Below are 57,671 nucleotides of genomic sequence, written 5' to 3'. Positions count from 1 at the left end.
AATTTTCAAAGTTCTTAATTTGTTTTGCCCTTTTCTTAAGGACAAGTAATACTATACCACCTTGATTTAATAAGGTCAATAGTTTTTTTATATTTTTTTATTCCTAATTAAAAAATATTTTCATTATAAAGTTGAATGTATTGGAATTCCTACAATTCAATTTATTCTTTTTTATATTTAATTTTACATTTATAGACATAAAAGGACATAAAAAAATAACTTATATACTTAAAAATATAAGTTATTTTTTACATATTTCAATTTAATTATGTACATTTGTTCCAAAATATTTTTGAATACCTGCATATATAGCCCACGCTACTTTTTCTTGATACTTTTCATCGTTCAACAGTTTAGATTCTTTTTCATTAGATAAAAAACCACACTCTATTAATACTGAAGGAATTTTATTATCCTTTAACAAATAAATATCATTACTTGGTTTAACTTCTCTTTGATTTGTTTCATCTACAACTCTTTTTAATTCATCTTGAATAAATTTCGATAACAATTTACTATCATCTTGTCCTTGAGGATAAAAAGTTTGTGCTCCGTAATACTTACTCTGTTCAAATTTATTTAAATGAACAGATACAAACGCATCTACACCTGACTCTTCAATCATTTTCTTTCTATTTTTTAGATTTTCATTGTACTTTTGTCTAGTTGTCTTATCTGGGCTCTCTTCGTACAAGCTAACGTCATCTTCTCTAGTTAACAATACTAAACATCCACTTGATTCTAACAACTCTCTTAGCTTCAATGTTATTTGTAAGTTTATATCTTTTTCTTCCACAGACTCATCATCACTCAAAGCCCCTGGATCTATCCCCCCATGTCCTGCATCTAAAAGAATAACCTTATTAGTCACAGGCATGTACGTTAATACATCTTGAGAATTCTTTTTGACTTCAAATATAAATATAGCCAAAAAACATAAAAGAGCTCCAATCAAACTTACATGCTTAATATATTTCATATAATATCACCCCATATATTATATAAAAAAAGACTTTGGAATATTCCAAAGTCTTTGAGTAAACATATATAATTATCTCTTTGAGAATTGTGGAGCTCTTCTTGCTGCCTTTAATCCGTATTTCTTTCTTTCCTTCATTCTAGCATCTCTAGTTAAGAAACCTTCTTTCTTTAAAGCTGGTCTTAACTCAGCATCTACTGTTAATAAAGCTCTAGATATACCATGTCTTATAGCTCCAGCTTGTCCAGTGAATCCTCCACCTTCAACTTTTACTATAACATCGTATTTGTTTTCAGTTCCTGTTAAAACTAATGGTTGTTTAACATCTCTTATTAAAGTTTCATAGTTGAAGAATTCTTCAACTTTTCTTCCATTTACTATTATATTTCCTTCACCTGCAACTAATCTTACTCTTGCTACAGAGTGTTTTCTTCTTCCTGTTCCATAGTATTGAACGTTAGCCATGATTAACTCCTCCTTTCACCCGTTATGATTATTTAAAGTTTAAAACTTCTGGATTTTGAGCTTCGTGTCCGTGGTTTGGTCCAGCAAATACTCTTAATCTAGTCATCATTCTGCTTCTTAATTTGTTCTTACATAACATACCGCTAACAGCATGCATAACAACCTCTTCAGGTTTCTTTTCCATCATTTCTCTATATGTTATTTCTTTTAATCCACCTACATATCCAGTGTGGTATCTGTACATCTTTTGATCTAATTTCTTTCCTGTTAAAACTACTTTATCAGCATTTACAACAACAACGAAATCTCCACCATCAACGTGAGGAGTGAAAGTTGGTTTATGCTTTCCTCTTAATATTGTAGCTATTTCAGTAGCCATACGACCTAATGTTTTTCCTTCAGCATCAACTACGTACCATTTTCTTTGTACGTCAGCTGGTTTAGCTATATAACTTTTCATTACAAGTCCCTCCTTATCTTATTTCCATATGATATTTTACCGTCTATGTCAAGTCCGGGGCAAGTGGACTTATTAACACACTCTTGTATATTTTAATACATGCACCCTAGTGTGTCAAGCTAATAATCAACTTTTTTGAGAAATAATCCGTGTGCTGGAGCCGTATGTCCTGCCATCGATCTCAACTTTGATTCTATTATGCTCGACATGCTATTATCTATTTTTCCTCTTCCTATATCAACTAACGTTCCAACTACAATCCTAACCATATTATATAAAAATCCATTACCTTCAATTTCTATAACTATCAAGTCTTCACACTTTGAAATATCTATATCATAAATAGTTCTAACTGTATCTTTAACACTTGATCCCGAGCTCATAAATCCCTTAAAATCATGTGTTCCTTTTAATGATTCAGCTTCTTTTTTCATCTTTTCAAAGTCTAAATCATATTTTACAAAATAAGAAATATCACTATATATAGGGCTTCTATATCGGTTGTTATATATAATATATCTATATCTTTTTCCTTTAGCTGAATATCTAGAGTGAAAATCTAAATTCACTTCTTCTGCATTTATTATAACTATATCTTTCGGCAACTTAGAATTTAATGCATTAGGTATTTTTTCAATAGGAATATTACACTCCGTATTAAAATTTGCAACTTGTCCCAACGCATGAACCCCTGCATCTGTTCTTCCAGATCCAGTTATTTTTACACTCTCATTAGTTATATCTTTTATTGATTGTTCAATATTACCTTGAATACCCAATGAATCATTTTGCTTTTGCCATCCACAAAATCTTTTACCATTATATTGGATAGTTAATTTTATATTTCTCATATTATACCTCTTTAAACAAATCTTATGAACACTATAATTCCTAAGTATAAAACTTGTACAACATATGCTATATAATCTGCTTTAGTCATTATACACTCTTTCATCTTGGTTCTATTATCTCCACCTCTATAACATCTAGCTTCCATAGCCATAGCTAACTCATCAGCCCTTCTAAAAGCACTAATGAATAAAGGTATTAATAGTGGAACTAGGTTCTTAGCTCTATTTATGATATTTTTACTCTCAAAGTCTGCTCCTCTAGACATTTGAGCTTTCATTATTTTATCTGTCTCATCTAATAAAGTAGGTATAAATCTTAGAGCTATAGTCATCATCATAGCTAACTCATGAACTGGAAATCCTATCTTTTTAAAAGGATTTAATAGTCTCTCTATGCCATCTGTAAGTTCTATTGGTGATGTAGTAAGTGTTAAAAGAGATGTCCCTACAACTAAGAATATAAGTCTTAAAGCCATAAATATAGCTTGACTAACACCTTGGTATGTTATCTTTACAAATCCAAATGACCATATAGGGTCTCCAGGTATAAAAAATATATTAATTACAAATGTAAATATTATAATCCATTTTAAAGGTTTTAATCCTTTCATAATGAACTTTCCTGGTATTTTAGATAAACCTATTACTGCAATTAAGCTTCCTACCACTATTAAATATGGCCAAAATTTATTTATTATAAACAAAGATATCATAAATATAAACGTTGCTATAAGCTTAACTCTAGCATCTAATTTATGAATACTCGAGTTTGTAGGATAATATTGGCCTATTGTTATATCTTTTAACATTTTCCCTTACCTCTCATAACTCTTATTATTTCGTTTTTAATTTCTTCTATAGTAATTGCATCTTCTTTTATCTCAAACCCATGTTCTTTTAATTTTATAGATAATTCCAATACTTGAGGTATATCTAAGCCAATCTCTTTAAGTCTACTAGAGTGGTTATTAAACACTTCTCTTGTAGGTCCCATAAACTCAACTTTACCTGAATTCATAACTATTATAGTCTTTACTAACTTAGCCATGTCATCCATGCTATGAGAAGATAATATTATCGTCATATTCTTTTCTTCATGTAAGTCTTTTATTAACTTGAAAATTTCATCTCTACCTTTTGGGTCTAATCCTGCTGTTGGTTCATCTAGTATTAACACTTCTGGATTCATAGCTATAACTCCAGCTATTGCTACCCTTCTTTTTTGACCTCCTGATAACTCAAAAGGTGATTTATCTTTAAACGCTTCATAATCAAGCCCGACAGCTTCCATAGATGCTTTAATCCTATTGCTTATCTCTTCTTCTCCTAAACCTAAATTTGAAGGTCCAAAAGCTATATCCTTTTCGACAGTTTCTTCAAATAGCTGATACTCAGGATATTGGAATACAACACCTACTTTTTTTCTTATATCTGTTAAGTTTAAATTTTTATCGGTTATATCAAATTCATTTATTAAAATTTTCCCTGATGAGGGTTTAAGAATTCCATTTAGATGTTGAATTAAAGTAGATTTTCCAGAACCAGTATGCCCTATTAATCCAACAAAATCACCTGATTTAATCTCTAATGTTATATCATCTAAGGCTCTACTTTCAAACGGTAACCCTTCATTATATATATGAGTTAAATTTTTTATTACAATTGACATAGTTTCACCACCATCTCATCTACAGTTAATATATCTCCATCTATATCTAATCCTTCTTCTTTAAGTTCTTTACTTAATTCAGTCATACACGGTACATCTAACCCTATACTTTTTAACATTTCAACTTTGGAAAAAACTTCTTTAGGAGTACCTTCCAATACTTTTTTCCCTTTTTCCATAACAATAACTCTATCTGCATCAACCGCTTCTTCCATAAAGTGAGTTATATGCATTATACTTATATTCTCTTCTTTATTTAATCTTTTAATTGTTTTCATTACTTCTTTTCTTCCAGATGGGTCTAACATAGCTGTAGCCTCATCAAATATTATGCATTTAGGTTTCATAGCTATTATACCCGCTATTGCTACCCTTTGTTTCTGCCCTCCTGATAATAAATGAGGTTGTCTATCTCTCATATCATACATTCCTACGCTTTTAAGAGACTCTTCTACCCTTTTTCTTATTTCTGGGGGATCTATACCTAAATTTTCAGGACCAAACGCAACATCTTCTTCTACTATAGTGGCTACTATTTGATTATCTGGGTTTTGAAATACCATACCTGCAGTTTGCCTAATATCCCATAAATTTTTTTCTTCTTTTGTATTTAATCCATTTATATAAATATTTCCAGTCGTTGGCATAAGAATTGCATTTAAGTTTTTAGAAAGAGTTGATTTTCCAGATCCATTATGACCTATAACTACAACAAACTCTCCTTGTTTTACATTTAAACTTAAGTTATCTATAGCTTTAAACTTATCCTCTTCTGTTACATATTCAAATGAAATATCTTCAACACTTACTATATCATTAACTTTCATAAACTTTTCTCCTTTTGTTAGTAGTGCTCTTAATTTACAATTTCTATTGTATTATAACACAATTTAAATTCTAAATTAATATAAAAATCCACCTAAAATACAAGTGTCTAACTTTATATTTCATTTTATCATTCATTAAATTTCAAAAGTTATTTGTAAAACAAAAAAATTATTCACATTCATAACTAGACATACAATTCATTTTGTAAATTCAGTATTTTATTATGTACTTAAATTTTTTCATTTAAATATATAAATCTTATTTTATAGTTTCTCATCATTTTTTTCTTGAATATAAAAAAAGGACTAGGCTAAGCCTAATCCTTTATATACTATACTAATTCTATTAGAGCCATTTCAGCAGCGTCGCCTCTTCTTGGTCCTATTTTTATTATTCTAGTGTATCCACCGTTTCTCTCTGCATATTTCGGAGCTATATCAGTGAATAAGTTGTTAACTACTGTCTCATCTAAAACATAAGCTAAAACTTGTCTTCTAGCATGAAGATCCCCTCTCTTAGCAAGAGTTATCATCTTTTCTGCCATTCTACGAGTTTCTTTTGCTCTAGTAACTGTAGTTTCTATTTTTCCATTTCTTAGTAAGTCTGTTACTAAGTTTCTTAACATAAGATTTCTATGAGCAGTTACACGTCCTAATTTACGGTACTTAGCCATGCTTATCCCTCCTTTGCACTTACTCTTCGCTTGGTTTAAGATTTAATCCAAGTTCTTCTAACTTTTGGATAACTTCTTCTAATGATTTTTTACCTAAGTTTCTAACTTTCATCATGTCTTCTTCAGATCTATTAGCTAATTCTTCAACTGTATTTATTCCCGCTCTCTTTAAACAGTTGTAAGATCTAACTGATAAGTCAAGTTCTTCGATAGTCATCTCTAGAACTTTTTCTTTTTGATCTTCTTCTTTTTCTACCATTATTTCAACATTGCTTACATGCTCTGTTAAATCTATGAATAGATTTAGATGTTCAACTAGAACCTTAGCTGCAAGTGATATTCCTTCTTGAGGATTTATACTTCCATTAGTCCAAACTTCAAGTATTAATTTATCGTAATCTGATTTTTGACCAACTCTAGTATTTTCTACATGGTAACTAACTTTTTCAACAGGAGTATATATTGAGTCTACAGGAAGAACTCCTATAGGCATATGCTCTGTTTTATTGTCTTCAGAAGATACATAACCTCTTCCTTTGTTAACAGATATTTCCATGTTAAGTTTAGAATTATCATCTAGCGTAGCTATATGTAAATCTTTACTTATTATTTCAACATCTGGAGGACATATTATGTCAGCACCTGTTACTGTGCATGGTCCTTGTGCTTCTATTTTAAGTGTTCTACTTCCTTCACCATCTATAGTAGCTGATAATTCTTTTAATGCTAATATTATTTCTGTAACATCTTCTTTAACACCAGACACTGTTGTGAATTCATGAAGAACCCCATCTATTCTTATAGAGTTAACAGCTACTCCTGGTAAAGAAGATAATAATATTCTTCTTAGTGCATTACCTATAGTTATTCCATATCCTCTTTCTAGAGGCTCTATAACGAATTTACCATATCTATGGTCTTCGCTAATTTCAATTATATCTACTCTTGGTTTTTCTATTTCTATCATGGACAAAACCCTCCTTAAAATTTATTAATCCACTGAGGGTAAACAAAATCTTAAAATATTTTTTATAACTATACTTATTACTTAGAGTAAAGCTCTATTATTAAGTGTTCAGCTATTTCAAGATCTATATCTTCTCTTCCTGGATTAGCAACAACAGAAGCTGTCATGTTCTCTAAGCTAGCATCTAACCATTTAGGAGCTATTCTTGAGCTATTTTCAACTAATCCTTTGAATTTTGCAGAAGATTTAGATGTTTCTTTAACAGCTATAACATCTCCATTAGAAACTGTTAAAGAAGGTATATCTACCTTATGTCCGTTTAAAGTGAAGTGACCGTGTCTTACTAATTGTCTAGCTTCTTTTCTAGAAGATGCTAATCCCATTCTGTAAACTACGTTGTCTAATCTTCTTTCTAATAAGCTTAATAAGTTTTCCCCTGTTATTCCAGGTGTTTTCTCAGCACGCTCATATAAATTTCTGAATTGAGTTTCTAAAACTCCGTATATTCTCTTAACTTTTTGTTTTTCTCTTAATTGTAATCCATAGTTAGAAACTTTCTTTCTTCCTTGTCCATGTTGTCCTGGAGCATAGTTTCTTTTAACTATAGCACATTTGTCAGTATAACATCTGTCACCTTTAAGGAATAACTTCATTCCTTCTCTACGACATTGTCTACATGATGCACCTGTATATCTTGCCATTAATTACACCTCCTATATTACACTCTTCTTCTTTTTGGTGGTCTACATCCGTTGTGTGGTATTGGAGTAACGTCTTTTATCATAGTTACTTCTAATCCAGTTGCTTGTAAAGCTCTTATAGCAGCTTCTCTACCAGAACCTGGTCCTTTTACGAATACTTCTACAGTCTTTAATCCGTGTTCCATTGCAGCTTTAGCAGCTGTTTCAGCAGCCATTTGAGATGCAAATGGAGTTGCTTTTCTTGATCCTTTGAATCCTAATTGTCCAGAACTTGCCCAAGATAATGCGTTACCATGAACGTCTGTTAAAGTTATTATAGTATTGTTAAAAGTTGATTGTATATGAGCATGTCCACGTTCTATGTTTTTACGCTCTCTTCTTCTAACACGTGTAACTTTCTTTTTTGGTTTAGCCATTATTCTTCCCTCCTCTTCTAACTATTACTTCTTCTTCTTACGAGATACAGTCTTTCTAGGACCTTTTCTAGTTCTAGCGTTAGTCTTAGTCTTTTGACCTCTTAGAGGAAGACCTTTAGCATGTCTCATACCTCTGTAACATTTTATATCTCTTAATCTCTTTATGTTTAAAGCTATTTCTCTTCTTAAATCTCCCTCAACTAAGAAATCATTGTCTATTATCTTTCTTAAGTCATTTACTTGATCTTCAGATAAATCTTTGATTCTTACGTTAGGATCTATGTCAGCTTTAGCTAATATTTCGTTAGCAGTTGCCTTACCTATACCGTAGATATATGTTAAGCCTATTTCTGCTCTTTTTTCTCTAGGTAAATCTACCCCAGCTATTCTTGCCATACTTTGCACCTCCTACAACTTAACTTTTTTAACTTTTTTCATGATTAAATTTTCTTAAATAATAAGTTAATTCCGGTTCATGTTTATATAAAATCCAAAAAAAGTTTGTTAATTATCACAATATGATATTATACTATAATATTTAACAAAATGCTAGCACAATTTATTAACCTTGCTTTTGCTTGTGCTTAGGATTTTCACATATAACCATTACTCTACCTTTTCTCTTTATTACTTTACATTTTTCACACATTGGTTTTACTGATGGTCTTACTTTCATTATTAATCCCTCCTTATAGACTAGCATCGATAGTCTACTTCTTACGCCAAGTAATTCTTCCTCTTGTAAGGTCATATGGAGAAAGCTCAACATTAACTTTATCTCCTTCAAGAATCCTTATAAAGTTCATTCTTAGCTTCCCAGAAAGATGACATAAAACTTCATGTCCATTTTCTAGCTTGACTTTAAACATAGCATTAGGTAAGTTTTCTGTAACTGTACCCTCAAATTCTATAACATCTTTTTTGGCCATTAACTAACCAAACCTCCATTCAATAAGCTAAACATTGTTTAACTTTCCAAGTTCAGCTCTTAAAAAAGTATTTGTGATAGATTCATCTGACTCTATCTTATTTTTAACCATACAATTAATAATATCATACTTTTGCAAGTGCTTAACTTTTTTTAGTTTAGGATTTTCAAGTTTTCTTTTTTTACCATCTGAGATAAGAACATACTTATCATCAATTATTTTTACTACGAAAAACAATCTACCAGCATCTCTTCCAGATGTATTTTTAACAACTTGCCCTATACTTATGTTATTTGATAGCATAATTTCCACCTACATTTCCGACTATAACTTTGTTAATATCAAAGGTTCATCTTCAGTAATAGCTATCGTATGCTCATAATGAGCTGACCTTTTAGAGTCATTTGTAACAATCGTCCAGCCATCACCTAACATTTTAACATAGTGTGTACCATAGTTAACCATAGGCTCTATTGCAAGAACCATACCCTCTTTAAGTTTAGGGCCCTTACCTGGACGTCCATAATTAGGTATTTGAGGATCTTCATGTAGTTGTTTACCAACTCCATGTCCTACAAGGTCTCTAACTACAGAAAAATTGTTGTTTTCTACATGTGTTTGTACTGCGTGCGAAATGTCAGAAAGTCTACATCCTAGTTTAGCAAACTTTAATCCTTCATAGAAGCTTTCTTTTGTTACTTCTATTAATTTCCTATCCTCTTCAGATATTATGCCTACCGCATGTGTTTTTGCTGAATCTGCATGATATCCTTTAAAATAAGCACCGATATCGATACTTATAATATCTCCGTCTTTTAAAGTTTTAGATCCAGGTATTCCATGTACAACTTCTTCATTAATAGAAGCGCATATAGATCCTTTAAATCCGTTATAACCTTTAAAAGATGGGATAGCATTATATTTTCTAATATGATTTTCAGCTATTGCATCTAACTCTAAAGTAGATATTCCCGGTTTAATAGCATCTCTTAAAATCTCATGTGTTTCAGCAACGATTTTACCTGATTCTCTCATAAGTTCAATCTCTTGCTTAGATTTTAAAATAATCATTATTTTTCACTTCCTAGAGCCTCAACAATATCTCCAAATACATTATTTATAGATTGTTGACCATTTATATTAGCTATTATACCTTCTTCAGAATAATAGTTAACTAAAGGCTTAGTTTCATCTAAGTAAACTTGTATTCTTTTTGATACAGTTTCTTCATTATCATCAGCTCTTTGGTAAAGTTCTCCTCCACATACATCGCATACGCCATCTACTTTTGGAGGATTAAACTCAACATGGTAAGTAGCTCCGCAAGATTTGCAGATTCTTCTACCTACTGCTCTACCTACTAATATATCTTTATCAACTTCAATGTTAACAACTTTGTCTAAAGATATACCAACTTCTTTTAGATATTCATCTAAATGTTGAGCTTGAGCTACATTTCTTGGGAATCCATCTAACATGAATCCTTTTTCACAGTCAGATTGAGCTATTCTATCAGTAACTAAACCTACTGTTAACTCATCTGGAACTAAAAGACCTTGATCTATATATCCTTTAGCTTTTTTACCAAGTTCTGTACCTTCTTTTATATTCTTTCTGAATATATCTCCAGTTGATATATGAGGTATATTGTATTTTTCTACTATCCCTGCTGCTTGAGTACCCTTACCCGCACCAGGAGGTCCAAGTAATATTATTCTCATATGATCATCTCCATTTATTTTAAAAAGCCTTGATAGCTTCTCATTACTAGATTTGATTCTAGCTGTCTCTTAAGCTCTAATGCAACACCTACAACTATAAGTAATGATGTACCAGCTAAACTTAAATGTACGCCAGTAAATTTACCTATTATAGAAGGAATTACAGCTATAACAGCTAAGAATAATGCTCCTGCTAAAGTTAATCTTGATAATATTCTATTTAAGTATTCCATAGTTGGATTACCCGGTCTTATACCTGGTATAAAACCTCCACTATTTTTCATATTATTAGTTATATCCTCAGTATTGAATGATATAGTAGTATAGAAATAAGAGAAGAATATTATTAATACAACTTCTATAACTAAATAGATCCAGAATCCTGGCTCTCCAGTTGGAGATAAGAATTTAGTTACAAATGCTTGAGCATCTTTTCCCATAAATATAGCTATAGTTTGTGGGAATGCTAACAATGAACTTGCAAATATAACCGGAATAACTCCAGATTGATTTACTTTCATTGGTATATGAGAGTTTTGACCCCCATATGTTTTTCTTCCTACAACTCTTTTAGCATATTGTACAGGTATTTTTCTTGTAGCTTCTTGTATATATGTAACCGCAGCTACTGTAAGAAGCGATACTACAGCCATAACTATTAATACCCATAATCCAACGCTTCCGCTTTCAAATTGAGATATTGATTGAGTTATGTCTTTAGGAATTCTTGATATAATTCCTATAAATATTATTACAGAGCTTCCATTACCTAATCCTTTTTCAGTAATTTTATCTCCCATCCACATTAAAAGCATACTTGCTGAAATTAATGTGACTATAACAGTAACTATAAAAAATACACTATCTGTTTGTAAAGCACGTCTCACTATTCCTAGTGTTATACCGATAGCTTGTACTATAGCTAATCCTAATGCTGTATACTTAGTGTATTTATTTATCTTTTTCTTACCTTCTTCACCAGACTTTTGAAGTTCTTCAAGAGATGGGAATCCAATAGTTAAAAGTTGAATGATTATAGATGCCGTTATATAAGGACTTATTCCTAATGCAAATAAGGTAAAGTTACTAAAAGCTCCTCCTGTAAACATATTATACAGGGAAAGAAGACCGTTTCCGTCAACCATTCCCTTTATAATATCTCTATTAACTCCAGGTACAGGAATTGTACATCCTATCCTAAAGATAACAATCATCATCAAAGTATATAAAATTTTTCTTCTTACATCTTTTATTTTCCAAGCTTGTTTTAAGTTTGACAGCACGTTAAACTCACCCCTGCCTTATGGCCAAGAGTTAGCAGATTAGATTAAACTAATTCTGCTTTTCCTCCAGCTTTTTCTATTTTTTCTTGCGCTGAAGCAGTAAACTTAGCAGCTTTTATAGTTAAAGCTCTTTCTAAGTTACCTTCACCTAAGATTTTAACGCCGTCTTTTTCTATTTTGCTTATTACTCCAGTTGACTTAAGTAATTCAGCTGTTATTTCTGTTCCGTTTTCGAATCTATTTAAAGTTTCTACGTTAACTAGTGAGTAAACTTTCTTACAAGGATTTTTGAATCCTCTCTTAGGAAGTCTTCTAGCAAGTGGCATTTGTCCACCTTCGAATCCAACTCTTACTCCACCACCTGAACGAGACTTTTGACCTTTTTGTCCACGTCCTGAAGTTTTACCTTGTCCAGTAGCAGTACCTCTTCCTAATCTTTTTTTAGAAGAAACTGCACCTTCAGCAGGTCTTAATTCATGTAACTTCATGGATTGCACCTCCCTTAGTATTTGTTTAAATTATTATTATTCAGCTATTTCAGTAACTTCTACTAAGTGACTAACTTTAGCTATTATACCTCTCATTTGAGCGTTGTCTTCTTTAACAACTACTTGCTCTCTTTTTCTTAATCCTAACGCTTCTACGTTCTTTCTTTGGTTAGGAGTAGTTCCTATTGTACTTCTAACTAACTTTATTTGTAATTTAGCCATTTTTTTACTACCTCCTTACCCTAGAAGATCTTCTACTTTTTTACCTCTAAGTTTAGCTATATCTTCAGCTGTTCTTAAAGATTTTAAACCTTCTATTGTAGCATTTACCATGTTTCTTGGGTTGTTAGTTCCTAAAGATTTAGCTCTAACATCCTTTAATCCAGCTAATTCAAGTACAGCTCTAGCAGGTCCCCCAGCTATAACTCCTGTACCTTGAGCAGCAGGCATTATTAATATTTTTCCAGCACCAAAATGTCCGTTTGTTTGGTGAGGTATAGTTGTACCAACCATAGGTACAGTTATTAAATTCTTCTTAGCATCTTCAACTGCTTTTCTTATAGCATCTGGTACTTCCATAGCTTTACCAGCACCTATACCAACGTGTCCGTTTTCATCTCCAACAACTACTAAAGCTGCAAATCTAAAGTTTCTACCACCTTTAACAACCTTAGTAACACGTCTTACTTCGATAACTTTCTCTTGAAGATCAAGTTGTCTTGCATCTATTGGTTTACGACGTAGCATTATTTTCCCTCCTTTGTATTAGAACTTAAGTCCAGCTTCTCTAGCACCTTCTGCTAATTCTTGAACTCTTCCGTGATATAAGTATCCACCTCTGTCAAATACAACTTCAGTTATACCTTTCTCTACAGCTCTCTTAGCAACAAGTTCTCCAACTTTTTTAGCTGCTTCTTTATTTCCACAGTGATTAACAGCACCTTTTATTTCAGCTTCTAAAGAAGATGCAGAAACAACAGTTACTCTGTTTGTATCATCTATTATTTGAGCATATATGTTATTAGAACTTCTAAATATACATAATCTTGGTCTTTGAGTAGTTCCAGTTATTTTTCTACGAACTCTCTTATGTCTTTGAAGTCTATTTGCGTTTTTGTTAGCTTTTTTAAACACAGAGATCACTCCTTTCTAGCTTTTATGTTTGGTATTATTTCTTACCAGTTTTACCTTCTTTACGTCTTACAACTTCACCAGCGTATCTTATACCTTTACCTTTGTATGGCTCTGGCTCTCTCCAAGCTCTTATCTTAGCAGCATAGTTACCTACTAATTGCTTGTCGATTCCTTTAACAACTAATTCAGTTTGGTTTGGAGCTTCAACAGTTATTCCTTCTGGATCTACCATCTCAACTGGATGAGAGTATCCTAAGTTCATAACTAACTTGTTTCCTTGCTTTTGAGCTCTGTAACCAACACCAACTAACTCTAACTTCTTTTCGAATCCAGTAGTAACACCTACTACCATATTATCTATTAAAGTTCTAGTTAATCCGTGTAAAGATCTATGTTTTTTATTATTAGTTGGTCTTTCAACTAATATAGTATTTTCTTCTTTTTTTATAGCTAATTCATTAGTGAATTGCTTTGTTAAAGTTCCTTTTGGTCCTTTTACTGTAACTAAGTTATCCTCAGCTATAGTTACTTCAACACCTGTAGGAACGTTTATTGGCTTAACACCTATTCTTGACATAGTTGCACCTCCTTACATTGTTCGTTTATATTACCAAACGTAGCAGATTACTTCTCCACCAACGCCTGCATTTCTAGCTTGCTTGTCAGTTAATATACCTTTAGAAGTAGATATTATTGATATACCTAATCCGTTTAATACTTTTGGTAATTCTTCTTTAGCAGCGTAAACTCTCATACCAGGCTTAGATATTCTCTTTAATCCTGTTATAACTCTCTCGCCTATTTGTCCGTACTTTAATTGTATTCTTATTATTCCTTGCTTTCCATCTTCTATAACATCGTACCCTCTTATGAAACCTTCTTCTAATAAGATTCTAGCTAATTCTTTCTTCATATTAGAAGCAGGAACATCAACAGTTTCATGCTTAACCATGTTAGCATTTCTTATACGTGTTAACATATCTGCTATTGGATCTGTCATTGTCATAATTGTAAACCTCCTTCCATTTTAACCAAGTCTTACCAACTTGCTTTTCTTACACCAGGTATTTGACCTTTATAAGCTAATTCTCTAAAGCATATACGGCATATACCGAATTTTCTTAGCACAGAGTGTGGTCTACCACATATTGTACATCTAGTGTACTCTCTAGTTGCGTACTTTTGCTTTTTTTGTTGTTTTACAACCATCGCTTTTCTAGCCACTGGAATCCCTCCTTTATTTACTTAGAATATGGCATTCCTAATAATCTTAATAACTCACTAGCTTCTTCATCAGTTTTAGCTGTAGTTACGAATATTACATCCATTCCTCTTACTTTGTCAACCTTGTCGTACTCTATTTCAGGGAATATAAATTGCTCTTTTAATCCTAAAGCGTAGTTTCCTCTTCCATCGAATGCATTAGCATTAACTCCTCTGAAGTCCCTAACTCTTGGTAAAGAAATGTTTACTAACTTGTCCATGAAGTAGAACATCTTGTCAGCTCTTAAAGTAACTTTAGTTCCAACAGGCATTCCTTCTCTTAATTTGAAGTTAGCTACTGATTTTCTAGCCTTTGTTATAACTGGCTTTTGTCCAGATATCATTTCTAATTCTGCAACTGCAGCTTCTAATCCTTTTGGATTTTCTCTTGCATCACCTATACCCATGTTTATTACTATTTTCTCTAACTTAGGTATTTCCATAACATTTTTGTATCCAAATTTCTCCATTAAAGCTGGAGCAACTTCTTTAACATATTTTTCTTGTAATCTAGAAGTCATTTGTGGTCCCTCCTTTCAAGCTTATTATAATTCTTTTCCGCTCTTTACTGATACTCTAACTTTTTGCCCATCTTTAACTTCAACTCTAACTCTAGTACCTTTTCCTGTTTCAGGATCTACTGGCATTACGTTAGATATGTGTATTGGGGCTTCTTTATTTATTATTCCACCTTGTGGGTTAACAGCAGTTGGCTTTTGGTGTTTAGTTATAACGTTAACACCTTCAACTAATACTTTATTAGTTTTAGTGAAAACCTTAGCAACTGTACCTTTTTTACCTTTATCTTTTCCTGCTATAACTACAACAGTGTCACCTTTTTTAACACGCATCATGTCCTATTGCACCTCCTTATTATAGTACTTCTGGAGCAAGAGATACTATCTTCATAAAGTCGTTGTCTCTTAACTCTCTAGCAACAGGCCCGAATATACGAGTTCCTACTGGAGTTTTATCATCTTTTATGATAACTGCAGCATTCTCGTCGAATGATATATAACTACCATCTTTACGTCTTACGCCTTGCTTAGTTCTTACTATAACAGCTTTAACTACTTTACCTTTTTTTACAACTCCACCTGGTGTTGCACTTTTAACAGTTGCAACTATAACGTCACCTATGTTACCATATCTTCTTTTACTTCCGCCTAATACACGGATAGTTAAAAGTTCTTTAGCTCCTGAGTTATCAGCAACTCTTAGACGTGATTCTTGTTGTATCATATCGTAATCCCTCCTTCTCTACAAACTACTTAACTTTCTCTATAACGTCAACTAGTCTGAATCTCTTGTCTTTAGATAAAGGTCTAGTTTCCATTATTCTTACTCTATCTCCGATGCTACATACGTTGTTTTCATCGTGAGCCTTAAATTTCTTAGTTCTCTTAACTGGCTTGTTATATAATGGATGACGTACGAAATCTTCAACAGCAACAACTATTGTTTTTTCCATTTTATTACTAACAACACGGCCTACTCTTACTTTTCTTCTTCCTCTTTCCATGTTTGACAGCCTCCTTTCCAAAATTAAGCTCTAGTTTCGTTTAACTTTCTTTCAGCAAGTATAGTTTTAACTCTAGCTATATCTTTCTTAACGAACTTGATTCTTGCTGTGTTTTCTAATTGACCAGTAGCTAATTGGAATCTTAAGCTAAATAATTCACTTTTAAAACCATTTAACTTGTTCATTAACTCTTCGCTTGTTAAATCTCTTAGTTCTTTAGCTTTCATCCTATTCACCACCCTCTACTTCTAAATCTTCACGTTTCACAAACTTACATTTAACTGGAAGTTTATGCATAGCAAGTCTCATTGCTTCTCTAGCTTTATCTTCTGAAACACCTGCTAATTCGAACATAACTCTTCCTGGTTTAACTACTGCTACCCAGTATTCTGGTGAACCTTTACCAGCACCCATACGAGTTTCTGCAGGTTTTCTTGTTACTGGTTTGTGAGGGAATATCTTTATCCAAACTTTTCCCCCTCTTTTTATATATCTAGTCATAGCTATTCTGGCAGCTTCTATTTGGTTAGAAGTTATCCAAGATGGCTCTAAAGCAACTAAACCGAACTCTCCATAAGTAACTTTGTTACCTTTATGAGCCTTTCCAGCTAAGCTACCTCTGTGTACTCTACGACGTTTTACTCTTTTTGGCATTAACATGAGTATTTTCCTCCTTCCTTAACTGTGCTTCTATTAAGCTTGTTTATTCTCAGTTCTTTGAGGTCTTGGTCCTCTGTTGTTTGATCTATTGTTGTTAGATCTATCATTTCTTCTGTCGTTTCTTCTATCGTTTCTTCTGTTGTCTCTTCTATCTCTTCTATTGTTATCTCTTCTATCTTCTCTTGGGTTTACACCGTTTCTAGTTGGTAAAACTTCTCCGTTGCATATCCAAACTTTGATACCAGTCTTTCCATAAGTAGTGTTTGCTTCAGCAAATCCGTACTCTATGTCAGATCTTATTGTTTGAAGAGGTACATTTCCTTCGCTGTATCCTTCAGTTCTAGCCATTTCAGCTCCACCAAGTCTACCAGAAGCAGATACTTTTATACCTTTAACTCCTGATTTCATAGCTCTTTGTATTGCTTGCTTCATAGCTCTTCTGAAAGCAACCCTTCTTTCTATAGCTAAAGCTATATTTTCAGCTACTAATTGAGCTTCTTTATCAGGGTTTCTAACTTCTACTATGTTAACTATAACATTTTTCTTAGTCATTTTTTCTAACTCAGCTTTAAGAGCTTCTATTCCAGCTCCACCTTTACCTATAACTACACCTGGCTTAGCAACGTGTAAGTCTAGCTTTAATTTGTTTGCTGATCTTTCTATTTCTATCTTAGCAACACCAGCTGAGTATAATTTATTCTTTAAGAATTTACGTATATTATGGTCTTCTAATAATAAGTTTCCGAACTCTTTTTTATCAGTTGCGAACCATCTTGAGTCCCAGTCCTTTATAACACCGACTCTTAAACCGTGTGGATTAACCTTTTGACCCATGTGTTTCCCTCCTATCTATTATTATTTTTTCTCTTTAAGAACAACCTCTATGTGAGAAGTTCTCTTTCTTATCATAGTTGCACGACCCATAGCTCTAGGCATGAATCTCTTCATAGTTGGTCCTTGATTAGCAACTATTGAAGCTATATATAAATTTTCAACATCCATCTCGTGATTGTTTTCTGCATTAGCTTTCGCTGATTTTACAACCTTAGCTATTATTGAAGCAGCTCCTCTTGGAGTATACTTTAATATTGCTAAAGCTTCATCAACATTTTTTCCTCTAACAAGGCCGCATATTTGACCTGCTTTTCTAGGTGATACACGTACGTATTTTGCAGTAGCTTTTGCTTCCATTACAATTTCCTCCTTCCTTAGTTAGATCTTTAATTATCTTCTCTTATTAGATTTTTCGTCGTCCTTGTGCCCTTTGAAAGTTCTTGTAGGAACGAATTCACCTAACTTGTGTCCAACCATATCTTCAGTTATATAAACTGGCACATGTTTTCTTCCATCATGTACAGCTATTGTATGTTCAACCATTTGTGGGAATATAGTTGAAGATCTTGACCAAGTCTTTATAACTTCTCTATTTCCAGAAGCATTCATATCTTCTATCTTCTTTAAAAGTCTTGCATGTATAAAAGGTCCTTTTTTAGTTGATCTTGACATTTTATTTCCTCCTTTCGAGCAAAAATAAATCTATTACTTAGTTCTTCTTGATACGATTAACTTATCAGAAGCTTTATTTTTCTTTCTAGTTTTATATCCAAGTGCTGGTTTACCCCAAGGAGTAACTGGATTAGCTCTACCTATTGGAGATCTACCTTCCCCTCCACCGTGTGGATGGTCACAAGGGTTCATTACAGAACCTCTAACTGTAGGTCTTATACCCATATGTCTTTTTCTACCAGCTTTACCTATAACAACGTTACCGTGTTCTAAGTTTCCAACTTGTCCTATTGTAGCTTTACAATTTATGCTTACTAATCTCATTTCACCTGATGGTAATCTTAGTAATGCAGTTTTTCCTTCTTTAGCCATTAATTGAGCAGATGCTCCAGCAGATCTAACTAACTGAGCTCCTTTTCCTGGCTTTAATTCAACGTTGTGTACTACTGTACCAACTGGCATATCTTTTAATGCCATTGCGTTACCTGGCTTTATATCAGCTTCTGGTCCTGATAATATAGTATCTCCAACTTGTATTCCAACTGGAGCTAGTATATATCTTTTTTCACCGTCAGCATAGTTTAATAATGCTATGTTAGCAGTTCTATTTGGATCATACTCAACAGTAGCAACCTTAGCAGGTATTCCATCTTTATTTCTCTTGAAATCTATTATTCTATATTTTCTTCTGTTTCCTCCACCTCTGTGACGAACAGTTATTTTACCATGTACGTTTCTTCCAGAATTCTTTTTTAATGAAACTAAAAGAGATCTTTCTGGTTCATTACAAGTTATTTCATCAGAAACTAAAACTGTCATTTGTCTTAAGGCAGGAGAAGTTGGTCTAAACTTTTTTATAGCCATCTGTTTTCCCTCCTTTGTTTATTAAGGTTAATTACATACCTTGGAAGAATTCTATTTCTTTACTATCAGCAGCTAACTTAACTACTGCTTTCTTGAAACTTGCAGTTCTTCCTTCGTTTCTACCCATTCTCTTAACTTTTCCATCGTAGTTTAAAGTATTTACTTTATCAACTTTAACTCCGAATATGCTTTCTACAGCTTTCTTTATTTCAGTTTTGTTTGCGCTTTTAGCAACAACAAAAGTATATTTCTTCTCAACCATTTCAGTCATACTTTGTTCAGTTACAACTGGTTTCATTATTATATCATGTGGATTAGTCATTATGCGTACACCTCCTCCACTTTCTTAACTGCGTCTGTAGTTATTACGAAAGTATCGTACTTTAATATGTCATAAACGTTTATAGTATTAACTGTAGCAGCTTGAACACCTTCTATGTTTCTAGCTGATTTTACAACGTTCTCGTTCTTTTCAGCTGTTACTACTAAAGCTTTCTTAGAAGCATTTATGTTCTTTAATATTTGAACGAATTCTTTAGTTTTTGGAGCTTCCATATTTAAAGCATCTAAAACTATTATTTCGTTGTTTTGAACTTTAGATGATAAAGCTGATTTTATAGCTAATCTTCTAACTTTCTTTGGTAAAGTGTAACTGTAATCTCTTGGCTTAGGTGCAAAAGCAACTCCTCCACCAACCCATTGTACAGCTCTTATAGAACCTTGTCTAGCTCTACCAGTTCCTTTTTGTTTCCAAGGTTTTCTTCCGCCACCTCTAACTTCTGCTCTAGTTTTAGCAGATTGAGTACCTTGTCTCTTGTTTGCTAATTGATTTTTAACTACTTCGTATAATACGTGCTCGTTAACTTCAACACCGAATATAGCTTCTGCTAATTCGATTTCTCCAACATTTTGTCCATTAACATTTAATATATTTAATTTTGGCATTGTGCTTCCTCCTTTCTTAGGTTAGTTATTATTTAGAAGCCTTTACTGCTTCTTTTATAGTTACTACTGAACCTTTAGCTCCTGGTATAGCACCCTTAACTAATATAAGGTTCTTATCAGCATCTACTCTAACTACTTCTAAGTTTTGAACAGTTACTGTAACGCTACCCATGTGACCAGCAAGTTTTTTGTTTTTGAAAACTCTACCTGGGAAAGAACATGCTCCCATCGAACCTGGTCTTCTGTGGTATCTAGAACCGTGAGATTCAGGACCTCTTGATTGACCATGTCTCTTTATTGGACCTTGGAATCCCTTACCTTTACTTGTTCCAGTAACATCTATCATTTCTCCAGCTGCAAATATATCAGCTTTCATTTCTTGTCCTACTGTGAACTCTTCTACTGAATCCATTCTGAATTCTTTTAAGTGTTTCTTTAATACGTTAGCAGCAGCAAGATGTCCTTTTTGAGGCTTGTTTAAAGATTTCTCTTTAGCATCTACAAAACCTACTTGAACTGCATTGTATCCTTCTTTTTCTGTTGTTTTTATTTGAGTAACCACTACTGGTCCTGCTTCAACAACAGTTACAGGTACTACATTCCCTGCTTCAGTGAATATTTGAGTCATTCCTAACTTTTTTCCTAATATTCCTTTCATATCGCACCTCCTATAATCTTACAGCGGATTATGATTTCTCATAATCATTCTAAGATAGTTGCCTTATAGGATCGTATCTTAGAGGCTTATCTTATAACTTTATTTCTATATCAACACCAGCTGGTAAGTCTAACTTCATTAATGAGTCAACTGTCTTAGGTGTTGGGTTTGCTATGTCTATTAATCTCTTATGAGTTCTCATTTCGAATTGCTCTCTAGAGTCCTTATACTTGTGTACAGCTCTTAATATAGTTACAACTTGCTTTTCAGTTGGTAGTGGCACAGGTCCTGAAACTTGTGATCCAGCTTTTTTAGCAGTTTCAACTATTTTAGCAGCTGAAAAATCTAATAATTTGTGATCATATGACTTTAATCTTATTCTTATTTTTCCATTGTTAGCCATTTTAGTTTCCCTCCTTTATCGTACGTTTAATTTTTTTGGTTACGCACGACTGATACCGATACACAGTTCCGGGTGTGTTGTGTTTTTTTAAAAACCGGCATCTCGTCGCCTATCTCTAGGATATTACTTTACTTGTCTTTCATTTCGCATCTCTCAAGCACACTATTATATTTTATATTATTTTTTACTTTTTTTCAAGTTTTTTTTATAATTTTACAAAATATTTTTTGTATGTAAAACTTACTACAAATTTTGTGTTGAGAATCTTAACGGGTACTAAGATAGTATATATTCTTTCAACAATTTTGTCAATGTTTTTTATTTTTAAATAATCCAATAAAAAAAGGAAGATGTTAAACATCTTCCTTTTATATATACAGTGGATAATAGATTACTCTATTATAGAAGAAACAACACCTGATGCTACTGTTCTTCCACCTTCTCTTATTGCGAATCTTAATCCTTCTTCTATTGCTATTGAGTTTATTAACTCTATGTTCATTTGGATGTTATCTCCAGGCATAACCATTTCTACACCTTCTGGTAACTTACAAGCTCCTGTTACGTCAGTTGTTCTGAAGTAGAATTGAGGTCTGTATCCATCGAAGAATGGAGTATGTCTTCCACCTTCTTCTTTCTTTAATACGTATACTTCTGCATTGAACTTAGTGTGAGGCTTAACAGTTCCTGGCTTAGCTAAAACTTGTCCTCTTTCTATTTCATTTCTTTGTACACCTCTTATTAATGCTCCTATGTTATCTCCAGCTTGTGCTTGGTCTAATAACTTTCTGAACATTTCTACTCCTGTTATTACCATTTTTCTTGGCTCTTCAGCTAAACCTACTAGTTCAACTTCGTCTTGAACCTTTAATACTCCTCTTTCAACTCTACCTGTAGCAACTGTTCCTCTACCTGTTATAGAGAATACGTCTTCTACTGGCATTAAGAAGTCTTTATCTACATCTCTCTCTGGAGCTGGTATATATTCGTCTATTTGCTCGAATAATTCAACTATCTTATCTCCCCACTCTGAAGAAGAATCTTGTAATGCCATTAAAGCAGATCCTCTTACTATTGGAGTGTCATCTCCTGGGAATTCGTACTCGTTTAATAAGTCTCTAACTTCCATTTCAACTAACTCTAATAATTCTTCATCGTCTACCATATCACATTTGTTTAAGAATACTACTATGTATGGTACACCAACTTGTCTTGATAATAATATATGCTCTCTTGTTTGAGGCATTGGTCCATCAGTTGCAGAACAAACTAATATAGCACCGTCCATTTGAGCAGCACCTGTTATCATGTTCTTAACGTAGTCAGCGTGTCCTGGGCAGTCAACGTGAGCGTAATGTCTGTTTGGAGTCTCATATTCAACGTGAGCAGTTGATATTGTGATTCCTCTTTCTCTTTCTTCTGGAGCTTTATCTATATTAGCGAAGTCTACTGCTTCTCCTAATTGATATCTATCGAATAATGTTTTTGTTATAGCTGCAGTTAATGTAGTTTTACCGTGGTCAACGTGACCTATTGTTCCTATATTAACGTGTGGCTTGTTTCTTTCAAATTTAGCTTTAGCCATTTTGAATTCCTCCCTTTAATATTGGTTTTATTTTTTGTAAGACGAGGATTCCCTCGCCTTACTTATTTATTATATACAAAATTAATTAAATTAATTAATTATTTACCTTCAGCTATTTTCTTAGCAACTGAAGCTGGAACTTGCTCATAATGGTCGAATATCATAGTATATGTTGCACGACCTTGAGTAGAAGATCTTAACTCTGTAGAGTATCCAAACATTTCTGAAAGTGGAACGAATGCATTTATAACTTGTGCACCAGATCTAGCTTCCATACCTTGTATTAAACCTCTCTTAGAGTTTAATCCACCCATAACGTCTCCCATGTATTCTTCTGGAGTAACAACTTCAACTTTGAAGTATGGCTCAAGTAATACAGAGTTTCCTCTCTTAAGAGCGTCCTTCATAGCCATTGATCCTGCCATCTTGAATGCCATTTCTGAAGAGTCAACCTCATGGTATGATCCATCGTATAACTCAACAGCAACGTCAACAACTGGGTATCCAGCAACTATACCTGAAGCCATAGCTCCTTGTATACCTGCATCTGTTGGTCCAACGTACTCTTTCGGTACAGATCCACCAACAGTTTTGTTTTCAAATTTATATCCTTCACCTGGTTCTTGAGGATTAACTCTGATCTTAACGTGACCATATTGTCCTCTACCACCTGATTGCTTAGAGTACTTGTACTCAACATCAACTGGTTGAGTTATAGTTTCTCTGTAAGCAACTTGTGGAGCACCAACGTTAGCTTCAACTTTAAATTCTCTTAATAATCTATCTACTATTATCTCTAAGTGTAATTCACCCATACCACCGATTATAGTTTGTCCAGTTTCTTCATCAGTTCTAACTCTGAAAGTTGGATCCTCTTCAGCTAACTTTTGAAGAGCAACACCCATCTTTTCTTGAGCAGCTTTTGATTTAGGCTCTATAGCAACATCTATAACTGGCTCAGGGAATTCCATAGATTCAAGTATTATTGGGTTAGCTGGATCACATAAAGTATCTCCAGTAGTAGTATCTTTTAATCCTACTGCTGCAGCTATATCCCCTGCATATACTATAGATATTTCTTCTCTAGTATTGGCATGCATTTGTAGTATACGTCCTATTCTTTCTCTCTTACCTTTAGTAGCATTCAGGATATAAGAACCACTTTCTAGTGTTCCTGAGTAAACTCTGAAGAATGCTAACTTCCCAACGAATGGGTCAGTCATTATTTTGAATGCTAAAGCTGAGAATGGTTCTTCATCAGATGAATGTCTTTCTGCTTCCTCTCCATCTTCTAATATACCTTTTATAGAAGCTATATCAGTTGGAGCTGGTAAGTAGTCTATAACAGCATCTAATAATAACTGAACACCTTTGTTCTTGTAAGCAGATCCACAGAATACTGGGTTAAGTTCACAAGCTATTGTAGCCTTTCTTATAGCAGCTTTTAATTCTTCTATAGTTGGCTCTTCACCTTCAAGATATTTCATCATTAACTCTTCGTCAGTTTCAGCTACTGCTTCAACCATTTTTTCTCTCCACTCTTGAGCTAATTCTTTCATATCTTCTGGTATTTCAGTTATTTCTATTTCAACACCTAAGTCATCTTTATAGATATGAGCTTTCATTTCTAATAAGTCAACTTCACCTTCTAACCAATCTTCCTTACCTATTGGTAATTGCATTGGTACAGCATTTGCACTTAATCTGTCTTTCATCATTTGTACAACATTGTAGAAATCTGCACCCATGATGTCCATTTTATTTACGAATGCTATTCTAGGTACACCGTAGTTATCAGCTTGTCTCCATACGTTCTCAGATTGAGGCTCAACCCCACCCTTAGCACAGAATACAGCAACTGATCCGTCAAGAACTCTTAGAGATCTTTCAACCTCAACTGTAAAGTCGACGTGACCTGGTGTATCTATTATGTTTATTCTATGGTCTTTCCATGCAGCAGTAGTAGCAGCAGAAGTTATTGTTATACCTCTCTCCTTCTCTTGCTCCATCCAGTCCATTTGAGAAGCTCCTTCGTGAGTTTCTCCTATTTTATGAGTTTGCCCTGTATAGAATAGGATTCTTTCTGTAGTAGTAGTTTTTCCAGCATCTATATGAGCCATGATTCCTATATTTCTAGTTCTTTCTAAAGGAAACTTTCTAGCCATGATTCTCCTCCTTACGACATCCTATCTAATAAAAGGATATCAAATATATCCTATTATTAGAATCTGTAGTGAGCAAATGCTTTATTAGCTTCTGCCATTTTATGAGTATCTTCTTTCTTCTTAACAGAAGCTCCTGTATTGTTAGCAGCATCCATTATTTCTTTAGCTAGCTTTTCAACCATACCTTTTTCACCACGAGCTCTAGTATAGTTTACTAACCATCTTAATCCTAAAGTTTGTCTTCTTTCAGGTCTAACCTCAACTGGAACTTGGTAGTTAGCTCCACCAACTCTTCTAGCTTTAACTTCTAAAACAGGCATTATGTTTTCCATAGCTGTTTCGAAAACTTCTAAAGCATTTTCTCCAGTTTTTTCAGCGATTATCTCGAAAGCATCATATACTATCTTTTGAGATTTCCCTTTTTTCCCATCTATCATTAAGTTATTTATTAACTTAGTTACTACCTTACTTCCGTATACTGGATCTGGTAAAACTTCTCTTTTTGGAACATTACCTTTTCTTGGCATTTTGCTTCCCTCCTTAATTATTTAATCTTAAATCATAGGTACTCGACATCATATAAAACGCCGTGATGCCATAAATATATATATATTTAAAGCACCGAACTATAATTGATTTTTAATTGCTTATTTTTTTGCAGCTTTAGGTCTCTTAGCACCGTACTTAGATCTAGCTTGCATTCTCTTATCAACACCAGCTGTATCTAATGTACCTCTTAATATGTGGTATCTAACCCCTGGAAGGTCTTTAACTCTTCCTCCTCTTATAAGAACAACACTATGCTCTTGTAAGTTATGTCCTTCTCCTGGTATATAAGCAGAAACTTCTATACCGTTAGTTAATCTAACTCTGGCAACTTTTCTTAAAGCTGAGTTAGGCTTCTTAGGAGTAAATGTTTTAACTGATGTACAAACTCCTCTTTTTTGTGGAGCACTAGTATCAGTTGATTTCTTGTGTAAAGAATCGTATCCTTTTTGTAATGCTGGAGCAGTAGATTTCTTTTCTATCGCTTTTCTTTTCTTACGAACTAATTGGTTAATTGTTGGCATCATCTGCACCTCCTTCCAAATTTTTCGATCTTAAATGACCGCCAACTACATCAATATGGCCTCATATTGATATAATATGTAGCAAATCTGCTACAATGCAATAAATGTCTATAACACACATTTGTGGTTTTAGCTCTTTAGTTTGGTGCATATTATTATGCTTTTTATTAGTTAAAATAAAATATATTTAAAATATTACTAAGAGCTTAGCCCTTAGTAATATTTAATATCTTTACTTCACATACCTTTACATTTTAGCATCAGCGACACCTTATGTCAAGGATGTTTAGTTTATATAACAAAGTAAAATTATTCTTCTATTTTTTCAACTGCTATATTTTTGTATCTCTTCATTCCTGTTCCTGCTGGTATTAACTTACCTATTATAACATTTTCTTTAAGACCTATTAAGTGATCTTCTTTTCCTTTTATAGCAGCTTCTGTTAATACTCTAGTAGTTTCTTGGAATGATGCAGCTGATAAGAAAGATTCTGTTGCAAGAGATGCTTTAGTTATACCAAGTAAAACTCTCTTAGCTGATGCAGGTCTTAAGCCTTGAGCTTCAGCTTCTTCATTTGTTTTATTGAATGTAAGAACATCTTCATATCCTCCTGGTAATAAATCAGTATCACCTGGATCTTCAACTTTAACTTTAGATAGCATTTGTCTAACAATTACTTCTATATGCTTATCGTTGATGTCAACCCCTTGCATTCTATAAACTCTTTGAACCTCTTTAACAACATAGTCTTGAACACCTTCAATACCTTTAACTCTTACTATATCATGAGGATTTATTGATCCTTGAGTTAAAGCTTCTCCAGCTTCTACAAATTGACCATTTTTCACTCTTAATCTTGAACCATAAGGTATAGCATATACTTGTGCTTCACCTTGTTCTGGAACTACTGTAACTTCTTTTCTCTTACCAGTTTCATCTATTTCTACTCTACCTGATACTTCAGTTATTGTAGCAAGACCTTTTGGCTTTCTAGCTTCAAATAATTCCTCTACCCTTGGAAGACCTTGTGTTATATCTCCTCCGGCAACCCCACCTGTATGGAATGTACGCATTGTAAGCTGAGTACCCGGTTCACCGATTGATTGAGCAGCTATTATACCAACAGCTTCTCCTATATTAACTTCTTTACCAGTAGCTAAGTTTCTACCATAACACTTAGAACATACTCCATGGTTAGTTCTACAATTAAGAACTGTTCTTATCTTAACTATTTTTATTCCAGCCTCTATAATCTTTTCAGCTTGATCTTCTTGTATCATAGCGTCAGCTTCAACGATTACTTCACCTGTTTCTGGGTGAACTACAGGATCTATAGTATATCTTCCAACTATTCTATCATATAGTTCTTCTATTACTTCATTTCCATCTTTTATTGCAAAGATTTCTGTATCTTCTGTTGTTCCACAGTCAACATCTCTAACAATAACATCTTGACTGACATCAACAAGTCTTCTTGTTAAGTATCCTGAGTCAGCTGTACGTAGAGCTGTATCGGCAAGACCCTTTCTAGCTCCATGTGAAGATGTGAAGTATTCAAGTACTGATAAACCTTCACGGAAGTTAGATTTAACTGGTATTTCAACTGTCTTACCAGATGCATTGGCCATCAGACCACGCATACCAGCTAACTGTCTTATCTGGTTCTTAGAACCTCTGGCTCCAGAGTGAGCCATTATGAAGATGTTGTTTAATCTATCTAGGTTAGCCATAAGAGCATCTGTAACTTTTTCAGTAGTCTCTGTCCAAGTTTCTATTACTCTTTCATATCTTTCCTCGTTAGATATAAGACCTCTTCTATATGCTTTTTCATATTTATCAACCTTACCTTCAGCTTCAGTTATATAACCTTTCTTAGCTTCTGGTATTTTCATATCTGCAACAGCAACAGTTATACCACCTCTTGTAGAATATTTAAATCCTAAAGATTTTATATGGTCTAACATTTCAGCAGTTACTGTGTTTCCATGTTTTCTGAAACACTTATCTATTATTTTTCCTAAAGACTTTTTATCTGCTAAGAAATCTACTTCTAAAGCAAATTTATCTTCGTTTCTATCAACGAATCCTAAGTCTTGAGGTATATTTTCATTGAATATAAATCTACCAACAGTTGCTTCTACTAATTGAGTTCCAACACCCTCAACAGTTCTTCTTACTTTAACTAATGAGTGTAGTGTAACTGCCTTATTATCATAAGCAAGCATCATTTCATTATAATCTTTGAAGATCATTCCAGTACCTCTAGCACCTTCTTGAGCTTCTATTGTTAAGTAGTAGCATCCTAGAACCATATCCTGAGAAGGAGTAGTTATAGGAGAACCATCTTTAGGAGCAAGTATGTTATTTATAGATAACATTAAGAATCTTGCCTCAGCTTGAGCTTCAACAGATAAAGGAACGTGTACCGCCATTTGGTCACCATCGAAGTCAGCGTTGTATGCTGTACATACTAATGGATGTAGCTTTATAGCTTTTCCTTCAACTAAAACTGGTTCAAACGCTTGTATACCTAATCTATGAAGAGTCGGAGCACGGTTAAGCATTACTGGATGTCCTTCTATAACATCTTCTAATACGTCCCAAACTTCCGGCTTAACTTTTTCTACTATAGACTTTGCACTTTTTATGTTGTGTGCATATCCTTCTTTAACTAATCTATCCATAACAAATGGCTTGAATAATTCAAGAGCCATCTTCTTAGGAAGACCACATTGATAGAATTTAAGTTCTGGTCCAACAACTATAACAGAACGTCCTGAGTAGTCAACACGCTTACCAAGTAAGTTTTGACGGAAACGACCTTGCTTACCTTTAAGCATATCTGATAAAGATTTTAATGGTCTATTTCCTGGTCCAGTTACTGGTCTACCTCTTCTACCATTGTCTATTAAAGCATCTACAGCTTCTTGAAGCATTCTCTTCTCATTTCTTACAATGATATCTGGAGCTCCAAGCTCTAATAATCTCTTTAATCTGTTATTTCTATTTATAACTCTTCTGTATAAGTCATTTAAATCAGATGTTGCAAATCTTCCTCCATCTAATTGAACCATTGGTCTTAAATCAGGTGGTATAACTGGAATAGCATCTAATATCATCCACTCTGGTTTATTCCCAGATTTCTTAAATGCTTCTACAACTTCTAATCTTCTTATAGTTCTAACTCTTTTTTGACCTGTACTATCTTTTAGTTCAGCTCTTAATTCTTTACTTTGTTGCTCTAAATCTATATTTTGTAAAAGCTTCTTAACAGCTTCAGCACCCATTCCTACTTCGAAAGTATTATATCCGTACTTTTCTACAGCAGTTCTGTATTCTTTTTCTGTTAATAATTGCTTTTCATTTAATCCAGTTTCACCTGGATTAGTTACTACATATGATGCAAAGTATAATATTTTTTCTAATGATCTAGGAGACATATCAAGTAGAAGTCCCATTCTACTTGGTATCCCTTTGAAGTACCAGATATGAGACATAGGAGCTGCTAGCTCTATATGTCCCATTCTTTCTCTTCTTACCTTTGCCTTAGTTACTTCTACTCCACATCTATCACAAACAACACCTTTGTATCTAACTCTTCTGTACTTTCCACAGTGACACTCCCAGTCCTTTTGTGGTCCAAATATTCTTTCACAGAAAAGACCATCTTTCTCAGGCTTAAGTGTACGGTAGTTTATTGTTTCAGGCTTTTTTACTTCTCCTCTAGACCATTGTCTTATTTTTTCTGGAGAAGCCAATGCTATTTTTATTGACTCGAAATTGTTTAGTTCAAACAAGGAGTTCTCTCCCTTCTATTTGAGATTTACTTAAAATAAGAAACTATATATCAAAGTCTTCATCGTCGTAATTTAAGTCTTCGTAAACTACGTCTTCTTCAAATTCTAATTCTTCTACTTCTTCTTCTGATGTTTCAAGATCATCTATTTCTTCAACTATGCTGTTTTCTTCAAGTTCGCTTATGTTTTCCATAACATCTAATTCAAACTCTTTAGCATCTTCATCTATATCTATAGACTCTCTTACTTCGATTTCTTGATCTTCTTCTGTTAATACTTTTACATCTAAGCATAAACTTTGAAGTTCTTTTATTAAAACTTTAAATGATTCTGGTATACCTGGTTCAGGTATATTTTCACCTTTAACGATAGCTTCGTAAGTTCTAACACGTCCTACAACGTCATCTGACTTAACTGTAAGAATTTCTTGAAGTATGTGAGCAGCACCATATGCTTCTAATGCCCAAACCTCCATCTCTCCGAATCTCTGACCACCGAATTGTGCTTTACCACCAAGCGGTTGTTGAGTTACTAAAGAGTATGGTCCTGTACTTCTTGCATGTAACTTATCATCAACTAAGTGATGTAGTTTTAACATGTACATGTATCCAACTGTAATTCTATTGTCAAAGACATCTCCAGTTCTACCATCGTATAAAGTTACTTTTCCATCATCTGGATATCCTGCTTCTACTAATGCTTTTCTTATATCTGGCTCTTTTGCTCCATCAAATACTGATGTAGCTACATGCCATCCTAAAGTTTTAGCAGCAAGACCTAAATGAACCTCAAGAACCTGTCCGATGTTCATACGAGATGGTATACCTTGTGGGTTAAGAACTATATCAAGTGGCTGACCATTTTCCATGAACGGCATGTCTTCTTCAGGTAGTACTCTTGATATAACCCCTTTGTTACCATGACGTCCAGCCATTTTATCTCCAACTCTTATTTTTCTCTTCTTAGCTATATAACATCTAACTAATTCATTAACTCCTGGAGATAAATCATCTCCGTTTTCTCTTGTGAATACTTTTACGTCAACTATTATACCAGATTCTCCATGAGGTACTTTTAATGAAGTATCTCTAACTTCTCTAGCTTTTTCTCCGAATATAGCACGAAGTAATCTTTCCTCTGCAGTAAGTTCTGTTTCTCCTTTAGGAGTTACTTTACCTACTAATATATCTCCAGAGTCAACTTCTGCCCCTATTCTGATTACACCTCTTTCGTCTAAGTTCTTTATAGCACTTTCTCCAACATTAGGTATATCTCTAGTTATTTCTTCTGGTCCTAATTTAGTATCTCTAGCTTCACATTCATATTCTTCTATATGAATAGTAGATAGTCTGTCTTCTTTTACAAGTCTTTCATTTATTAAGATAGCATCCTCATAGTTGTAACCTTCCCATGTCATGAATGCTATGAAGCAGTTTCTTCCTAAAGCTACTTCTCCCATCTCAGTAGATGGTCCGTCAGCTATAACATCTCCAGCTTCTATCTTATCATTTTTATTTATTATAGGAGTTTGATTTATACAAGTACCTTGGTTTGAGCGTTTAAACTTAAGTAACTTATATCTATCTTTATTTCCATCTTCTCTTCTTATGATTATCTCTTCTGCACTTACTCTTTCTGCTATACCAGCATTTTTAGCAACTACAACTGCTCCAGAGTCTTTAGCAGCTCTATATTCAACACCTGTACCTATGATAGGTGCTTCTCTTCTTACTAGTGGTACTGCTTGACGTTGCATGTTTGATCCCATAAGCGCACGGTTGGCGTCATCATTCTCTAAGAATGGTATCATAGCTGTTGCTATAGACACAACTTGCTTAGGAGATATATCCATGTAGTCAACTTTATCAGTAGGAACTAATTCCATGGCACCATTTACAGTTCTACATACAACTCTGCTGTTTACGAATGCATCATTATCATCTAAAGGCTCATTTGCTTGAGCTCTTATAAATAAGTCTTCTTCGTCAGCTGTTAAGTAATGTATTTCATCTGTAACTTTTCCGCTCTCCTTATCATATTTTCTATAAGGAGATTCTATAAATCCAAATTCATTTATTTTTGCATATGTTCCTAGAGAGTTTATAAGACCGATGTTTGGTCCCTCTGGAGTCTCTATCGGACACATTCTTCCGTAGTGAGAATGGTGAACGTCACGAACTTCGAATCCAGCTCTTTCTCTTGAAAGTCCTCCTGGTCCAAGTGCTGATAGTCTTCTCTTATGAGTTAACTCTGATAATGGGTTTGTTTGGTCCATGAATTGTGATAGCTGAGAACTACCAAAGAATTCTTTTATTGCAGCTGAAACAGGTCTTATGTTTACTAATGCTTGAGGAGTTATAGATTCCATATCTTGAACCGTCATTCTTTCCTTTATAACTCTTTCCATTCTTGAAAGACCTATTCTAACTTGGTTTTGTAGTAATTCACCAACTGATCTTATTCTTCTGTTTCCTAAATGATCTATATCATCTATATTACCTATTCCATAGAATATATTAAATTGGTAGCTTATAGAAGCAATTATGTCATCTAATAATATATGCTTTGGTATAAGTTCTTTCATTCTAGATTTTATAGCTTCTTTTATTTCTTCTTCTTCACTATACTCATCTAAAATCTCTTTTAAAGTTGGGTAGTGAACTTTTTCTTTTATCTTTAAATCGTCTATATCAAAGTTTATATGTGATTTTATATCTACAAAGTTATTCCCTATAACTTTTACAACTTTTTCATCTTCAGTCAATAACTCAACAACATTTATTCCTGAGTTTTGTATAGCAACAGCTACCTCTAAAGATATTTTTTCTTCAGCTTTAACAAATACTTCCCCTGTTTCTGGATTTATAATATCGTTCGCTGAAATTTTATTCATTATTCTATAGCATAATGCAAGTTTCTTATTGAACTTGTATCTACCAACTTTAGCTAAGTCATATCTCTTAGCATCAAAGAATAACGCATTTAATAATGATGATGCACTTTCTACTGTTGGAGGTTCACCTGGTCTTAACTTTTTGTATATTTCTATAAGACCTTCTTCAACAGTTTTTGTGTTATCTTTTTCTAATGTAGCCATTAATCTTTCATCTTCGCCTAATAGCTCTATTATTTCTGCATCTGAACCTATTCCAAATGCTCTTAATAAGACTGTAACAGGTTGTTTTCTTGTTCTGTCAACTCTTACAGATATAACATCATTAGAATCAGTTTCATATTCTAACCATGCACCTCTATTTGGTATAACAGTAGATGATATAAGTCTTTTACCTGACTTATCCATTTCTTGAGCATAGTAAACTCCAGGAGATCTAACTAACTGACTTACTATAACTCTTTCTGCTCCGTTTATTATGAAAGTTCCCTTTTCTGTCATTAAAGGGAAGTCACCCATAAATACTTCTTGTTCTTTTATTTCACCTGTTTCTTTATTTATAAGTCTTACTTTAACTTTTAGAGGTGCACAATATGTTGCATCTCTTTCTTTACATTCTTCTATGTCATACTTCGGTTTCTCGTCTAAAGAATAATCAACAAATTCTAATATAAGATTACCTGTATAATCTTCTATAGGTGAAATGTCTTCAAACACTTCTTTTAAACCTTCTTTTAAAAACCACTCATAGGAATCGCATTGTATCTCTATAAGATTTGGTACATCAGCTATCTCTTTTATTTTTGAGTAGCTCATTCTAGTTCTCTTACCTATCGTGACAGGATGTGGCATTCACTTTTCACCTCTCAATAATTAAAAATAAAACCATAGTTTATTCTAACGCATCTAATAATTCTAACATAATTGCAAGCTTTTTTCAATATATAACTTTTATGTATATGCATAATATTAGCTTTTTTTGTTCGACATAAAACATGCATTATCTATTATGTTCAAAAAATCATCCTCTAATTCGCTTTTTCAAAAAATATACTGTTATTTTCTGTATTTGAGGAAAAAAAAAGATGCCCTAAAGGACATCTTCTTTAAAAGAAAACTACTTAACTTCTACTGAAGCTCCAGCAGCTTCTAACTTTTCTTTCATTTGTTCAGCTTCATCTTTAGAAACTGCTTCTTTTAATGTCTTAGGAGCATTGTCAACTAATTCTTTAGCTTCTTTTAATCCTAATCCAGTTATTTCTCTAACAGCTTTTATAACTCCAACTTTTGAAGATCCAGCACTTGTTAATACTAAATCAAACTCAGTTTTCTCTTCAGCAGCTCCACCAGCAGCAGCACCAGCCATCATAACTGGAGCTGAAGCAGATACTCCGAATTTCTCTTCTGCAGCTTTAACTAATTCATTTAATTCTAAAACTTTCATGTTTTCTATAGCTTCTAATATTTGTTCTATTGTCATTGTTAGCACCTCCGAATTATATTCTTTTCAATTAATAATTGTTATTTTTTTCTTATTCTTAAGTTTTAAGCTATTATTAAGCTTCTTGACCTTCTTGCTTCTTGATCATTGCATCTAATAAGTATGCAAAGTTTGATACTGGAGCTTTTAAGCTTCCAAGTAATTTAGCAAGAAGTACTTCTCTTGATGGTATGTTAGCGAATGCAACGATATCTTCTTTACCGTAGAATTCTCCTTCAACTACACCCATTTTTAATTCCATTTTTGGATGAGAGTCCATAAATTCTTTTATTATTCTAGCTGGAGCAACTGGATCTTCGTATCCGAATGCTATCGCATTTGTTCCTACTAATAATTCGTCATTGAATTGTTCTATACCAACTTCTTTAGCTGCTTTTCTAACTAAAGTGTTTTTGTATACTTTGTATTCAACACCAGCTTCTCTCATTTTCTTTCTTAATTCAGTTACTTCTTCAACTGTTAATCCTTTGTAATCAACAACTATAGCAGAAGAAGAGTTTTGTAACTTCTCAACTATTTCAGCAACAACATGTGATTTTACTTCTATAGCTTTTCTCATCTGGTCAGCACCTCCTTCATCCGATAGGTTTTATCTGCCGCAACTTATAAAAGCTTTTGTAATCATATAGACATACAAAAGCTTTAGCATCAAAATTTATCTAAAACCTCGGTAGGATATTAAGCTTAAAGCACCTACTGTCTACGGCAAATCTATTCTTTTTTATTTATTAACGAATATTATTTTAACATCGTTATTTATCAATGTCAAGCTTTTATTATTCAGCTATTTTAGCAGGGTTAACTTTAACTCCTGGTCCCATAGTTGAAGTAACAGCTACGCTCTTTAAGTATTGTCCCTTAGCAGCAGCAGGCTTAGCCTTAACTATAGCATCCATTAATGCAGCAAAGTTTTCAGTTAACTTTTCTCCACCGAAAGATACTTTTCCTACTGGAACGTGTATTATGTTAGTTTTATCTAATCTATATTCAACTTTACCAGCTTTTATTTCATCTATAGCCTTAGCTACATCAAAAGTAACTGTTCCTGATTTAGGGTTTGGCATTAAACCTTTAGGTCCTAATACTCTACCTAATCTACCTACTACACCCATCATGTCTGGAGTAGCAACAATTACATCAAATTCAAACCAGTTTTCACCTTGTATTTTTTGTACTAATTCTTCAGCACCTACAAAGTCAGCACCAGCATTTGTAGCTTCTTCAGCTTTTGCACCTTTAGCAAAAACTAAAACTCTTTTAGTTTTACCAGTTCCGTGTGGTAATACAACCGCACCTCTTACTTGTTGGTCAGCGTGTCTTGAGTCAACACCTAACTTTATATGAGCTTCTACAGTCTCATCAAACTTAGCAGTAGCAACTTCTGCAACTAAAGCTAAAGCTTCTGAAGCATCATATAATCTAGTTTTATCTATTTTACTTGAAGCTTCTACGTATTTTTTACCTTTTTTAGCCATTTTTCATGTCCTCCTTGTGGTTATATTGGTTTTTTACCTCCCACTTTTTCAAGCGAAGATAACTAATCTAATATTAATTAGTCTTCAACAACGATACCCATACTTCTTGCAGTACCAGCTATCATTCTCATAGCAGATTCTACTGAAGCAGCGTTTAAGTCAGGCATTTTTAACTCAGCTATTTCTCTTACCTTAGCTGAAGATAAAGTAGCAACCTTCTTCTTATTTGGCTCTCCTGAAGCAGTATCTAATCCAGCAGCTTTCTTTAATAATACTGCAGCTGGAGGAGTTTTTGTTATGAAACTGAAAGATCTATCTTGATATACAGTTATAACAACTGGTATTATCATCCCAGCTTGATCTGCAGTTTTAGCATTGAATTCCTTTGTGAATCCCATTATGTTAACACCGTGTTGTCCTAATGCTGGTCCAACTGGTGGAGCTGGTGTAGCTTTCCCTGCAGGTATTTGTAATTTTATTTGACCTATAACTTTTTTAGCCATTGAGCGCACCTCCTCAGATTATTTATTCTCTAGTTATATTTTTCTATGCCTTTGTAGTCTATTGCAAATAGAGTTTTTTTACCAAAAGCATCTATACACACTTTTACTTCTTTTGATTCCAGGTCTATCTCTTCTATAGTTCCTATTTGTCCTTCAAAAGGACCGTTAGCAACCTTTATTACTTCGCCAATTTCAAAATTTATGTCTCCGCTTACTAATTTAGGAACAGCTGTATCTATGCCCATAGCTATTACTTCTTCTTCACTTAAAGGAACTGGCTTAGAACCTGGTCCTACAAATCCAGTAACCCCTTTAGTATTTCTTACGACATACCAAGATTCATCAGTAATAACCATTTTTACTAGTACGTACCCTGGAAATACCTTACGTTGTCTAGTTTTTTCTTTCCCAGTTTTTGTAGTCTCAACTACATCTTCAGTAGGGACAACTACTTGAGTTATGCAATCTTCCATACCTCTAGTTTTAACAGCTTTTTCAATTGTTGCTTTAACTTTATTTTCATGACCTGAATAAGTATGTACTACATACCATCTAGCCTCTTGTAATTCCGACATTCTGATTCTCCCTTTCTATTTTAGTATTAGATTTAGTGCACCAGATAATACACTATCTAAAGCCCATACTAAGATAGTAGCCGAAACAACAACAGTTAAAACAACTCCTGTGTTTTTTAAAAGCTCTTTCTTTGTTGGCCACGTAACTCTTTTTAATTCACTTTTAGTTTCCTTAACATATCTAACGAAACTAAATTTCTTTTTAGTTCTTGGACTTTCATTTATTTGGGCAGCCATTCCACACTCACATCCTTAATAAAAACTATTTTGTTTCTTTATGAGCAGTATGCTTCTTACAGAATCTACAATATTTTTGTAATTCTATTCTATCTGGGTTATTCTTTTTGTTTTTAGTAGTGTTGTAGTTTCTTTGCTTACACTCTGTACATGCTAAAGTTACTTTAACTCTCATCTGCTACACCTCCAACTCGTAAATACAATATATATATTGTTAACTTTATTGCCTACTCTGTATAATAGGTTCAATTTATCGTTTTTGAATCATCACCTCATATAAATTATCATAAATTAGTAGGCATGTCAATGTTTTTGTTAGTTTCAAGTTAAAAAAAGAGGAGGATATCCCCCTCTTTTTTTTAGTTTTTTAAGCTTATATTTAAGATAAGAGAATTACTCTATTATAGAAGAAACAACACCTGATGCTACTGTTCTTCCACCTTCTCTTATTGCGAATCTTAATCCTTCTTCTATTGCTATTGAGTTTATTAACTCTATGTTCATTTGGATGTTATCTCCAGGCATAACCATTTCTACACCTTCTGGTAACTTACAAGCTCCTGTTACGTCAGTTGTTCTGAAGTAGAATTGAGGTCTGTATCCATCGAAGAATGGAGTATGTCTTCCACCTTCTTCTTTCTTTAATACGTATACTTCTGCATTGAACTTAGTGTGAGGCTTAACAGTTCCTGGCTTAGCTAAAACTTGTCCTCTTTCTATTTCATTTCTTTGTACACCTCTTATTAATGCTCCTATGTTATCTCCAGCTTGTGCTTGGTCTAATAACTTTCTGAACATTTCTACTCCTGTTATTACCATTTTTCTTGGCTCTTCAGCTAAACCTACTAGTTCAACTTCGTCTTGAACCTTTAATACTCCTCTTTCAACTCTACCTGTAGCAACTGTTCCTCTACCTGTTATAGAGAATACGTCTTCTACTGGCATTAAGAAGTCTTTATCTACATCTCTCTCTGGAGCTGGTATATATTCGTCTATTTGCTCGAATAATTCAACTATCTTATCTCCCCACTCTGAAGAAGAATCTTGTAATGCCATTAAAGCAGATCCTCTTACTATTGGAGTGTCATCTCCTGGGAATTCGTACTCGTTTAATAAGTCTCTAACTTCCATTTCAACTAACTCTAATAATTCTTCATCGTCTACCATATCACATTTGTTTAAGAATACTACTATGTATGGTACACCAACTTGTCTTGATAATAATATATGCTCTCTTGTTTGAGGCATTGGTCCATCAGTTGCAGAACAAACTAATATAGCACCGTCCATTTGAGCAGCACCTGTTATCATGTTCTTAACGTAGTCAGCGTGTCCTGGGCAGTCAACGTGAGCGTAATGTCTGTTTGGAGTCTCATATTCAACGTGAGCAGTTGATATTGTGATTCCTCTTTCTCTTTCTTCTGGAGCTTTATCTATATTAGCGAAATCTACTGCTTCCCCTAATTGATATCTATCGAATAATGTTTTTGTTATAGCTGCAGTTAATGTAGTTTTACCGTGGTCAACGTGACCTATTGTTCCTATATTAACATGTGGCTTGTTTCTTTCAAATTTAGCTTTAGCCATTTTGAATTCCTCCCTTTGTATATTTGTTAATGCTTACATTAAGCTTATGCTAAGTATTTTACTATTAATTATTTCTGTTTTCAAGATATTTTTCCAATTTTCTCTTCACTCTTTGTAACGCATTATCAATAGACTTAACATCTCTATCCAATTTATCTGCTATGTATTGATAAGACTTGCCATTTAAGTACAATTCTAAAACTTCTAGCTCCAACTTACTTAAAATTTCATTCATCTTTGATTCTATATTTTTAAGTTCCTCTTTGCTTATTATTAATTCTTCTGGATCAGTAATTATACTTGTTGCTATTATATCTAATAAAGTTCTATCTGATTCTTCATCATATATAGGCTTGTTCAAAGATACATAAGAGTTAAGTGGTATATGTTTTTGTCTTGTTGCTGTTTTTATTGCTGTTATAATTTGCCTTGTTATACATATCTCTGCGAAACACTTAAAAGAGTTTGTTTTAGTACCGTCAAAATCTCTTATAGCTTTGTAAAGTCCTATCATACCTTCTTGGATTATGTCTTCTTTATCCGCGCCTACTAAAAAGTATGACTTTGCCTTTGATTTAACAAAGTTTTTATACTTGGTAATTATATACTCCAGTGCTATTGTGTCCCCTTTGTTTGCTTTTAATACTATTTCATATTCATCTTGCTGAGAATTATTTATAAACCCAAAATTATTTTCTTTAGCTACTAACATTTTACTATCCCCCATTACTTAATTTCATAGGTATATTATAGTTTATTAAACTTAGTAATTTCAACGGTTTCTACGAATGTTCTCAAGTTTCGACAAAGTTTCTTTATCTAATCTATCTTCTAACCAATTTCTTTGAATTTTGCGCTCTGACCCTATTTGCTTACTTCTTATCTTGTTTTTAGCGTCTTCTATGTCTAATTTAAGCTCTCTAGCTGATATTCTAGATGCTCCTTTACCTAATACTATTTGCTGTTCAGCATAATCATTTGTAGCTACTTTAACAACATCATACCTAGATAAAGATGTTATATATTTTTCAATATAACTATCTGCTGTTTGATGTTCTTTTGTGTAAACCACTGTTATATATTTTCTATTTTCTATTTTTTCCATAGAACTTTTAACATTATATGCATCAAAAACAACAATGGCTTTTTGGCCTGAAAATTCTGCATATTCAATGATTATATCAATTAATTTTTCCCTAGATGCATCTAAATCTTCTACTGAAATACGTCTAAGTTCTTCCCATGCATTTATAATATTATATCCATCAATTATTAGATAATGATTAAACTTTCTTTTCATTACCTTATTTAGAGCCTATTCTTTGTTTGAATATTTCATATAAAAGTATACTTCCTGCAACTGATGCATTTAGTGAAGTAACATTTCCTACCATAGGCATTTTTACTATATAGTCACAATTCTTTTTAACAAGCCTTGATATACCAAACCCTTCACTTCCTATTACTAGACCTATAGGACCTGTTAGGTTTTGCTCATAAAATGTTTGTCCATCCATATCTGCTGCTGCAATCCATAAACCATGCTCTTTTAACGTTTTTATTGTGTTAACTATATTAGTTACCTTACAAACAGGTACGTACTCTACAGCCCCTGCAGACGCCTTTGCAACTGTAGGTGTTATATGCACTGATCTTCTCTTTGGAATTATAACTCCATGTGCACCTACAGCATCAGCTGTTCTTATTATTGATCCTAAATTATGAGGATCTGTTATTTCATCTAATATTATAAAAAATGGGTCTTCTCCCTTATCTTTTGCATTTTGAATTAAATCATCTAGTTCAAAATATTTGTATTCACTAACATTAGCTATTACACCTTGATGTGAATGACTAGTACTTATTTCATCTAATTTATTTCTATCTACATATTGTATTATTATATTTTTTTCTTTTGCCATTGCAGTTATCTTTTTTATAGAGCCTTCTTTAGCCCCATTCGCTATCATTATTTTATCTATTTCTCTATCGTTTTTTATAGCTTCTATAACTGGATTTCTACCTTCTATAATTGCCAAACTCTTCACCGCCTATAAATTATTAAACTTTTCTCTTACTTGAACAATATTTCCACAAGTCATTTTTCCTTCTGGACAAGGTCCTTTTATACACTTTGGCCCTATATTCTTAAATAATATAGGAGCTATTAATCTTACCTGTCTTAACATTTCTATAGATAACTCTCTAATTTCCCATTGTGCTCTTTCACAACATCTATGATTAAAGAAATTATATAAACTTCTAGTATTCATTGTAAATACCATTTTCGTTTCACATGCATTAGGAAAAACATATCTTGCATCTTCTATTGCTTTCTTTTCTGCATTTCTTTTAGCTTCCTTCTCATTTTTTCCAGATTCGATTAAATTATTATAATGTTTTTCAAATAATATATCCACTAATTTGTCATAAGCTTCTTGATCTTTATTCATAGCATCTATAAATAGTTCTTTAGCTTCCTCGATACTCTCTATTTCAGGAGGAACTATATACTCAAATTGATCTAGCTTAACATATCTTTGACTTTGTTGAGAAAAACTTGCTATACGATGTCTAACAATTTGATGTGAACAGCTTCTTGATATCCCTTCTACAGCAAATGTAAATGTGACATGCTCTAACGGAGATTCATGCCCTATATTTATTAACATATTTAAAAATTTTTCTACACTTTCATCAGTTAAATTTTGTTCTATTTCATCTACTCCTACAGATGAATAACATAATTTTGCTGCCATTGATATCACCTTTTCTGGTTCAGGTGTGTGTGCTATTACTTTAACTTTCATGTGTGTACCTCCTTTAATAGTTTATTATATTATTATACATTATTTCGTCTAAAAATGGAGTTTTTTAGATTAACATAAATTTTTATATAAGCATAAAAAAGAGCTAATCTCTACATAGAGATAGCTCTTTTTTATTATATGCTCTCTTCTGTTATTTCAATTGCTTTTTGAATTATATAGTTCAATCTTTCATAATCTTTTTTCATATGAAGATACCCTATTAAAGCTTCAAATCCAGTAGCATTTTTATAGTCTATAATATCCGCATTTTTAGGTGTAGTATGAGACTTTTGGTTGCGTCCTCTTTTATATATTCTGTGTTCTTCTTCAGTCAATGATTCTTCAATAGTAAGAATCACATTTGCTTGAGCCTTAGCTTTTACATATTTTATAGCTGTCTTATGCAAATCATTAACTTTCTTATTTACATTTCTATTTATAAGATACTCCCTTATATGTGATTCATATACAGTATCTCCTAAATAAGCAAGAACCAGTGGTGATACCGTAGCTAAGTTTACATTTTCCATTATTACACCCTTTTCCATTTAGTTCCTTGTCTTGTATCTTCTAAAACAATTCCCATTTCTAATAACTTATTTCTTATTTCATCTGCTAATGCAAAATCTTTATTTTTCTTTGCATCCACTCTATCTTGTATTAACTTTTCAATATCAGCATCTAAAACTTCTTCTTGTTTTTTATTAACTATATTTAAAACATTAGTTAATTCTTCAAACTCAGCTAAACACTTCTTCGCAAACTCTATTGATGATTCTTCATTTACATTAGTGTTTATAAATCTAGCTAATTCAAAGATAACACTTATAGCATCAGCTGTATTTATATCATCATCCATAGCAGCTATGAATTTTTCTCTAAATGAATTTAATTCTTCACTTAAACCTTTTTCATCTTCTTTTATATCTGTTACTTTTAAATTACTTAATGTAAATTCTAATTTTTCTTTTGTGTTGTATAATCTTTCTAATCCAGCTTTTGACTGAGATAACATTTCATCACTAAAGTTTACTGGATTTCTATAATGAGCTGATAACATAAAGAATCTTACAACTTCTAAATCATACTTATCTGCTATATCTCTCACTGTAAAGAAGTTGCCTTTAGACTTACTCATTTTTTCATTATTTATATTTATATATCCATTGTGTATCCAGTAGTTAGAGAAAGTCTTTCCACTTCTAGCTTCACTTTGAGCTATTTCATTTTCATGATGTGGGAATGCTAAATCTTGCCCTCCAGCATGTATATCTATAGTGTCTCCTAAGTATCTCTTAGACATAACAGAACACTCTATATGCCACCCTGGTCTACCTACGCTCCATGGACTTTCCCATCCTGGCTCCCCTTCTTTTCTAGGTTTCCATAATACGAAATCCATTGGATGTCTTTTTTGAGAGTTTACTTCTATTCTTGCTCCTGCTTCTAGATCTTCTTGATTTTGTTTAGATAATTTCCCATATCCTTCAAATTTTTGAGTATCAAAGTAAACTTCTCCGTTTACTGCATAAGCATATCCTTTTTCTTCTAATTCTTTTATAAATTCTATTATTTCATTGATATTATCAGTAACTCTTGGATGAACAGTAGCTCTTTTTATTCCTAATCCATCTGCATCTTTAAAATATTCATCTATGTACTTATCAGCAACTTGCTCCGGAGTTATTCCCTCTTCATTACCTCTTTTTATTATTTTATCATCTACATCAGTAAAGTTTTGAATATATTTTACATCATAACCTCTATATTCTAAATATCTTCTAAATGTATCAAATATTATAAAGGGTCTAGCATTTCCTATATGGAAGAAGTTATAAACTGTAGGTCCACAAACATACATCTTTACCTTTCCTTCTTCTATTGGTACAAATTCTTCTTTTGTCCTAGTTAACGTATTGTATAACTTCATAATATTCACCTCACCATTGTTTAATTTATAAATCTAACTATATAATCTATTATAATTTATATTCGCTCGAATTAATAGTACTACTATTATACCCTCGGGCTTTTATAAACAAACTATTTAGTTTTAACCATCTCATTTTTTTCTAAAAATTCTATTTTATTAGATACACAATTTAAATATATATCATCATTTATGATTTTATTGTTTTTCATTTTACTAACTATGTCTACGTAGTCTTTACAAAGTTGATCTAGTTCCTCCTTTATTTCGTTAATATCTATACTCATACAATCCTCCTAAAAATATACATTATTTTAATAATAAACTATTTAAAATATATTTAGTTTAACTGTTCAAAATTCCTTTATTTTTGGATTGTAATCTTTCTTCAAAAAACTACATAAAAAAAATCTCACCTAATATAAAGGTGAGATTTTTTACTATAATAAGTTTTCTTTTACATATTTTATTCTATTTAAACATGTTTGTTTACCTATAACAGCAGCTGCTTTTGGTAAATCTGGACCATGCATTTGTCCAGTTAATACTATTCTAGTTCCCATGAATAAATTTTTACCTTTTATTGCATGTTCTTTTTGTATTTCTTTAAACATTGCCTTAAAGAACTCTTCACTTATTTCATCTGCAGCATTAATTTTTTCCTCTAATGCATTTACTAATGTTGGCATATGCTCTAATTTTAAGAATTCTTGACATTCTTCTGTTTCTAACTCTACTTTGTCTCCAAAGAATATATTTACGTGATCTGTTACTTCTTTTACATATTGTAATTTTTCTTTAACAACAGAAACCATAGATTTTACAAATTCATATCTATTTTTAGCATCTTCTTCTGTTATGTATCCAGCTTCTATTAAGAAAGGTATTGCTAAATCAGTTATATATTCATCTGAAGCATCTTTTATATAATGTTGGTTAACCCAATTTAATTTATCTGTATCAAATACTCCTCCACTCTTAGAAACTCTTTCAACAGAGAAGTGTTCTTCTAATTCTTTCATAGTAAATAATTCTTGATTATCTTCTGGAGACCAACCAACTAAAGCAACATAGTTTACTAATCCTTCTGGTAAGTATCCTTTTCTCTTGAAGTCTTCTACCGCAACATCTCCATGTCTTTTACTTAATTTTTTCTTTTCTTTATTAAGTATGTTTGGAAGATGTACAAATGTAGGAGCTTCCCAACCAAATGCTTCATATAAATATACATGTTTTGGAGTAGATGATATCCATTCTTCTCCTCTTATAACATGTGTTATTTTCATCATATGGTCATCTACAACAACTGCGAAATGGTATGTTGGGAATCCATCAGTTTTTATAAGTACTTGATCATCTAATTCATCAGTGTTAAATTCAGTTTCTCCTCTTACTAAATCAGTAAACTTTATAACATGATTTTCTGGTAATTTTAATCTTATTACATGTTCTTCACCAGCTGCTAATTTAGCTTCTACTTCTTCTTTTGATAAATTTCTACAATGACCATCATACTTTGGAGTCTCTCCAGCTTCTTTTTGTTGCTCTCTAACTTCATCTAATCTTTCTTTTGAACAGAAACAGTAGTATGCTTTTCCACTATCTAATAATTCTTGTATATAACCTTTATATATGTCTAATCTTTCAGATTGTATATATGGTCCGTATGGTCCAACTTGAGTTACATTTTTATTTTCATCTAACATAACTCCTTCTGTATGGTTAACTCCTGCCCATGACATTGCTTCTAGCATATTTTCTATTGCACCATCAACAATTCTAGTTCTATCAGTGTCTTCAACTCTTAATATGTATTCTCCACCCATTCTTTTTGCAAATAGATAATTGTATAATGCAGTTCTTAAACTACCTATATGAACAAATCCTGTTGGACTTGGAGCAAATCTTACTCTTACATTCATAACTTTACCTCCTAAAATAATCTTAATATCTATTATAATACCAAACTTAATAAGTATTTATAATAAAAACTTTATATTGCTATTACTATAGTTACCCTAATTTTTAAATTTTCCACCTGTGGATAATTGTATTTTTATACAAAATTAAATAGTATATATATCCACATTTTATTCAAAATGTTAATAACTTCGTGGATTATATATACTATTTTAATTTAAACTATCCTAACTTAACTTCATTTTTAGCAAATTCAGCTTTTATTTTATCGTTTATCTCTTCTAAAGATATTAACTCTTTTTCTGCTTCGTCTCTTAATTTAAACTCAACTTTTCCATCAGTTATATCTTTACCTACTGTTATTCTCATAGGTATACCTATTAATTCAGAGTCTTTGAATTTTACTCCTACTCTTTCATCTCTATCATCTAATAATGCTTCTACTCCCATAGCTGTTAATTCATTGTATATCTTCTCAGCTGCTTCCATATGCTCAGCTTTCTTTATATTTACAGGAACTACAACTACATGATATGGAGCTATTGCTAAAGGCCATACTATACCATTGTCATCATTATGTTGTTCTATAACAGCTGCAGCAGTTCTTTCAACTCCTATACCATAACATCCCATAACTATTGGCTTACTCTTACCATCTTTATCTATAAAATTAGCTCCCATAGTTTCTGAGTATTTTGTACCTAATTTGAATATATGACCAACTTCAACTCCTCTAGCTATTTCAAGTGGAGCACCACAACATGTACATTTATCTCCTTCTTGTACATTTCTGAAATCTCCAACTACACCATCAAAATCTCTACCAAAGTTAGCATTTCTTATATGGTAATCAGTTTTATTTCCACCAACCCCTATGTTACTTTGCTCTGCTACTTCTTTATCTATAAATACATAATCTGCTTTCATTCCTATTGGTCCAGCAAATCCTACTTCAGCATTAGTTAATTCTTTTACTACTTCTTCTCTTGCTAAATCAAATTCTATAACTTCACCTATAGCGTTAGCAACTTTAACTTCATTAACGTCTCTATCTCCTCTTACTAAAACAACAACTGTCTTTCCATCTGCTTCATATATTAATGTTTTAGCAAATGTATCTGCTGTTGTATTGAAGAACTCACATAATTGCTCTATAGTAGTTACTCCTGGAGTATGAACTGGTTCTAATTCTCTCATTTCTTCTTTAGCTTTTAAATCATCTACTGAATTAGCTTTTTCTATATTTGCTGCATAGTCACAACCAGTACAGAATACTATTTCATCTTCACCTACTGGAGATTTAACCATAAACTCTGCTGAAGTCGATCCTCCTATAGCTCCTGAATCAGCTTGAACTGGACTATTTTCTAATCCACATCTTCTAAATATTTCTGTATATGCATCATACATATCTTGATATGATTTATCTAATCCAGCTTCGTCAGTATCAAAGCTATATGCATCTTTCATAGTGAAAGACTTAGTTCTCATTACTCCGAATCTTGGTCTTCTTTCATCTCTATATTTAGTTTGAATTTGATATAAGTTTAAAGGTAATTGTTTATATGAAGTAATCTCTTGTCTTATTATATCTGTGAAAACTTCTTCATGAGTAGGTCCTAAGCAGTAATCTCTAGTATTTCTATCTTTTAATCTAAACATTTCTGCTCCCATTACATCCCATCTTCCAGACTCTTGCCATAATTCAGCTGGAATTAATGCAGAACATAGTATTTCTTGACATCCCTTTTTATTTAATTCTTCTCTTATTATATTTTCTATTTTTTTGAAAACTCTTATTCCCATAGGTAATTGATTGTACACCCCTGATGACATTTTCTTTATCATACCAGCTCTCATCATTAACTGATGACTAGTTATTTCTGCATCTGCTGGAACCTCTCTTAAAGTAGGCATAAACATTCTTGACATTTTCATATTTTCTTCCTCCTATTGAATTTTTTTATAATCAAAAAAACCCTTCATCTCTATATAGAGACGAAAGGTTATATTTCCGCGGTACCACTCTAGTTAATTGATAAACAATTTTATCAATTCTCTTTATAGGATATAACGGTCCTTTCCGTAAGAACTTTTTACCATTCTTAAGCTCTGAGACTGGTTCAAAGAATAATTTTTAGAAACTTTCACCAAGCGTTTCCTCTCTGTAAAAAATAATATCTTTTACTATTTCTCTTCTTAGCTTTTTAATTATAAATAATTGATTATATTTTATAGCAATTAATATACCTTGTCAATGTATCTAATTGCATTTTAGTAAGCTTTTGTTATACCTACTATTATGTTCTTGGTGAACTTTTTGATACATTATTTATAATAATTTTATAGAATTTATTTCTAATTGTCAATGTTAATTAATAAACAAATGCTTTGCGATGAAATTCCTTCTTTGTTTCCTGTGAAACCTAATCCTTCTTCTGTTGTTGCTTTAACATTTACATTGTTTATATCTGTATTTAAAACTCTTGCTATATTTTCTCTCATTTTTTGTATGTGTGGAGCCATTTTAGGTGCTTGTGCTATAATTGTCGCATCTAAGTTTCCAATAGCATACCCTTTTTCTTTTATTAAATTATATACATGCTCTAATAATTTCATACTGTCTGCACCTTTATACTTTTCATCTGTATCAGGGAAGTGCTTACCTATATCCCCCAGTGCTAATGCCCCTAGTATAGAGTCCATTATCGCATGAAGTAAAACATCTGCATCTGAGTGTCCCAATAGTCCTTTTTCGTGCTCTATTTCAACTCCACCTAGTATTAACTTTCTATTTTCAACTAGCTTGTGAACATCATATCCCATTCCTACTCTCATTTTTTTATCCTCCAAAATTATATATTTTTTAAAATTTGCTCTCCAAATTCTAAGTCTTCTTGTGTCGTTATTTTTATATTATTATATGACCCTTCTATCATTTTAACATTATAACCTATTCTTTCTACTAACATTGCATCATCAGTTCCATAATAATTGTTATTATATGCATCTTCGTATGCTTTTGTTATAATATCATATTTAAAAACCTGAGGAGTTTGTACCGCCCATAAATAACTCCTGTTTGGAGTATCTACAATATTTCCATTATCACTTACTACTTTTATTGTATCTTTTACCTTAACTCCAACAACTATAGCATTATGCTCATTTGCTTTATTTATAGATTTTTTTATTATATCATCTGTTACAAAAGGTCTAGCACCATCATGTATTAGTACTACATCACATTCTTTTTTTAACATTTTTATTCCATTGAACACAGAATCTTGTCTTTCATTTCCTCCATGTGCTACTTTTATATTTGTAAATCCATATTTCTCTTTAATATTTTTATTAAAGTATTCTTCTTCATCTTCTCTTATAACAACAACTATATCATCTATATTTTCACTATTATAAAATTTCTCTATAGTGTGTGCTACAATTTCCTTATTTTTTAGCTTTATAAATTGCTTATTTATATCTTTCTTCATTCTACTTCCAGTTCCCGCTGCTACTATTACAACACCATTCATAAACTCACCTCTTACAATACGAATAAATAACTTAAATATATTTTACCATAGTAATAATTAAATTTTAATAAACTAAAAAATTCAATTCACTTTATCAAAAAAAGCCTTCAGAACTTTTATCCTGAAGACTTTTAACTAATCAACTTTAGGTTTTCCAAATATCATTCTTCCTGCTGGTGTTTGTAATACCGATGTAACTAAAACACTTATAGTTTCTCCCATATGTTTCTTTCCACCATCTACTACAATCATAGTACCATCATCTAAATAGGCTATACCCTGATTAGATTCCTTACCTTCTTTAACAACTTGAACTATCATATGTTCACCAGGTATCGCTACTGGTTTAATTGCATTAGCTAATTCATTTATATTAAGAACTTCAACACCTTGAACTTGAGCTACCTTGTTTAAATTGTAGTCATTTGTAACAACTTTACCCCCAAGTGTTTCAGCTAACTTTAATAATTTCGCATCAACTTCTGCTATATCATCAAAATCTCTGTTGCTTATTTCAACTTCAATATTTAATTCTTTTTGAATTATGTTAAGTATATCTAATCCTCTTCTACCTCTAACTCTTTTTAAGTCATCTGAAGAGTCTGCTATATGTCTTAATTCATCTAGAACGAAAGTAGGAATTACAAGCTTACCTTCTATAAATCCAGTTTGGCATATTTCAGCAATTCTACCGTCTATAATAACACTAGTGTCTAGAACTTTAGGTGGTATACTTTTTTCTTCTTTTTTAGAATTCTTGTCCTTATTTACTGATAATCTAGTTAACTTGTTTAAGTTAAAAATATCATCCTTGCTCTTTAGTGCTATTCTACTACCTAAATAACCTAAAAATACATATGTAAATAAAGATAGTAAGCTTCCTATTACAGGTATCTTTAACATCAATATTAATTGACTTACAAGATAAGCTATAACAAAACCAACTATTAATCCTATAGTACCTAATATTATATCCGTTTGAGGATATTTAGAAATTTCCCTATCCATAGCTTTTGCTATTTTCCTAGATTTGTTCATAATCCAAGGAGCTATTATAAAGAATACAAAACCTATTACTACTCCAATAACTATAGAAATTATAAATACATATAGCTCTGATCCTAACGAAATTTGAGGAAATTTTTGAACTAATGATATATACGTTGTCATACCTAACACGAATCCTACTAATGTAAGTATCGCTCTTATTATCTTAGATACCAAATTTTCACCCCCTATATTTTTTCCTTAATATTTTCTTATTATAATCAAACTATTAACTATATTCAAGCACAATATTGTTTCAAATTTGACATAATATATTATATATGTCTATCTATAAGTGATAATTCTTGCATTTTTATAAGTCCATTTTTTATATATTTTGCTCTTATTTCACCTATTCCCTCAACATCGTCTAAATCTTCAATTGTTGCACATAGTATATCCTGAAAATCTTCAAAATAATTAACTAAATTCTCAATTATAGCACTAGGCAATCTATGTATTTTATTTAATATTCTATATCCTCTTGGTCTAATCGGCATATCCATACTTTCTGAGAAACCTGTATATCCTAACATTTTTGCTATATTTGCTAAATCAAGTAACTCTTCTGATGATAATGATATAATTTTTTTCTTAAATTCAGCTAAATTCATATCATTTCTTTTATAATCTTTTAATATTTGGTTTTGATCTATTTTAGTTGTTCCCATTAGTTCATCAACCTGCATACTTAAAAGTGTACCTTCCACACCTAATTCTACTATATACTTTTCAATTATATTTGTCACTCTCATAACCATTTCTATCTTTTGAACTACGAGTACAACATCATACAAAGTTACAAAATCTTTAAATTCTAGTGCATTTAAACTTATTATAGCTTGGTCTAAAACAGACTTATATTTTTCTAGAGTTTGTAATGCTTGATTAGCTTTAGTAAATATCTTTGATATATCTTCTACTACATATTTCTTATCCCCTTGATATACAGTTATGACATTTCTTCTTTGAGATATAGCTATTACAATTCCGCCTGTTTGTTTTGCAACCCTTTCAGCAGTTCTATGTCTTGTTCCAGTTTCAGATGTTTCAATTGAGTAATCTGGTATAAGTTGAGCATTTGCAAAGAGTATCTTCTTCATATCCGAACTTAAAACTATAGCTCCATCCATTTTAGCTAACTCATATAAGTATGCTGGAGAATATTCTGCATTTATAGCAAACCCTCCATCAACAATGCTCATAACCTCATCGCTATCGGCAATTACAATAAGTCCTCCTGTTTTAGCCTTTAAAACATGGTCTATTCCCAATCTAAGGTCTGTACCAGGAGATATCATTTTTAGCGTTCTAATTGCTTTTTTTCCACTAAAAAAATCATCCATTTTATCTATTTCCTCCTAATACCATATTTATAGCTTGTCTTACACTATCTACTGGACATATATCTATCCCTTTTACATCTTTAACAGCCTCATAATTGCTCTTTGGAATAACGATTTTAGTGAACCCTAGCTTCTTACATTCTGCGATTCTCTTTTCTATAAAGCTAACCGCTCTTACTTCTCCTGTTAACCCTACTTCTCCTGTAATTGCTACATTCCCATCTATAGGTATATTTCTAAAACTAGAAGCTATAGCCATAACTATGCCTAGATCTATAGACGGCTCATTAATTTTTATTCCTCCAACAACGTTTATATATATATCCTGGTTTTGTATTTGCATACCAACACGCTTTTCAAGAACAGCCATAAGTAATGATACTCTATTATAATCAACTCCTGTAGCAGTTCTTTTAGGAATCCCAAAACTAGTAGGTGATGCTAGTGCTTGTAATTCTAAAAGCATTGGTCTAGTGCCTTCTACTGTAGATATAATTATAGATCCTGCTACATCTTTTGGTTTTTCAGCTATAAGTATTTTAGATGGATTTTCTAACTCAACTAATCCTACTTCTCGCATCTCAAATACACCTAATTCATTTGTAGACCCAAATCTATTTTTTACAGCTCTTATCAATCTATACGTATTGAATCGTTCTCCTTCAAAATATAATACAGTATCTACCATATGTTCTAATACCTTCGGCCCTGCTAGTGCACCTTCTTTAGTTACATGTCCAACTACAAAGGTTGATATACCCATTTTTTTAGAAATTTTCATAAATCTCGAAGTACCTTCCTTTATCTGGCTTACAGTACCTGGAGCAGATGTAATTTCAGGACTAAAAACAGTTTGTATCGAGTCTAATATAATTAAGTCTGGATTTACACTTTCTAAGTGAGCTTCTATTATACTTAAGTTATTTTCAGCAAATATATATAAATTATCGGACTTTATTCCTAATCTTTGAGCCCTCATTTTTATTTGAGATGCAGATTCTTCTCCTGATATGTATAAAACTTTTTTACCGCTATTAGCAACATTACTTGAAACTTGTATAAGCAATGTTGACTTACCAATACCTGGATCCCCTCCGACTAAAACTAATGATCCTTTAACTACTCCTCCACCTAAAACTCTATCTAACTCGTTTATGCAAGTTGAAAATCTTTGCTCTTTTATAGTTTCTATCGAGTTTATATTTAAAGGTCTAGATGATGATTTATCTATAACAAAAACTTCTTTATTTGATTTTGAAGTTTTCTCTTCTATTTCTTCGACAAATGTATTCCATTTGCTACATTCTGGACATTTTCCTAGCCATTTGCTATTCTCATATCCACATTCTTGACACACATATTTAGTTTTTATTTTAGCCATTTATAAACTCACCCTTATGTAATTTTTTATATATTATTAATTTTATCATATATATCTATTAATATGTTAAATTTATAATATATAAAAAAATTCACTTAATTTAAATTGATTATATACTTATAAAACATAGTTTTTAATAAAATGCATAGCTCGGAAATTACATTTATCATCAGTTTAGAATTAAATGTAATTTCCAATAAAAAAAGTAGTTTTAAGATTAACCTGTTTAAATTTTTAATCATTTATTTTCAAATATAACTTTTTCTTCAACAACTTTAGCTACTATATTATCTCCTTTTTTTATATCTTCACTCAATATCATATCTGCTAATACATCTTCTATTTCTTTTTGAATAGCCCTTTTTAGAGGTCTAGCTCCATATTCTAAGTCTATTCCATATTTAGATATAAGATTTAAAACATCATCTGAAATTTCTAAACTAATATTAAGTTGATTTAATCTGCTTATTAAATTGCTAAGCATTATTTTAGAAATTTCATGTAAATTATCTATATTTAATTTATGGAAAACAACTATATCATCAATCCTATTTATAAATTCTGGTTTAAATCTATTCTTAACTTCTGATAAAATTTTTTCTTTCATAGCTTTATAATTTTCATCAATTATATTTTTATTTTCAGAAGCTGAAAAACCAATTACTTGTTGCTTATTTATACTTTTCGCACCTATATTAGACGTCATAATTATTAGTGTGTTCTTAAAATCTACAGTTCTTCCTTTAGAGTCTGTTAATCTTCCTTCATCTAATACCTGAAGTAGTATATTAAATACATCTTCATGTGCTTTCTCTATTTCATCAAATAAAACTAAAGTATACGGATGTCTTCTTACAGCTTCGGTTAATTGACCTCCATCATCATGCCCTATATATCCAGGAGGAGATCCTATTAGCTTTGAAACTGAATGTTTTTCCATATATTCTGACATGTCTATCCTAATAATTTGATTTTCATTTCCAAAATGAGCTTCTGCTAATGCTTTGCATAATTCTGTTTTCCCAACACCTGTAGGCCCTAAGAATAAGAATGATCCTATTGGTCTTTTGGGATCTTTTAGTCCTGCTCTAGATCTTCTAACTGCTTTTGATACAGCATTTACAGCCTCCTCTTGCCCAATAACTCTTTGATGAAGTATAGATTCTAAGTTTAGCAATTTATCTCCTTCAGATTTAACTATTTTACTTATAGGTATTCCAGTCCATAAACCTATTACCTCTGTAACTATTTCACTGTTAACTGTAGGTTTATTATTTTTTAATTTTAAATTCTTCATTCTGATTCTAGATGCAGACTCATCAATTATATCAACTGCCTTATCTGGTAGATATCTATCTACAATATATCGACTTGATAAATCAACTGCCGCTTTTATTGCTTCTTCTGTTATTTTTACGCCATGGAAATTTTCGTATTTTTCTTTTAATCCTTTTAAAATTTTGATTGATTCCTCTTTAGTTGGCTCTTCAATTAAAATTGGTTGTAATCTTCGTTCTAATCCAGTATCCTTTTCTATACTCTTTCTATATTCATCTATAGTTGTAGCACCTATAACTTGTATATCTCCTCTTGATAATACTGGCTTTAGTATATTAGATGCATCCATAGAATTTTCTCCTGTTGCTCCTGCTCCTACTATAGTATGCATCTCATCTATAAATAATATAATGTTATCAGATTTGACAACTTCTTCTATTACTTTCTTTATTCTTTCTTCAAACTCACCTCTATACTTAGCTCCTGCAAGCATTCCTCCTATGTCTAAACTGTATATAAGCTTTCCTTGAAGGGAACTAGGTACTTTGTTGCTTTCTATATTAATTGCTAATCCTTCTACTATAGCAGTCTTTCCTACGCCAGGATCACCAATTAATATAGGATTATTTTTAGTTCTCCTACTTAAAATTTGAATAATTCTTTGCATTTCATCTTCTCTACCAATTAGTGGGTCTAGTTTAGAACTCTTTGCATATTCATTTAAGTTAACTGCATATTTCTCAAGTGTAGGAATATTTAATTTTTCCTTTTCTTTCTTAGGTTCTTCGGTTTTACTTTCATCTCTAAAAAGTATTATACTTGTTTCTGGTCTAGATACCTCTATCAAAGATTTAATTATGACTTGCTCAGTTATATTATTCATACTTAGAATTTTCACTGCTAAACTATCTGTTTCTTGTAAAATTGCTAACAAGATATGTTCAGTATCTATAAGAATACTATCAAATTGTTCTGCAAATATAGCTGAGTTATCTAATACGTCTTTGCTTCTAGGACTTAAAAAAATATCATCTGTACTATCATTAATTCCTATTCCATATATATCTATAATTTTTTCACATATTATATCTTCATCCATACCTAATTTTAATAAAACCTTAGAAGCTGTTCCTTCTTTCTCTTTAATTAAACCAATCAATAAATGTTCTGTACCAACCACTCTATGCCCAAACTCTTTTGCATACTCTATAGATATATCTATCGCTTTTTGAGCTACCTTAGAAAATTTGTCAAAGTACAATATAGTCCCTCCTCAATTTTAATATTAGATATATATATACTATATGCCCTAATAGTTTTTATTGTTTCAATAAATAAAGAAATCCTAGGAATTATATTACTAGGATTTCTTTATTTAAATTTATAAATTAATTAATTTCAGAGTTAGATATTATTTTTTGTGCAATTTGTGTTGGAACTTCCTCATATTTATCAAGTTCCATTTCAAAGTAACCTCTACCTTGTGTCATAGCTTTTAAATCTATAGCATACTTAAATGTTTCTGCTTGTGGAGCATTTGCATAAATAACTTGTTTACCATTATTAGTAGGTTCCATACCTAATATTCTTCCTCGTTTTTTATTTATATCACCCATAACATCTCCCATATATTCATCTGGAACTACTATCGTTAATTTCATTATAGGTTCTAAAAGAACGGGTACTGCTTGCTCTACTCCCTTTTTAAAAGCTATATTAGCCGCTAATTTAAAAGCCATCTCTGAAGAATCTACATCATGATAAGACCCATCATAAAGCGTTGCCTTTATATTAGTAACTGGATATCCAGCTAGTATTCCTTTTGACATAGATTCTCTTATGCCCTTCTCAACTGCAGGTATATATTGTTTAGGAACAGATCCTCCAAATATATCTTCTTCAAATTCAAAATCATTTTTAGAATACTCGAACCTTATTTTAACATCGCCATACTGTCCATGTCCTCCAGATTGTTTTTTATGCTTACCTTGAACATCTGCTTTTCCTTTTATAGTTTCTCTATATGCAACTTTTAAATCTGTTAAATCTACATCTAGGCCAAATTTTTCTTTCATTTTATTTTTAACTATATTTATATGAAGCTCACCTTGCCCACCAATTAAAACTTGTTTAGTTTCTACATTTCTACTCCATGTAATCGTAGGATCTTCTTCTGATATTTTACTTAAAACAGCACTAATTTTATCTTCATCACCTTTATTTTTAGCTTGTAATGCAAAATATATTTGAGGTTTAGGGAAGTTGAGTTGTTCATCTGCTTTATCATTTTTATTTATAGATATAAAATCTCCTGTCTGCAAGGAGTTTACCTTAGTCATAACAACTATATCACCTGCATTAGCACATTGTATCTCAGATAACTCGTTATTATTCATAGTATATATATTATAAATTTTTTCTTTTACAGACTTATTTACATTATATACTTCTACATCTTTTTTTATGTTTCCTTGTAATATTTTAACGTATGACATTTTTCCTATAAAAGGATCTACTATAGTTTTAAATATGCTTCCATTTAACTTATCATTTTCATCTACACACTTAGGTTGAATATAGCTAGATATAATTCTTAATATCTCCTCTGTACCTACATTGTTTATTGTAGATCCACATATAACTGGTATTATATCTCCATTTTGAATACCTATAGTTGTACCTCTCTTAATATCTTCTTCTGTCAAATCTTCTCCACTAAAATATTTTTCTAATAATTCATCATCTGTTTCAGCTATTAACTCTAATAATCCATCTCTTGTTCCTTCTACTTGTATTTTAAATTCATCACATAAATCTGAATCACTTTCAAAGATATTATGTAGCTTAATAAATTCCTCACCATTATATATAGGCATATACATAGGTACTATTTTGTTACTATATTTATCTCTTAGTTCTTCAATTAAATCTTTATATCTGGATTTATCATTATCAATTTTATTTATAAATATAAGTTTAGGTATAGATTCTCCTGCAAGTTCTAGTGCTTTTTCTGTTCCAACTTGAATGCTAGTAGTAGCATCTATGACGATAACGGCAGCATCACTAGCACTTATAGCTGATATAACGTCTCCTGTAAAATCAGAATATCCAGGAGTATCTAGTAAATTTAATTTGTAATCTCTATATTCTATAGGAACTAAATTCATACTATATGTCATACTTATCTTATCTGTTAGTTTAGGCATTTTATTTGTAGTTTTAGAAGTATATGCCATTGCTTCAATTAAATTTGTTTTTCCACATCCACTATGGCCTAATATAGCTATACTTCTTATATTATTACTATCATATACCTTCATATCTAAGCACCTACCTCATATCATTTTAATAATTTATATGCAATTAATATAAGGCTTTATGTGCAATTATTTTAAATATTAAACTATTAAAAGCAAAACGTATCTCGTTTAACGTGAAACATAAACTTAAAATCATCCGCTCTTAATTATTTCATACCATATCGTACAAGCGTAATTCTTCTTTATTTTCCACATAAAAAAGTGTTTGATATTTAGTTTGTAGCGCAGCGGTCATTCAAAGTATTTAATCCACTCTCGTATAAGCGCAATCCTTTTATATTTTCGTACAACAAAAAGTGGTTGATATTTAGTTTGCAGCGAAGTGG

69 protein-coding genes and 2 other annotated features are annotated in these 57,671 nt (G+C 32.1%); all 69 genes read right to left on the bottom strand.

Annotated elements, in window-relative coordinates; genetic code table 11:
• Window positions 1–262 precede the first annotated feature (262 nt).
• Window positions 263–979: an N-acetylmuramoyl-L-alanine amidase CwlD gene (gene cwlD / locus RWY47_RS13755; RefSeq protein ID WP_021431518.1), complete on the bottom strand. Its 717-nt coding sequence runs from the start codon at window positions 977–979 to the stop codon at window positions 263–265.
• 72 nt (window positions 980–1,051) lie between these two features.
• A complete protein-coding gene (rpsI, locus tag RWY47_RS13750; protein WP_021431517.1) occupies window positions 1,052–1,444 on the bottom strand; it encodes a 30S ribosomal protein S9 in 393 nt (130 codons plus the stop codon).
• 28 nt (window positions 1,445–1,472) lie between these two features.
• Window positions 1,473–1,904, bottom strand: a complete 432-nt coding sequence (rplM, locus tag RWY47_RS13745; protein ID WP_021428215.1) for a 50S ribosomal protein L13 — start codon at window positions 1,902–1,904, stop codon at window positions 1,473–1,475.
• Between the two features lie 119 nt (window positions 1,905–2,023).
• The gene (gene truA / locus RWY47_RS13740; protein WP_025162563.1) at window positions 2,024–2,755 is read right to left on the bottom strand and encodes a tRNA pseudouridine(38-40) synthase TruA; all 732 of its coding nucleotides are present in this window, start codon (window positions 2,753–2,755) and stop codon (window positions 2,024–2,026) included.
• An 11-nt stretch (window positions 2,756–2,766) separates the two neighbouring features.
• Window positions 2,767–3,564 carry an energy-coupling factor transporter transmembrane component T family protein gene (locus RWY47_RS13735; protein ID WP_021428202.1) on the bottom strand — a complete coding sequence of 266 codons (798 nt, stop codon included), beginning with the start codon at window positions 3,562–3,564 and terminating at the stop codon, window positions 2,767–2,769.
• Entirely contained in the window at window positions 3,558–4,424 is an 867-nt protein-coding gene (locus RWY47_RS13730; RefSeq protein ID WP_021428217.1) for an energy-coupling factor transporter ATPase, read from the bottom strand. The genes RWY47_RS13735 and RWY47_RS13730 overlap by 7 nt, the downstream gene beginning before the upstream one ends.
• Window positions 4,412–5,251: an energy-coupling factor transporter ATPase gene (locus RWY47_RS13725; RefSeq protein ID WP_021428216.1), complete on the bottom strand. Its 840-nt coding sequence runs from the start codon at window positions 5,249–5,251 to the stop codon at window positions 4,412–4,414. The genes RWY47_RS13730 and RWY47_RS13725 overlap by 13 nt, the downstream gene beginning before the upstream one ends.
• A 332-nt stretch (window positions 5,252–5,583) precedes the next feature.
• Window positions 5,584–5,925, bottom strand: a complete 342-nt coding sequence (gene rplQ / locus RWY47_RS13720; protein WP_021122040.1) for a 50S ribosomal protein L17 — start codon at window positions 5,923–5,925, stop codon at window positions 5,584–5,586.
• 19 nt (window positions 5,926–5,944) lie between these two features.
• A complete protein-coding gene (locus RWY47_RS13715) occupies window positions 5,945–6,892 on the bottom strand; it encodes a DNA-directed RNA polymerase subunit alpha (protein ID WP_021428208.1) in 948 nt (315 codons plus the stop codon).
• A gap of 77 nt (window positions 6,893–6,969) precedes the next feature.
• Window positions 6,970–7,593 carry a 30S ribosomal protein S4 gene (gene rpsD / locus RWY47_RS13710; protein WP_021428209.1) on the bottom strand — a complete coding sequence of 208 codons (624 nt, stop codon included), beginning with the start codon at window positions 7,591–7,593 and terminating at the stop codon, window positions 6,970–6,972.
• 17 nt (window positions 7,594–7,610) lie between these two features.
• Window positions 7,611–8,009, bottom strand: coding sequence for a 30S ribosomal protein S11 (gene rpsK / locus RWY47_RS13705; RefSeq protein WP_021428214.1), 399 nt, complete (start codon window positions 8,007–8,009; stop codon window positions 7,611–7,613).
• Window positions 8,010–8,033: 24 nt separating this feature from the next.
• Window positions 8,034–8,405, bottom strand: a complete 372-nt coding sequence (rpsM, locus tag RWY47_RS13700) for a 30S ribosomal protein S13 (protein WP_021122034.1) — start codon at window positions 8,403–8,405, stop codon at window positions 8,034–8,036.
• Between the two features lie 166 nt (window positions 8,406–8,571).
• A complete protein-coding gene (gene rpmJ, locus RWY47_RS13695; RefSeq protein WP_021122033.1) occupies window positions 8,572–8,685 on the bottom strand; it encodes a 50S ribosomal protein L36 in 114 nt (37 codons plus the stop codon).
• A 34-nt stretch (window positions 8,686–8,719) separates the two neighbouring features.
• Entirely contained in the window at window positions 8,720–8,938 is a 219-nt protein-coding gene (infA, locus tag RWY47_RS13690) for a translation initiation factor IF-1 (protein WP_021122032.1), read from the bottom strand.
• Window positions 8,939–8,965: 27 nt separating this feature from the next.
• Window positions 8,966–9,241 (bottom strand): KOW domain-containing RNA-binding protein, encoded by a 276-nt coding sequence (locus tag RWY47_RS13685; protein WP_021428194.1) that lies wholly within the window; start codon window positions 9,239–9,241, stop codon window positions 8,966–8,968.
• 21 nt (window positions 9,242–9,262) lie between these two features.
• Window positions 9,263–10,009 carry a type I methionyl aminopeptidase gene (gene map / locus RWY47_RS13680; RefSeq protein ID WP_021428213.1) on the bottom strand — a complete coding sequence of 249 codons (747 nt, stop codon included), beginning with the start codon at window positions 10,007–10,009 and terminating at the stop codon, window positions 9,263–9,265.
• Entirely contained in the window at window positions 10,009–10,659 is a 651-nt protein-coding gene (locus tag RWY47_RS13675) for an adenylate kinase (protein ID WP_224171164.1), read from the bottom strand. Before RWY47_RS13675 ends, map begins: the two co-directional genes overlap by 1 nt.
• A 14-nt stretch (window positions 10,660–10,673) precedes the next feature.
• A complete protein-coding gene (secY, locus tag RWY47_RS13670; RefSeq protein WP_021428206.1) occupies window positions 10,674–11,942 on the bottom strand; it encodes a preprotein translocase subunit SecY in 1,269 nt (422 codons plus the stop codon).
• Between the two features lie 44 nt (window positions 11,943–11,986).
• Window positions 11,987–12,430: a 50S ribosomal protein L15 gene (rplO, locus tag RWY47_RS13665; protein ID WP_021428219.1), complete on the bottom strand. Its 444-nt coding sequence runs from the start codon at window positions 12,428–12,430 to the stop codon at window positions 11,987–11,989.
• 36 nt (window positions 12,431–12,466) lie between these two features.
• A complete protein-coding gene (gene rpmD / locus RWY47_RS13660; protein ID WP_021127557.1) occupies window positions 12,467–12,652 on the bottom strand; it encodes a 50S ribosomal protein L30 in 186 nt (61 codons plus the stop codon).
• 15 nt (window positions 12,653–12,667) lie between these two features.
• Window positions 12,668–13,177: a 30S ribosomal protein S5 gene (gene rpsE, locus RWY47_RS13655; RefSeq protein WP_021428196.1), complete on the bottom strand. Its 510-nt coding sequence runs from the start codon at window positions 13,175–13,177 to the stop codon at window positions 12,668–12,670.
• A gap of 18 nt (window positions 13,178–13,195) precedes the next feature.
• Window positions 13,196–13,564: a 50S ribosomal protein L18 gene (gene rplR / locus RWY47_RS13650; RefSeq protein WP_021428220.1), complete on the bottom strand. Its 369-nt coding sequence runs from the start codon at window positions 13,562–13,564 to the stop codon at window positions 13,196–13,198.
• 34 nt (window positions 13,565–13,598) lie between these two features.
• Window positions 13,599–14,141, bottom strand: coding sequence for a 50S ribosomal protein L6 (gene rplF / locus RWY47_RS13645; RefSeq protein ID WP_021431511.1), 543 nt, complete (start codon window positions 14,139–14,141; stop codon window positions 13,599–13,601).
• Window positions 14,142–14,171: 30 nt separating this feature from the next.
• Window positions 14,172–14,570: a 30S ribosomal protein S8 gene (gene rpsH / locus RWY47_RS13640; RefSeq protein WP_021428203.1), complete on the bottom strand. Its 399-nt coding sequence runs from the start codon at window positions 14,568–14,570 to the stop codon at window positions 14,172–14,174.
• Window positions 14,571–14,602: 32 nt separating this feature from the next.
• Window positions 14,603–14,788, bottom strand: a complete 186-nt coding sequence (locus RWY47_RS13635) for a type Z 30S ribosomal protein S14 (RefSeq protein WP_021127555.1) — start codon at window positions 14,786–14,788, stop codon at window positions 14,603–14,605.
• A gap of 17 nt (window positions 14,789–14,805) precedes the next feature.
• Entirely contained in the window at window positions 14,806–15,348 is a 543-nt protein-coding gene (gene rplE / locus RWY47_RS13630) for a 50S ribosomal protein L5 (RefSeq protein WP_021431508.1), read from the bottom strand.
• 24 nt (window positions 15,349–15,372) lie between these two features.
• Window positions 15,373–15,678 (bottom strand): 50S ribosomal protein L24, encoded by a 306-nt coding sequence (gene rplX, locus RWY47_RS13625; RefSeq protein ID WP_021428210.1) that lies wholly within the window; start codon window positions 15,676–15,678, stop codon window positions 15,373–15,375.
• Window positions 15,679–15,700: 22 nt separating this feature from the next.
• Entirely contained in the window at window positions 15,701–16,069 is a 369-nt protein-coding gene (rplN, locus tag RWY47_RS13620; RefSeq protein ID WP_021122016.1) for a 50S ribosomal protein L14, read from the bottom strand.
• A 25-nt stretch (window positions 16,070–16,094) separates the two neighbouring features.
• Complete coding sequence (gene rpsQ, locus RWY47_RS13615; protein ID WP_021428205.1) at window positions 16,095–16,349, bottom strand: 30S ribosomal protein S17; 255 nt, start codon at window positions 16,347–16,349, stop codon at window positions 16,095–16,097.
• A gap of 23 nt (window positions 16,350–16,372) precedes the next feature.
• Window positions 16,373–16,576, bottom strand: coding sequence for a 50S ribosomal protein L29 (gene rpmC, locus RWY47_RS13610; RefSeq protein ID WP_021122014.1), 204 nt, complete (start codon window positions 16,574–16,576; stop codon window positions 16,373–16,375).
• 1 nt (window position 16,577) lies between these two features.
• Window positions 16,578–17,009 carry a 50S ribosomal protein L16 gene (gene rplP, locus RWY47_RS13605; protein ID WP_021428207.1) on the bottom strand — a complete coding sequence of 144 codons (432 nt, stop codon included), beginning with the start codon at window positions 17,007–17,009 and terminating at the stop codon, window positions 16,578–16,580.
• Window positions 17,010–17,042: 33 nt separating this feature from the next.
• Window positions 17,043–17,843 carry a 30S ribosomal protein S3 gene (rpsC, locus tag RWY47_RS13600; RefSeq protein ID WP_021428198.1) on the bottom strand — a complete coding sequence of 267 codons (801 nt, stop codon included), beginning with the start codon at window positions 17,841–17,843 and terminating at the stop codon, window positions 17,043–17,045.
• 21 nt (window positions 17,844–17,864) lie between these two features.
• The gene (gene rplV / locus RWY47_RS13595; RefSeq protein ID WP_021428211.1) at window positions 17,865–18,200 is read right to left on the bottom strand and encodes a 50S ribosomal protein L22; all 336 of its coding nucleotides are present in this window, start codon (window positions 18,198–18,200) and stop codon (window positions 17,865–17,867) included.
• Between the two features lie 33 nt (window positions 18,201–18,233).
• Complete coding sequence (gene rpsS, locus RWY47_RS13590) at window positions 18,234–18,515, bottom strand: 30S ribosomal protein S19 (protein ID WP_021428212.1); 282 nt, start codon at window positions 18,513–18,515, stop codon at window positions 18,234–18,236.
• A 33-nt stretch (window positions 18,516–18,548) separates the two neighbouring features.
• The gene (gene rplB, locus RWY47_RS13585; protein ID WP_025162560.1) at window positions 18,549–19,379 is read right to left on the bottom strand and encodes a 50S ribosomal protein L2; all 831 of its coding nucleotides are present in this window, start codon (window positions 19,377–19,379) and stop codon (window positions 18,549–18,551) included.
• Window positions 19,380–19,410: 31 nt separating this feature from the next.
• Window positions 19,411–19,701, bottom strand: a complete 291-nt coding sequence (gene rplW, locus RWY47_RS13580; protein ID WP_025162559.1) for a 50S ribosomal protein L23 — start codon at window positions 19,699–19,701, stop codon at window positions 19,411–19,413.
• Window positions 19,701–20,324, bottom strand: a complete 624-nt coding sequence (rplD, locus tag RWY47_RS13575; protein WP_021431504.1) for a 50S ribosomal protein L4 — start codon at window positions 20,322–20,324, stop codon at window positions 19,701–19,703. Before rplD ends, rplW begins: the two co-directional genes overlap by 1 nt.
• 28 nt (window positions 20,325–20,352) lie before the next feature.
• Window positions 20,353–20,982 (bottom strand): 50S ribosomal protein L3, encoded by a 630-nt coding sequence (rplC, locus tag RWY47_RS13570; RefSeq protein WP_025162558.1) that lies wholly within the window; start codon window positions 20,980–20,982, stop codon window positions 20,353–20,355.
• 91 nt (window positions 20,983–21,073) lie between these two features.
• Window positions 21,074–21,385 (bottom strand): 30S ribosomal protein S10, encoded by a 312-nt coding sequence (rpsJ, locus tag RWY47_RS13565; protein WP_021431502.1) that lies wholly within the window; start codon window positions 21,383–21,385, stop codon window positions 21,074–21,076.
• Between the two features lie 391 nt (window positions 21,386–21,776).
• Window positions 21,777–22,970 (bottom strand): elongation factor Tu, encoded by a 1,194-nt coding sequence (tuf, locus tag RWY47_RS13560; protein WP_021428171.1) that lies wholly within the window; start codon window positions 22,968–22,970, stop codon window positions 21,777–21,779.
• A gap of 98 nt (window positions 22,971–23,068) precedes the next feature.
• Entirely contained in the window at window positions 23,069–25,135 is a 2,067-nt protein-coding gene (fusA, locus tag RWY47_RS13555) for an elongation factor G (protein WP_021428187.1), read from the bottom strand.
• A gap of 56 nt (window positions 25,136–25,191) precedes the next feature.
• Window positions 25,192–25,662, bottom strand: coding sequence for a 30S ribosomal protein S7 (gene rpsG, locus RWY47_RS13550; RefSeq protein WP_150886785.1), 471 nt, complete (start codon window positions 25,660–25,662; stop codon window positions 25,192–25,194).
• A gap of 120 nt (window positions 25,663–25,782) precedes the next feature.
• Window positions 25,783–26,205 carry a 30S ribosomal protein S12 gene (gene rpsL, locus RWY47_RS13545; protein WP_021428189.1) on the bottom strand — a complete coding sequence of 141 codons (423 nt, stop codon included), beginning with the start codon at window positions 26,203–26,205 and terminating at the stop codon, window positions 25,783–25,785.
• Between the two features lie 309 nt (window positions 26,206–26,514).
• Window positions 26,515–30,003 carry a DNA-directed RNA polymerase subunit beta' gene (gene rpoC, locus RWY47_RS13540; RefSeq protein ID WP_021428190.1) on the bottom strand — a complete coding sequence of 1,163 codons (3,489 nt, stop codon included), beginning with the start codon at window positions 30,001–30,003 and terminating at the stop codon, window positions 26,515–26,517.
• A 43-nt stretch (window positions 30,004–30,046) separates the two neighbouring features.
• A complete protein-coding gene (rpoB, locus tag RWY47_RS13535; protein WP_025161507.1) occupies window positions 30,047–33,748 on the bottom strand; it encodes a DNA-directed RNA polymerase subunit beta in 3,702 nt (1,233 codons plus the stop codon).
• 265 nt (window positions 33,749–34,013) lie between these two features.
• The gene (gene rplL, locus RWY47_RS13530; RefSeq protein ID WP_021428185.1) at window positions 34,014–34,376 is read right to left on the bottom strand and encodes a 50S ribosomal protein L7/L12; all 363 of its coding nucleotides are present in this window, start codon (window positions 34,374–34,376) and stop codon (window positions 34,014–34,016) included.
• A gap of 76 nt (window positions 34,377–34,452) precedes the next feature.
• The gene (gene rplJ, locus RWY47_RS13525; protein ID WP_021428184.1) at window positions 34,453–34,956 is read right to left on the bottom strand and encodes a 50S ribosomal protein L10; all 504 of its coding nucleotides are present in this window, start codon (window positions 34,954–34,956) and stop codon (window positions 34,453–34,455) included.
• A gap of 37 nt (window positions 34,957–34,993) precedes the next feature.
• Window positions 34,994–35,121: a sequence feature (ribosomal protein L10 leader region), on the bottom strand.
• Window positions 35,122–35,173: 52 nt separating this feature from the next.
• The gene (rplA, locus tag RWY47_RS13520; protein ID WP_025161506.1) at window positions 35,174–35,872 is read right to left on the bottom strand and encodes a 50S ribosomal protein L1; all 699 of its coding nucleotides are present in this window, start codon (window positions 35,870–35,872) and stop codon (window positions 35,174–35,176) included.
• Window positions 35,873–35,949: 77 nt separating this feature from the next.
• Entirely contained in the window at window positions 35,950–36,375 is a 426-nt protein-coding gene (gene rplK, locus RWY47_RS13515; RefSeq protein WP_025161505.1) for a 50S ribosomal protein L11, read from the bottom strand.
• 29 nt (window positions 36,376–36,404) lie between these two features.
• Complete coding sequence (nusG, locus tag RWY47_RS13510; RefSeq protein WP_025161504.1) at window positions 36,405–36,950, bottom strand: transcription termination/antitermination protein NusG; 546 nt, start codon at window positions 36,948–36,950, stop codon at window positions 36,405–36,407.
• A 15-nt stretch (window positions 36,951–36,965) separates the two neighbouring features.
• Window positions 36,966–37,187: a preprotein translocase subunit SecE gene (secE, locus tag RWY47_RS13505; protein ID WP_021428169.1), complete on the bottom strand. Its 222-nt coding sequence runs from the start codon at window positions 37,185–37,187 to the stop codon at window positions 36,966–36,968.
• Between the two features lie 25 nt (window positions 37,188–37,212).
• A complete protein-coding gene (gene rpmG, locus RWY47_RS13500; RefSeq protein ID WP_021121979.1) occupies window positions 37,213–37,362 on the bottom strand; it encodes a 50S ribosomal protein L33 in 150 nt (49 codons plus the stop codon).
• Window positions 37,363–37,580: 218 nt separating this feature from the next.
• On the bottom strand, window positions 37,581–38,774 hold the full coding sequence (gene tuf / locus RWY47_RS13495) for an elongation factor Tu (protein ID WP_021428171.1): 1,194 nt from the start codon (window positions 38,772–38,774) through the stop codon (window positions 37,581–37,583).
• A 64-nt stretch (window positions 38,775–38,838) separates the two neighbouring features.
• Complete coding sequence (sigH, locus tag RWY47_RS13490) at window positions 38,839–39,486, bottom strand: RNA polymerase sporulation sigma factor SigH (protein ID WP_021428164.1); 648 nt, start codon at window positions 39,484–39,486, stop codon at window positions 38,839–38,841.
• A gap of 60 nt (window positions 39,487–39,546) precedes the next feature.
• Window positions 39,547–40,074, bottom strand: coding sequence for an NYN domain-containing protein (locus RWY47_RS13485; protein WP_025162207.1), 528 nt, complete (start codon window positions 40,072–40,074; stop codon window positions 39,547–39,549).
• 4 nt (window positions 40,075–40,078) lie between these two features.
• Window positions 40,079–40,813 (bottom strand): 23S rRNA (guanosine(2251)-2'-O)-methyltransferase RlmB, encoded by a 735-nt coding sequence (gene rlmB, locus RWY47_RS13480; protein ID WP_021428166.1) that lies wholly within the window; start codon window positions 40,811–40,813, stop codon window positions 40,079–40,081.
• Between the two features lie 12 nt (window positions 40,814–40,825).
• A complete protein-coding gene (gene thyX / locus RWY47_RS13475) occupies window positions 40,826–41,584 on the bottom strand; it encodes an FAD-dependent thymidylate synthase (RefSeq protein ID WP_021428179.1) in 759 nt (252 codons plus the stop codon).
• Window positions 41,585–41,718: 134 nt separating this feature from the next.
• Window positions 41,719–42,132, bottom strand: coding sequence for a Mini-ribonuclease 3 (locus RWY47_RS13470; RefSeq protein ID WP_025162206.1), 414 nt, complete (start codon window positions 42,130–42,132; stop codon window positions 41,719–41,721).
• Entirely contained in the window at window positions 42,117–43,514 is a 1,398-nt protein-coding gene (cysS, locus tag RWY47_RS13465; protein ID WP_025162205.1) for a cysteine--tRNA ligase, read from the bottom strand. Before cysS ends, RWY47_RS13470 begins: the two co-directional genes overlap by 16 nt.
• Before the next feature lie 113 nt (window positions 43,515–43,627).
• The gene (locus tag RWY47_RS13460) at window positions 43,628–43,801 is read right to left on the bottom strand and encodes a hypothetical protein (protein ID WP_021428173.1); all 174 of its coding nucleotides are present in this window, start codon (window positions 43,799–43,801) and stop codon (window positions 43,628–43,630) included.
• A gap of 153 nt (window positions 43,802–43,954) precedes the next feature.
• Window positions 43,955–45,436, bottom strand: a complete 1,482-nt coding sequence (gltX, locus tag RWY47_RS13455; protein ID WP_021428182.1) for a glutamate--tRNA ligase — start codon at window positions 45,434–45,436, stop codon at window positions 43,955–43,957.
• A gap of 220 nt (window positions 45,437–45,656) precedes the next feature.
• Window positions 45,657–47,372, bottom strand: coding sequence for a proline--tRNA ligase (locus RWY47_RS13450; protein WP_025162204.1), 1,716 nt, complete (start codon window positions 47,370–47,372; stop codon window positions 45,657–45,659).
• Between the two features lie 53 nt (window positions 47,373–47,425).
• Window positions 47,426–47,644, bottom strand: a binding site (T-box leader).
• A 148-nt stretch (window positions 47,645–47,792) separates the two neighbouring features.
• A complete protein-coding gene (ispF, locus tag RWY47_RS13445; RefSeq protein WP_021428178.1) occupies window positions 47,793–48,272 on the bottom strand; it encodes a 2-C-methyl-D-erythritol 2,4-cyclodiphosphate synthase in 480 nt (159 codons plus the stop codon).
• Between the two features lie 17 nt (window positions 48,273–48,289).
• Window positions 48,290–48,970 carry a 2-C-methyl-D-erythritol 4-phosphate cytidylyltransferase gene (gene ispD / locus RWY47_RS13440; RefSeq protein ID WP_150886784.1) on the bottom strand — a complete coding sequence of 227 codons (681 nt, stop codon included), beginning with the start codon at window positions 48,968–48,970 and terminating at the stop codon, window positions 48,290–48,292.
• 135 nt (window positions 48,971–49,105) lie between these two features.
• On the bottom strand, window positions 49,106–50,194 hold the full coding sequence (locus RWY47_RS13435; RefSeq protein WP_021431481.1) for a PIN/TRAM domain-containing protein: 1,089 nt from the start codon (window positions 50,192–50,194) through the stop codon (window positions 49,106–49,108).
• Between the two features lie 98 nt (window positions 50,195–50,292).
• The gene (gene disA / locus RWY47_RS13430; protein ID WP_053833283.1) at window positions 50,293–51,363 is read right to left on the bottom strand and encodes a DNA integrity scanning diadenylate cyclase DisA; all 1,071 of its coding nucleotides are present in this window, start codon (window positions 51,361–51,363) and stop codon (window positions 50,293–50,295) included.
• A gap of 1 nt (window position 51,364) precedes the next feature.
• Complete coding sequence (gene radA / locus RWY47_RS13425; protein WP_025162202.1) at window positions 51,365–52,744, bottom strand: DNA repair protein RadA; 1,380 nt, start codon at window positions 52,742–52,744, stop codon at window positions 51,365–51,367.
• A gap of 238 nt (window positions 52,745–52,982) precedes the next feature.
• The gene (locus RWY47_RS13420; protein WP_224171167.1) at window positions 52,983–55,283 is read right to left on the bottom strand and encodes an ATP-dependent Clp protease ATP-binding subunit; all 2,301 of its coding nucleotides are present in this window, start codon (window positions 55,281–55,283) and stop codon (window positions 52,983–52,985) included.
• A gap of 127 nt (window positions 55,284–55,410) precedes the next feature.
• Complete coding sequence (locus tag RWY47_RS13415) at window positions 55,411–57,345, bottom strand: elongation factor G (RefSeq protein ID WP_224171168.1); 1,935 nt, start codon at window positions 57,343–57,345, stop codon at window positions 55,411–55,413.
• Between the last annotated feature and the right edge of the window lie 326 nt (window positions 57,346–57,671).

It is taken from the genome of Paraclostridium sp. MRS3W1 (assembly GCF_032465715.1).
GTDB classification, from domain to species: Bacteria; Bacillota; Clostridia; order Peptostreptococcales; family Peptostreptococcaceae; genus Paraclostridium; species Paraclostridium dentum.
Note: the sequence above shows the minus strand (reverse complement) of the source record. Positions and strands in the feature narration are given on the sequence as shown.

Excerpts from the sequence above, each read along its gene's own strand:
- cwlD (WP_021431518.1), bottom strand. The coding sequence starts at position 979 with ATGAAATATATTAAGCATGTAAGTTTGATTGGAGCTCTTTTATGTTTT.
- rpsI (WP_021431517.1), bottom strand. The coding sequence starts at position 1,444 with ATGGCTAACGTTCAATACTATGGAACAGGAAGAAGAAAACACTCTGTA.
- rplM (WP_021428215.1), bottom strand. The coding sequence starts at position 1,904 with ATGAAAAGTTATATAGCTAAACCAGCTGACGTACAAAGAAAATGGTAC.
- truA (WP_025162563.1), bottom strand. The coding sequence starts at position 2,755 with ATGAGAAATATAAAATTAACTATCCAATATAATGGTAAAAGATTTTGT.
- RWY47_RS13735 (WP_021428202.1), bottom strand. The coding sequence starts at position 3,564 with ATGTTAAAAGATATAACAATAGGCCAATATTATCCTACAAACTCGAGT.
- RWY47_RS13730 (WP_021428217.1), bottom strand. The coding sequence starts at position 4,424 with ATGTCAATTGTAATAAAAAATTTAACTCATATATATAATGAAGGGTTA.
- RWY47_RS13725 (WP_021428216.1), bottom strand. The coding sequence starts at position 5,251 with ATGAAAGTTAATGATATAGTAAGTGTTGAAGATATTTCATTTGAATAT.
- rplQ (WP_021122040.1), bottom strand. The coding sequence starts at position 5,925 with ATGGCTAAGTACCGTAAATTAGGACGTGTAACTGCTCATAGAAATCTT.
- RWY47_RS13715 (WP_021428208.1), bottom strand. The coding sequence starts at position 6,892 with ATGATAGAAATAGAAAAACCAAGAGTAGATATAATTGAAATTAGCGAA.
- rpsD (WP_021428209.1), bottom strand. The coding sequence starts at position 7,593 with ATGGCAAGATATACAGGTGCATCATGTAGACAATGTCGTAGAGAAGGA.
- rpsK (WP_021428214.1), bottom strand. The coding sequence starts at position 8,009 with ATGGCTAAACCAAAAAAGAAAGTTACACGTGTTAGAAGAAGAGAGCGT.
- rpsM (WP_021122034.1), bottom strand. The coding sequence starts at position 8,405 with ATGGCAAGAATAGCTGGGGTAGATTTACCTAGAGAAAAAAGAGCAGAA.
- rpmJ (WP_021122033.1), bottom strand. The coding sequence starts at position 8,685 with ATGAAAGTAAGACCATCAGTAAAACCAATGTGTGAAAAATGTAAAGTA.
- infA (WP_021122032.1), bottom strand. The coding sequence starts at position 8,938 with ATGGCCAAAAAAGATGTTATAGAATTTGAGGGTACAGTTACAGAAAAC.
- RWY47_RS13685 (WP_021428194.1), bottom strand. The coding sequence starts at position 9,241 with ATGCTATCAAATAACATAAGTATAGGGCAAGTTGTTAAAAATACATCT.
- map (WP_021428213.1), bottom strand. The coding sequence starts at position 10,009 with ATGATTATTTTAAAATCTAAGCAAGAGATTGAACTTATGAGAGAATCA.
- RWY47_RS13675 (WP_224171164.1), bottom strand. The coding sequence starts at position 10,659 with ATGAGAATAATATTACTTGGACCTCCTGGTGCGGGTAAGGGTACTCAA.
- rplO (WP_021428219.1), bottom strand. The coding sequence starts at position 12,430 with ATGAAGTTACATGAATTAAGACCTGCTGAAGGTGCAGTTTCTTCTAAA.
- rpmD (WP_021127557.1), bottom strand. The coding sequence starts at position 12,652 with ATGGCTAAATTACAAATAAAGTTAGTTAGAAGTACAATAGGAACTACT.
- rpsE (WP_021428196.1), bottom strand. The coding sequence starts at position 13,177 with ATGCTACGTCGTAAACCAATAGATGCAAGACAACTTGATCTTCAAGAG.
- rplF (WP_021431511.1), bottom strand. The coding sequence starts at position 14,141 with ATGTCAAGAATAGGTGTTAAGCCAATAAACGTTCCTACAGGTGTTGAA.
- rpsH (WP_021428203.1), bottom strand. The coding sequence starts at position 14,570 with ATGACAATGACAGATCCAATAGCAGATATGTTAACACGTATAAGAAAT.
- rplE (WP_021431508.1), bottom strand. The coding sequence starts at position 15,348 with ATGACTTCTAGATTACAAGAAAAATATGTTAAAGAAGTTGCTCCAGCT.
- rplX (WP_021428210.1), bottom strand. The coding sequence starts at position 15,678 with ATGCGTGTTAAAAAAGGTGACACTGTTGTAGTTATAGCAGGAAAAGAT.
- rplN (WP_021122016.1), bottom strand. The coding sequence starts at position 16,069 with ATGATACAACAAGAATCACGTCTAAGAGTTGCTGATAACTCAGGAGCT.
- rpsQ (WP_021428205.1), bottom strand. The coding sequence starts at position 16,349 with ATGGAAAGAGGAAGAAGAAAAGTAAGAGTAGGCCGTGTTGTTAGTAAT.
- rpmC (WP_021122014.1), bottom strand. The coding sequence starts at position 16,576 with ATGAAAGCTAAAGAACTAAGAGATTTAACAAGCGAAGAGTTAATGAAC.
- rplP (WP_021428207.1), bottom strand. The coding sequence starts at position 17,009 with ATGTTAATGCCAAAAAGAGTAAAACGTCGTAGAGTACACAGAGGTAGC.
- rpsC (WP_021428198.1), bottom strand. The coding sequence starts at position 17,843 with ATGGGTCAAAAGGTTAATCCACACGGTTTAAGAGTCGGTGTTATAAAG.
- rplV (WP_021428211.1), bottom strand. The coding sequence starts at position 18,200 with ATGGAAGCAAAAGCTACTGCAAAATACGTACGTGTATCACCTAGAAAA.
- rpsS (WP_021428212.1), bottom strand. The coding sequence starts at position 18,515 with ATGTCAAGATCAACTAAAAAAGGACCTTTTATACATGCAAGACTTTTA.
- rplB (WP_025162560.1), bottom strand. The coding sequence starts at position 19,379 with ATGGCTATAAAAAAGTTTAGACCAACTTCTCCTGCCTTAAGACAAATG.
- rplW (WP_025162559.1), bottom strand. The coding sequence starts at position 19,701 with ATGACTAATCCACATGATATAATAATGAAACCAGTTGTAACTGAACAA.
- rplD (WP_021431504.1), bottom strand. The coding sequence starts at position 20,324 with ATGCCAAAATTAAATATATTAAATGTTAATGGACAAAATGTTGGAGAA.
- rplC (WP_025162558.1), bottom strand. The coding sequence starts at position 20,982 with ATGAAAGGAATATTAGGAAAAAAGTTAGGAATGACTCAAATATTCACT.
- rpsJ (WP_021431502.1), bottom strand. The coding sequence starts at position 21,385 with ATGGCTAACAATGGAAAAATAAGAATAAGATTAAAGTCATATGATCAC.
- tuf (WP_021428171.1), bottom strand. The coding sequence starts at position 22,970 with ATGGCTAAAGCTAAATTTGAAAGAAACAAGCCACACGTTAATATAGGA.
- fusA (WP_021428187.1), bottom strand. The coding sequence starts at position 25,135 with ATGGCTAGAAAGTTTCCTTTAGAAAGAACTAGAAATATAGGAATCATG.
- rpsG (WP_150886785.1), bottom strand. The coding sequence starts at position 25,662 with ATGCCAAGAAAAGGTAATGTTCCAAAAAGAGAAGTTTTACCAGATCCA.
- rpsL (WP_021428189.1), bottom strand. The coding sequence starts at position 26,205 with ATGCCAACAATTAACCAATTAGTTCGTAAGAAAAGAAAAGCGATAGAA.
- rpoB (WP_025161507.1), bottom strand. The coding sequence starts at position 33,748 with ATGCCACATCCTGTCACGATAGGTAAGAGAACTAGAATGAGCTACTCA.
- rplL (WP_021428185.1), bottom strand. The coding sequence starts at position 34,376 with ATGACAATAGAACAAATATTAGAAGCTATAGAAAACATGAAAGTTTTA.
- rplJ (WP_021428184.1), bottom strand. The coding sequence starts at position 34,956 with ATGAGAAAAGCTATAGAAGTAAAATCACATGTTGTTGCTGAAATAGTT.
- rplA (WP_025161506.1), bottom strand. The coding sequence starts at position 35,872 with ATGGCTAAAAAAGGTAAAAAATACGTAGAAGCTTCAAGTAAAATAGAT.
- rplK (WP_025161505.1), bottom strand. The coding sequence starts at position 36,375 with ATGGCTAAAAAAGTTATAGGTCAAATAAAATTACAAATACCTGCAGGG.
- nusG (WP_025161504.1), bottom strand. The coding sequence starts at position 36,950 with ATGTCGGAATTACAAGAGGCTAGATGGTATGTAGTACATACTTATTCA.
- secE (WP_021428169.1), bottom strand. The coding sequence starts at position 37,187 with ATGGCTGCCCAAATAAATGAAAGTCCAAGAACTAAAAAGAAATTTAGT.
- rpmG (WP_021121979.1), bottom strand. The coding sequence starts at position 37,362 with ATGAGAGTTAAAGTAACTTTAGCATGTACAGAGTGTAAGCAAAGAAAC.
- tuf (WP_021428171.1), bottom strand. The coding sequence starts at position 38,774 with ATGGCTAAAGCTAAATTTGAAAGAAACAAGCCACATGTTAATATAGGA.
- sigH (WP_021428164.1), bottom strand. The coding sequence starts at position 39,486 with ATGTTAGTAGCTAAAGAAAATAATTTTGGGTTTATAAATAATTCTCAG.
- RWY47_RS13485 (WP_025162207.1), bottom strand. The coding sequence starts at position 40,074 with ATGAAAAGAAAGTTTAATCATTATCTAATAATTGATGGATATAATATT.
- thyX (WP_021428179.1), bottom strand. The coding sequence starts at position 41,584 with ATGAAAGTTAAAGTAATAGCACACACACCTGAACCAGAAAAGGTGATA.
- RWY47_RS13470 (WP_025162206.1), bottom strand. The coding sequence starts at position 42,132 with ATGGAAAAGGGTGTAATAATGGAAAATGTAAACTTAGCTACGGTATCA.
- cysS (WP_025162205.1), bottom strand. The coding sequence starts at position 43,514 with ATGAAGTTATACAATACGTTAACTAGGACAAAAGAAGAATTTGTACCA.
- RWY47_RS13460 (WP_021428173.1), bottom strand. The coding sequence starts at position 43,801 with ATGAGTATAGATATTAACGAAATAAAGGAGGAACTAGATCAACTTTGT.
- gltX (WP_021428182.1), bottom strand. The coding sequence starts at position 45,436 with ATGAATGTAAGAGTAAGATTTGCTCCAAGTCCAACAGGATTTGTTCAT.
- RWY47_RS13450 (WP_025162204.1), bottom strand. The coding sequence starts at position 47,372 with ATGAAAATGTCAAGAATGTTTATGCCTACTTTAAGAGAGGTTCCAGCA.
- ispF (WP_021428178.1), bottom strand. The coding sequence starts at position 48,272 with ATGAGAGTAGGAATGGGATATGATGTTCACAAGCTAGTTGAAAATAGA.
- ispD (WP_150886784.1), bottom strand. The coding sequence starts at position 48,970 with ATGAATGGTGTTGTAATAGTAGCAGCGGGAACTGGAAGTAGAATGAAG.
- disA (WP_053833283.1), bottom strand. The coding sequence starts at position 51,363 with ATGGATGATTTTTTTAGTGGAAAAAAAGCAATTAGAACGCTAAAAATG.
- radA (WP_025162202.1), bottom strand. The coding sequence starts at position 52,744 with ATGGCTAAAATAAAAACTAAATATGTGTGTCAAGAATGTGGATATGAG.
- RWY47_RS13415 (WP_224171168.1), bottom strand. The coding sequence starts at position 57,345 with ATGAAGGTATATGATAGTAATAATATAAGAAGTATAGCTATATTAGGC.